42 protein-coding genes (2 of these 42 running past the window's edge) are annotated in these 57,671 nt (G+C 71.6%); 29 read left to right on the plus strand and 13 right to left on the minus strand.

The genetic code is table 11. The annotated features are described in order from the left end of the window. The 3 genes from J8M51_RS21720 to hflX all read left to right on the plus strand — a co-directional run. Positions 1-833, plus strand: partial view of a RelA/SpoT family protein gene (locus J8M51_RS21720; protein ID WP_267299403.1) — the final stretch only. The gene continues 1,336 nt to the left of window position 1, outside the view; only the last 833 of its 2,169 coding nucleotides appear in the window; its start codon lies off the left edge, out of view; its stop codon occupies positions 831-833. Between the two features lie 139 nt (positions 834-972). Then, on the plus strand, positions 973-2,448 hold the full coding sequence (locus tag J8M51_RS21725; protein WP_086760446.1) for a M1 family metallopeptidase: 1,476 nt from the start codon (positions 973-975) through the stop codon (positions 2,446-2,448). A gap of 167 nt (positions 2,449-2,615) precedes the next feature. Next, complete coding sequence (gene hflX / locus J8M51_RS21730; RefSeq protein ID WP_086760448.1) at positions 2,616-4,118, plus strand: GTPase HflX; 1,503 nt, start codon at positions 2,616-2,618, stop codon at positions 4,116-4,118. 130 nt (positions 4,119-4,248) lie between these two features. Here the strand turns inward: hflX and J8M51_RS21735 are convergent, their stop codons facing one another. The 3 genes from J8M51_RS21735 to J8M51_RS21745 form a co-directional block, all read right to left on the minus strand. After that, positions 4,249-5,334 carry a hypothetical protein gene (locus J8M51_RS21735; RefSeq protein ID WP_086760450.1) on the minus strand — a complete coding sequence of 362 codons (1,086 nt, stop codon included), beginning with the start codon at positions 5,332-5,334 and terminating at the stop codon, positions 4,249-4,251. A 10-nt stretch (positions 5,335-5,344) separates the two neighbouring features. Continuing rightward, positions 5,345-6,259 (minus strand): carboxymuconolactone decarboxylase family protein, encoded by a 915-nt coding sequence (locus tag J8M51_RS21740; RefSeq protein ID WP_267299404.1) that lies wholly within the window; start codon positions 6,257-6,259, stop codon positions 5,345-5,347. Between the two features lie 113 nt (positions 6,260-6,372). Further along, positions 6,373-7,737: a (5-formylfuran-3-yl)methyl phosphate synthase gene (locus tag J8M51_RS21745; protein WP_216589090.1), complete on the minus strand. Its 1,365-nt coding sequence runs from the start codon at positions 7,735-7,737 to the stop codon at positions 6,373-6,375. A 220-nt stretch (positions 7,738-7,957) separates the two neighbouring features. Here J8M51_RS21745 and J8M51_RS21750 point away from each other — a divergent pair, with 220 nt between their 5' ends. The 3 genes from J8M51_RS21750 (at position 7,958) to J8M51_RS21760 (ending at position 12,080) form a co-directional block, all read left to right on the plus strand. Beyond that, positions 7,958-8,896: a LysR family transcriptional regulator gene (locus J8M51_RS21750; RefSeq protein ID WP_086759057.1), complete on the plus strand. Its 939-nt coding sequence runs from the start codon at positions 7,958-7,960 to the stop codon at positions 8,894-8,896. Positions 8,897-9,214: 318 nt separating this feature from the next. Further along, positions 9,215-10,813: a Gfo/Idh/MocA family protein gene (locus tag J8M51_RS21755; RefSeq protein WP_267299405.1), complete on the plus strand. Its 1,599-nt coding sequence runs from the start codon at positions 9,215-9,217 to the stop codon at positions 10,811-10,813. Next, complete coding sequence (locus J8M51_RS21760) at positions 10,806-12,080, plus strand: DegT/DnrJ/EryC1/StrS family aminotransferase (RefSeq protein WP_086763155.1); 1,275 nt, start codon at positions 10,806-10,808, stop codon at positions 12,078-12,080. Before J8M51_RS21755 ends, J8M51_RS21760 begins: the two co-directional genes overlap by 8 nt. Positions 12,081-12,144: 64 nt before the next feature. On the opposite strand, the gene J8M51_RS21765 is transcribed toward J8M51_RS21760, so the two are convergent. Continuing rightward, entirely contained in the window at positions 12,145-13,377 is a 1,233-nt protein-coding gene (locus J8M51_RS21765; protein WP_267299406.1) for a trypsin-like serine peptidase, read from the minus strand. A gap of 377 nt (positions 13,378-13,754) precedes the next feature. Between J8M51_RS21765 and J8M51_RS21770 the strand changes: the two genes are divergently transcribed. From J8M51_RS21770 to J8M51_RS21785, 4 genes are all read left to right on the plus strand, one after another. Continuing rightward, positions 13,755-15,248 carry a diaminobutyrate--2-oxoglutarate transaminase family protein gene (locus tag J8M51_RS21770; protein ID WP_086759229.1) on the plus strand — a complete coding sequence of 498 codons (1,494 nt, stop codon included), beginning with the start codon at positions 13,755-13,757 and terminating at the stop codon, positions 15,246-15,248. Between the two features lie 245 nt (positions 15,249-15,493). Then, positions 15,494-17,458 carry an IucA/IucC family protein gene (locus tag J8M51_RS21775; RefSeq protein ID WP_398857383.1) on the plus strand — a complete coding sequence of 655 codons (1,965 nt, stop codon included), beginning with the start codon at positions 15,494-15,496 and terminating at the stop codon, positions 17,456-17,458. A gap of 112 nt (positions 17,459-17,570) precedes the next feature. After that, positions 17,571-18,335, plus strand: coding sequence for a GNAT family N-acetyltransferase (locus tag J8M51_RS21780; protein WP_086755188.1), 765 nt, complete (start codon positions 17,571-17,573; stop codon positions 18,333-18,335). A 142-nt stretch (positions 18,336-18,477) separates the two neighbouring features. Continuing rightward, positions 18,478-20,472: an ATP-dependent DNA helicase gene (locus tag J8M51_RS21785; RefSeq protein WP_086755187.1), complete on the plus strand. Its 1,995-nt coding sequence runs from the start codon at positions 18,478-18,480 to the stop codon at positions 20,470-20,472. A 189-nt stretch (positions 20,473-20,661) separates the two neighbouring features. Here J8M51_RS21785 and lexA read toward each other — a convergent pair whose 3' ends face one another. Next, positions 20,662-21,438 carry a transcriptional repressor LexA gene (gene lexA / locus J8M51_RS21790; RefSeq protein WP_020114122.1) on the minus strand — a complete coding sequence of 259 codons (777 nt, stop codon included), beginning with the start codon at positions 21,436-21,438 and terminating at the stop codon, positions 20,662-20,664. Positions 21,439-21,976: 538 nt separating this feature from the next. Between lexA and nrdR the strand changes: the two genes are divergently transcribed. Together nrdR and J8M51_RS21800 are read left to right on the plus strand one after the other, a co-directional pair. Then, positions 21,977-22,540 carry a transcriptional regulator NrdR gene (gene nrdR, locus J8M51_RS21795; protein ID WP_086755186.1) on the plus strand — a complete coding sequence of 188 codons (564 nt, stop codon included), beginning with the start codon at positions 21,977-21,979 and terminating at the stop codon, positions 22,538-22,540. Between the two features lie 160 nt (positions 22,541-22,700). Then, a complete protein-coding gene (locus J8M51_RS21800; RefSeq protein ID WP_086755185.1) occupies positions 22,701-25,598 on the plus strand; it encodes a vitamin B12-dependent ribonucleotide reductase in 2,898 nt (965 codons plus the stop codon). 89 nt (positions 25,599-25,687) lie between these two features. Here J8M51_RS21800 and J8M51_RS21805 read toward each other — a convergent pair whose 3' ends face one another. After that, positions 25,688-26,221: a TerD family protein gene (locus J8M51_RS21805; protein WP_267299407.1), complete on the minus strand. Its 534-nt coding sequence runs from the start codon at positions 26,219-26,221 to the stop codon at positions 25,688-25,690. Positions 26,222-26,375: 154 nt separating this feature from the next. Here J8M51_RS21805 and J8M51_RS21810 point away from each other — a divergent pair, with 154 nt between their 5' ends. From J8M51_RS21810 to J8M51_RS21825, 4 genes are all read left to right on the plus strand, one after another. Further along, complete coding sequence (locus J8M51_RS21810; protein ID WP_267299408.1) at positions 26,376-26,981, plus strand: YdbC family protein; 606 nt, start codon at positions 26,376-26,378, stop codon at positions 26,979-26,981. A 197-nt stretch (positions 26,982-27,178) separates the two neighbouring features. After that, a complete protein-coding gene (locus J8M51_RS21815) occupies positions 27,179-27,838 on the plus strand; it encodes a histidine phosphatase family protein (RefSeq protein ID WP_086756946.1) in 660 nt (219 codons plus the stop codon). Positions 27,839-27,850: 12 nt separating this feature from the next. Beyond that, positions 27,851-28,753: an ADP-ribosylglycohydrolase family protein gene (locus J8M51_RS21820; protein ID WP_086756944.1), complete on the plus strand. Its 903-nt coding sequence runs from the start codon at positions 27,851-27,853 to the stop codon at positions 28,751-28,753. Between the two features lie 238 nt (positions 28,754-28,991). Continuing rightward, a complete protein-coding gene (locus J8M51_RS21825; protein WP_398856627.1) occupies positions 28,992-30,644 on the plus strand; it encodes a DUF4153 domain-containing protein in 1,653 nt (550 codons plus the stop codon). A 100-nt stretch (positions 30,645-30,744) separates the two neighbouring features. On the opposite strand, the gene J8M51_RS21830 is transcribed toward J8M51_RS21825, so the two are convergent. Then, positions 30,745-32,295 carry an MFS transporter gene (locus tag J8M51_RS21830; RefSeq protein ID WP_086756942.1) on the minus strand — a complete coding sequence of 517 codons (1,551 nt, stop codon included), beginning with the start codon at positions 32,293-32,295 and terminating at the stop codon, positions 30,745-30,747. Positions 32,296-32,467: 172 nt separating this feature from the next. Between J8M51_RS21830 and J8M51_RS21835 the strand changes: the two genes are divergently transcribed. From J8M51_RS21835 to J8M51_RS21845, 3 genes are all read left to right on the plus strand, one after another. Continuing rightward, on the plus strand, positions 32,468-33,091 hold the full coding sequence (locus J8M51_RS21835; RefSeq protein ID WP_086756941.1) for a TetR/AcrR family transcriptional regulator: 624 nt from the start codon (positions 32,468-32,470) through the stop codon (positions 33,089-33,091). An 82-nt stretch (positions 33,092-33,173) separates the two neighbouring features. Continuing rightward, positions 33,174-33,875 carry a ribonuclease HII gene (locus tag J8M51_RS21840; RefSeq protein WP_086756940.1) on the plus strand — a complete coding sequence of 234 codons (702 nt, stop codon included), beginning with the start codon at positions 33,174-33,176 and terminating at the stop codon, positions 33,873-33,875. A 68-nt stretch (positions 33,876-33,943) separates the two neighbouring features. Next, positions 33,944-34,549 carry a hypothetical protein gene (locus J8M51_RS21845; protein ID WP_086756939.1) on the plus strand — a complete coding sequence of 202 codons (606 nt, stop codon included), beginning with the start codon at positions 33,944-33,946 and terminating at the stop codon, positions 34,547-34,549. A 371-nt stretch (positions 34,550-34,920) separates the two neighbouring features. Here J8M51_RS21845 and J8M51_RS21850 read toward each other — a convergent pair whose 3' ends face one another. Next, entirely contained in the window at positions 34,921-35,547 is a 627-nt protein-coding gene (locus J8M51_RS21850; RefSeq protein WP_086756937.1) for a hypothetical protein, read from the minus strand. Between the two features lie 254 nt (positions 35,548-35,801). Beyond that, entirely contained in the window at positions 35,802-37,982 is a 2,181-nt protein-coding gene (locus tag J8M51_RS21855; protein ID WP_086756936.1) for a RecQ family ATP-dependent DNA helicase, read from the minus strand. 133 nt (positions 37,983-38,115) lie between these two features. Here J8M51_RS21855 and J8M51_RS21860 point away from each other — a divergent pair, with 133 nt between their 5' ends. From J8M51_RS21860 to J8M51_RS21890, 7 genes are all read left to right on the plus strand, one after another. Next, complete coding sequence (locus J8M51_RS21860) at positions 38,116-39,651, plus strand: DUF4192 domain-containing protein (RefSeq protein WP_267299409.1); 1,536 nt, start codon at positions 38,116-38,118, stop codon at positions 39,649-39,651. 413 nt (positions 39,652-40,064) lie between these two features. Then, on the plus strand, positions 40,065-42,275 hold the full coding sequence (locus J8M51_RS21865; protein ID WP_267299410.1) for a glycogen debranching N-terminal domain-containing protein: 2,211 nt from the start codon (positions 40,065-40,067) through the stop codon (positions 42,273-42,275). 151 nt (positions 42,276-42,426) lie between these two features. Next, complete coding sequence (locus J8M51_RS21870; protein WP_086762112.1) at positions 42,427-43,185, plus strand: NUDIX hydrolase; 759 nt, start codon at positions 42,427-42,429, stop codon at positions 43,183-43,185. 106 nt (positions 43,186-43,291) lie between these two features. Then, entirely contained in the window at positions 43,292-45,385 is a 2,094-nt protein-coding gene (locus J8M51_RS21875; protein WP_086762114.1) for an ABC transporter ATP-binding protein, read from the plus strand. Between the two features lie 182 nt (positions 45,386-45,567). Beyond that, positions 45,568-46,455 (plus strand): FadR/GntR family transcriptional regulator, encoded by an 888-nt coding sequence (locus J8M51_RS21880; protein ID WP_179203417.1) that lies wholly within the window; start codon positions 45,568-45,570, stop codon positions 46,453-46,455. A gap of 544 nt (positions 46,456-46,999) precedes the next feature. Beyond that, positions 47,000-48,541 (plus strand): RNA polymerase sigma factor, encoded by a 1,542-nt coding sequence (locus tag J8M51_RS21885; RefSeq protein ID WP_086762120.1) that lies wholly within the window; start codon positions 47,000-47,002, stop codon positions 48,539-48,541. Positions 48,542-48,684: 143 nt separating this feature from the next. Then, the gene (locus J8M51_RS21890; RefSeq protein ID WP_086762118.1) at positions 48,685-49,500 is read left to right on the plus strand and encodes a S1 family peptidase; all 816 of its coding nucleotides are present in this window, start codon (positions 48,685-48,687) and stop codon (positions 49,498-49,500) included. Between the two features lie 178 nt (positions 49,501-49,678). Here the strand turns inward: J8M51_RS21890 and J8M51_RS21895 are convergent, their stop codons facing one another. Continuing rightward, a complete protein-coding gene (locus J8M51_RS21895; protein WP_013000244.1) occupies positions 49,679-49,909 on the minus strand; it encodes a DUF7455 domain-containing protein in 231 nt (76 codons plus the stop codon). A 468-nt stretch (positions 49,910-50,377) separates the two neighbouring features. Here J8M51_RS21895 and J8M51_RS21900 point away from each other — a divergent pair, with 468 nt between their 5' ends. From J8M51_RS21900 to J8M51_RS21910, 3 genes are all read left to right on the plus strand, one after another. Next, positions 50,378-52,498 carry a DNA gyrase/topoisomerase IV subunit B gene (locus tag J8M51_RS21900; RefSeq protein WP_216589075.1) on the plus strand — a complete coding sequence of 707 codons (2,121 nt, stop codon included), beginning with the start codon at positions 50,378-50,380 and terminating at the stop codon, positions 52,496-52,498. Between the two features lie 375 nt (positions 52,499-52,873). Then, positions 52,874-53,413 carry a DUF485 domain-containing protein gene (locus J8M51_RS21905; RefSeq protein ID WP_179202941.1) on the plus strand — a complete coding sequence of 180 codons (540 nt, stop codon included), beginning with the start codon at positions 52,874-52,876 and terminating at the stop codon, positions 53,411-53,413. Beyond that, the gene (locus J8M51_RS21910) at positions 53,410-55,002 is read left to right on the plus strand and encodes a solute symporter family protein (RefSeq protein WP_086753734.1); all 1,593 of its coding nucleotides are present in this window, start codon (positions 53,410-53,412) and stop codon (positions 55,000-55,002) included. The genes J8M51_RS21905 and J8M51_RS21910 overlap by 4 nt, the downstream gene beginning before the upstream one ends. 23 nt (positions 55,003-55,025) lie before the next feature. On the opposite strand, the gene J8M51_RS21915 is transcribed toward J8M51_RS21910, so the two are convergent. The 3 genes from J8M51_RS21915 to J8M51_RS21925 all read right to left on the minus strand — a co-directional run. Further along, positions 55,026-55,706: a response regulator gene (locus J8M51_RS21915; RefSeq protein WP_086753732.1), complete on the minus strand. Its 681-nt coding sequence runs from the start codon at positions 55,704-55,706 to the stop codon at positions 55,026-55,028. Then, positions 55,703-57,508, minus strand: a complete 1,806-nt coding sequence (locus tag J8M51_RS21920) for an ATP-binding protein (RefSeq protein ID WP_256964130.1) — start codon at positions 57,506-57,508, stop codon at positions 55,703-55,705. The genes J8M51_RS21915 and J8M51_RS21920 overlap by 4 nt, the downstream gene beginning before the upstream one ends. Positions 57,509-57,588: 80 nt before the next feature. Continuing rightward, positions 57,589-57,671 carry the end of a sucrase ferredoxin gene (locus J8M51_RS21925; protein ID WP_086753728.1) on the minus strand. 856 nt of this gene lie beyond the right edge of the window, so the window shows 83 of its 939 coding nt (coding positions 857-939); its start codon lies off the right edge, out of view — the gene reads right to left on this strand; its stop codon occupies positions 57,589-57,591.

Here is a 57,671-nt window from a genome sequence, read left to right on the forward strand (position 1 = left end):
TCCGGCCCGACGGGGGCACCCTGGGGCTCCCCGAGGGCGCCAGTTGCGTGGACGCGGCGTACGCGCAGTACGGCGAGGACGCGCACGCCTGTATCGGCGCCCGCGTCAACGGCCGCCTGGCGACGCTCAGCACGGTCCTCAAGGACGGCGACACCGTCCAGCTCCTCATGGGCCAGGACCCGGCCTCCGAGCCCTCCAGGGAGTGGCTGGAGCACGCCCACACCCCCGCCGCGCGCATCGCCATCCAGCGCTGGCTCGCCACCCACCCCTCACCCGCCGCCGACACCGGGCAGGAGGAGCGGGAGGAGGCGCGCAAGGACGAGGCGCCCACCCTGCGCCCCGCCCTCGACGAGCCCGCCGCGGCCTCCGACAGCGTCGGCGCCGTGGTCGTCGTGGACCGGCCCGGGGCGACCGTACGGCTGGCCGGCTGCTGTACGCCCGTACCGCCCGACGAGGTCACCGGGTTCGCCGTGCGCGGGGGAGTGGTGACCGTGCACCGCGTCGAATGCGCCACCGTGACCCGGATGAAGAGTCTCGGACGCCCGGAGATCGAGGTGCGCTGGGGCGACACCACCGAGTTCCGGGTCACCCTCGTCGCCGAGTCCTTCCAGCGGCCCCATCTGCTCGCCGATCTCACCGAGGCCATCGCCCTCGAAGGCGTCGACATCGTCACCGCCACCGTCGAACCCCCGACCCAGCAGCGCGTCCGCCACACCTACACCCTGCAACTCCCGGACGCCGCCCACCTCCCGAACCTCATGCGCGCCATGCGGAACGTGCCGGGCGTCTACGACGTGGGCCGGGCCCAGCACCAGGTGGCGGCCGCGTTCTGAGCGGACCGGCCGCCCGGGAAGGGGCCGCCCGCACCGCGACGCCGGATGCGGGGCGGCGTCGGCTTCCCGGGCCGCTCGTTCGGGTGGGCCCGCTGCGCGTCGGCGGCGCGGAGCGGGGGCGCGCTGGTAGCGGTGGTCCATGCCGCTCACCCCACGCATCGGGAGCCGCCGCGTCCAGGCCGCGCTGCTCGCCTCCGCCGTCACCGTCTGCCTGACCGCCGCGAGCGCCCCCTCACCCGCCGAGCCGCTCGGCGTCGGCGACCGGCTCTTCCCGCACCTCGGCAACCCGGGCTACGACGTGCGGTCGTACGACCTCGACTTCACCTATCCCGGCAGCAACAGCAAGCCCCTCACCGCCGTCACCACCATCGACGCCCGGACCACCGCCCGGCTGGAACGGATCAACCTCGACTTCACCCATGGCAAGGTCGACTCCGTCGACGTCGACGGGGAGCCCGCCTCCTTCACCAGCGCGGGGGAGGACCTGGTGATCACCCCTGGGGCGCCGCTCCCCGAGGGCAGCCGGACCCGGATCACCGTGCGGCACACCAGTGACCCCGTGTACACGGGCGATGTCGAGGGCGGCTGGCTGCGGACCGCCGACGGCCTCGCGATGGCCAACCAGGCCGACGCGGCGCACGTGGTGTTCCCCTGCAACGACCACCCCTCCGACAAGGCCATGTTCACCGTGCGCGTCACCGCGCCCGACGGCTACACGGCCGTCTCCAACGGCCTCGTCACCGACACCGACCGCGCGGCCGGCACCACCACCTGGACCTACCGCACCCGGCACCCCATGGCCACCGAGCTGGCCCAGGTCTCCATCGGCCGCTCCGCCGTCGTCCACCGCACCGGCCCGAACCGTCTGCCGGTCCGCGATGTGGTCCCCGCCAAGGACCGCGAGAAGCTCGAACCCTGGCTCGCCAAGACCCCCGCCCAGATCAGCTGGATGGAGGGCAAGGTCGGCCGCTACCCCTTCGAGACGTACGGCGTACTGATCGCCGAGGCGCAGACCGGCTTCGAGCTGGAGACCCAGACCCTCTCCCTCTTCGAGCGGGACCTGTTCGTCCGGCCCGAGTACCCCAGGTGGTACGTCGAGTCGATCATGGTCCATGAGCTGGCCCACCAGTGGTTCGGCAACAGCGTCAGCCCCCGCACCTGGTCCGACCTGTGGCTCAACGAGGGCCACGCCACCTGGTACGAGGCCCTGTACGCCGAGGAGACCGCGGGCCGGACGGTCGAGGCACGCATGAAGGCCGCGTACGCCTCCTCCGACCGCTGGCGCGCCGCCGCGGGACCGCCGGCCGAACCCAAGAAGCCCAGGAACGGCCAGAAGATCGGCATCTTCCGGGCGAACGTCTACGACGGCGCCGCACTCTTCCTGTACGCCCTGCGCCAGGAGATCGGCACCCACGACTTCGCCCTGCTCCAGCGGGCCTGGGTCACCGTCCACCGGGACGGCGTGGCCTCCACCGCCGACTTCCGCGACCTCGCCTCCCGGATCGCCGGACGCGACCTGGACGCCTTCTTCCACGCCTGGCTGTACGAGGTCGGGACGCCACCGATGCCGGGGCACCCCGACTGGAGGTCGGCCCCGGTCGAGGAAGGGAAATAACCCACGTGACGAGACGGGGCGTACCGTGCGACCATCGTCGGGTCGACGGCGGGAATCCCCGGGAATCTCCCGGAATCCCCGGACGTTGTCGCCAGTGACGGCTCGGGATCCGCGAGGGTCCGCAGCGGTTCGTCACCCCTTCGGTAGCCCATCGACGTAAGGACCCAATGACCTCCTCTTCTTCCCCTTCCCAGGACGCACAGAGCGCCTTCGCCGCGCAGCACACCCCCGAAGGTCTTCGGGCCGATGCCCTGATGGAAGAGGACGTCGCCTGGAGCTTCGAGATCGACGGAGAGCGGGACGGCGACCAGTTCGACCGCTCCGACCGCGCGGCCCTGCGCCGTGTCGCGGGCCTCTCCACCGAGCTCGAGGACGTCACCGAGGTCGAGTACCGCCAGCTCCGCCTGGAGCGTGTGGTGCTCGTCGGTGTCTGGACCACGGGCACCTCGCGGGACGCGGAGAACTCGCTCGCCGAGCTGGCCGCCCTCGCGGAGACCGCGGGCGCGCTCGTGCTCGACGGCGTGATCCAGCGCCGCGACAAGCCGGACGCGGCCACCTACATCGGCTCCGGCAAGGCCAACGAGCTGCGGGACATCGTCCTCGACTCGGGCGCGGACACCGTCATCTGCGACGGTGAGCTGAGCCCGGGACAGCTCATCCACCTCGAAGACGTCGTCAAGGTCAAGGTCATCGACCGTACGGCCCTGATCCTCGACATCTTCGCCCAGCACGCCAAGTCCCGGGAGGGCAAGGCGCAGGTCGCGCTCGCGCAGATGCAGTACATGCTGCCGAGGCTGCGCGGCTGGGGTCAGTCGCTGTCCCGTCAGATGGGCGGCGGCAAGGGCGGCGGCCTCGCCACCCGTGGCCCCGGTGAGACCAAGATCGAGACGGACCGGCGGCGGATCCGCGAGAAGATGGCGAAGATGCGCCGGGAGATCGCGGAGATGAAGACCGGCCGCGAGATCAAGCGCCAGGAGCGCCGGCGGAACAAGGTGCCCTCGGTCGCCATCGCCGGTTACACCAACGCCGGCAAGTCCTCCCTGCTCAACCGTCTCACCGGCGCGGGCGTCCTGGTCGAGAACGCCCTGTTCGCGACCCTCGACCCGACCGTGCGCCGGGCCGAGACCCCGAGCGGGCGGCTGTACACGCTGGCGGACACCGTCGGCTTCGTACGCCACCTGCCGCACCACCTCGTCGAGGCGTTCCGCTCCACGATGGAGGAGGTCGGTGACTCCGACCTGATCCTGCACGTGGTCGACGGTTCGCACCCCGCGCCGGAGGAGCAGCTGGCCGCCGTGCGCGAGGTCATCCGCGATGTGGGTGCCACGAAGGTGCCCGAGATCGTGGTGATCAACAAGGCGGACGCGGCCGACCCGCTGACGCTGCAGCGGCTGCTGCGGATCGAGAAGCGCTCCATCGCCGTCTCGGCCCGCTCCGGCCAGGGCATCGAGGAGCTGCTTGCCCTGATCGACGCCGAGCTGCCGCGTCCCTCGGTCGAGATCGAGGCGCTCGTGCCGTACACCCACGGCAAGCTCGTCGCCCGCGCCCACACCGAGGGCGAGGTGATCTCCGAGGAGCACACCCCGGAGGGCACCCTGCTCAAGGCCCGGGTGCACGAGGAACTGGCGTCCGACCTGGCGCCGTACGTTCCGGCGGCCACGACCGCCTGACGTCCTCGGCGTACCCGGTCGTCCAGGCATGGCCGAAGGCCCGCCCCCTCCGCCGAGGGGCGGGCCTTCGGTATGTGTGCGGGAGCACCGGCCGCGTGGTGCCCCCGCACACCCCCCGTCCGCCCCCGCGCTACGTGGTCCTCTCCAAGACCTCGTAACCGGGGGAGGTCTCCGTCTCGCTCTCGGCCATCGAGCGGGCACGTCCGCCGTAGTAGGCGGCGATCAGCTCACCGGGGCCGTAGGCGGGATGCTCGGCACGCGCCCGGTTCAGCCGGACGAAGATGTTCCACTCGTCATGGCAGCCGAGGCTGTACGAGCCGCCCGCCCGCACGGTGTAGAAGCGGACGAACTCCTTGCGCCGGGCCTCCCAGACCGCCGCGTCGTCCGGGTCGGTGAGATCGAGCGGACGCCTGCCGCCCGGGGGCGCGTCCGGGACGGTGCCGAAGTCGGTCCAGAAGTCGGGGTCGACGGCGTACTTGCGGGCGAAATACGACTCCACCGCGGCCACCAGCGCACCGCCGCTGCCGCCGCCCGAGTCGGCCCGGAAGAAGCCGTGCACGTCGTCGGGGCCGAGGAAGTAGAACGCGTCGAACAGGCCGCCGAGCTGCAGCTTCCGGCGGGAGGGCCGGCCGGGCGGACCGGGCGGGTCCATGAGGTAGTGGTCCTCGGCCAGCACCCGGGTCCACATGCGCATGTAGTCGCCGCCGGTCGGCCGTGCGGCGGCCATGAGGTCGTCCAGCCGCAGCTGCCGGCCGCTCTCCCGGGCGAGCTCCTCGATGTGCCGTGTGACCAGGCCGGTGCCCTCCTTCGACTCCAGCTGGTACGCGGCCGGGTTGACGACGAAGAACCGCTCGCCCCACTCGGAGGCCAGCCGCCGGGCCACGAAGTTCGCGATCTCGGTGTTGGTCCGGAAGTGACCGCCGCCCCGCGAACTGATCGGGCAGCTCAGATAGACGACGACACGGTCCTCCGCCTGGGCACGGGCGATGTCCGACTGGATGAGGGCGACATGCTTCTCGAAGACGTCGAACCAGTCGCCGGTGTGCCAGGCGAAGCGGATGGCCGGGCCGCCGGGGACCGGGAGACCGGTCGCGGTGGGTACGGACGGCCGCTCGGGCGGGGCCGGCGGCCCGGCGGCGGTGGACGCGGCGGCCGTGGTCGCGGTCACGCTCGCGGCCGTGTCGGTGGTGGTCGTCAGGGTCGGGTTCTCGGGCATGTGTCCGTCCTCAACTTCCCCAGCCCGTGGGGCCGAGCAGGTTGTTGTTGCGTACCTTGATCCGGTCCGGGACCCCCGCGTTGTAGGCGGCGACGAAGTCCACGTCCAGCTCGTCCTCGGCGCCCGTCTCGTCCATCACGCGCAGCACGGTGAACCAGGAGTTGAGCAGCCCGTCGAAGTGCACGACGCACCAGGTCAGTTCGACGGTCATCGCGTTGACCCAGGCCTCCAGATAGGCCTCCGTGCCGGTGCCCGGCACCTCCGCGAGCGGCCCCTTGGCGATGTTCTCCGCGGCCACGCCCCGCAGCACCTCGCGCAACTCGGCGAACTGCGCGTCGGTGACCGCGTGCGGGTCGCGCTGGATGGTCTCCGCCAGCCGCAGGCAGTGCTGCTGCGGCACGGTGTAGAGGGGTGCGGTGACCCCCTCCCAGGTGAAGGTCCGGTCCTCCCAGTCCGGGCGCCCCGCCGAGTCCACCAGCCGCAGCAGCATCTCCTCGGCGCGCGCCGCCCGCTGCGCGGGGTCCACATGCGGGAGTTGGGCGCTGAGCAGGCCGTAGCCGATGAAGCTGTGGTGGGTGAGGGAGTACCGGCTGCGGTTGAGCAGGCTCACCAGATTGATGACCAGCTCCTTCGTCACCCGGTCCACGAAGCCGCCCTGCGGGAACAGGACGCTCTCCCCGGCCGGGTCCCCGGGAGGTCGCGGCGTGGGCGCGTACCGGGGCGCGTCGAAGATGAACGAGTTGGCGTACTCGACCTCGGTGAGCGCGAGGCCGGGCAGCCACGCCATCGTCCGGAACAGGTTGCTGGGAATGCCCCAGTCCCGGACCGACCTGTCGAGCTCGGTCCGGATCCGCGCCTCGGTCCGCCCGGCGGGCAGCACGGGCACACGGGGGCCGGGGGCGGCGGGCGGGATCAGATCGGACATGGGGTCACACTCCTTGTCGGCTCCGGGTGGGAAAGCGTCGGCCGTGGGCCGAGCGGGGTCAGGCGGGGGCGGATGAACGGGATCGGTGGTCGTGACCGGCGGGGCGGGGCGGGTCAGCCGAACGGGGTGAGGCGGCCGTACCGGTCCGCCCAGTGGCCGACGAGCCCCGGGAAGCGGTCCAGCACCTCGCGCACGGCCTCCCCGGACCGGGGCTTCATCTCCTGCGGCAGCCACAGGTGGCCGCCCTGCTCCGGCGGGACCAGACCGCGGACCAGGCTCCGGACGATCACCCGGTCGCGCCGGGAGTCCTCGCCCTCGCCCTCGGGCCGGTGCGGGTTCTGGGCCACGGCCGAGGCGGCGCCCCGGGTGGAGATCTGGTCGACCTCCGGGACCAGCCGCCAGAGCTGCTGGGCCTGGTAACTGGTGACGGAACCGGCGAGGTTGGCCTCGATGCCCCGGTGGTGGCAGTAGTCGACGAAGAACCGGATGTCGTCCAGGCCGAGGATGCCCCGCCGCTTCAGACCGGTCGTCTCGTCGATGTCCAGGGAGTTGAAGTCGGTCATCTCCGGGCTGCGCTCGGTGGCGACCAGCCCGACCCGGGCGACCTTCAGCAGCACGCTGGTGTCGAGCATCATCGCGCCCGCGCCCGCCCGGACCGTCGCGTCGACCATGCGGGCGATGGCCTCGCGGTCGGTGCGGCGGGCCGAGGGGTCGCCCGTGATGCCGTAACGGGCGTGCGGGAACAGCTCGTTGAGCGCGACCGTGGTGTGCCGGGTGCCCTCGGGCAGGACCCCGTGGTCGATCAGCGACTCCAGGTCCACCTGACCGGGGTCGGTGAACAGGAGCCTGCCGTCCTCGTCCCGCAGCGTCCCGGCCGCGTAGTCGGTGAGGTCGAAGCCGTGCTCGGTGCCGGGCTCGCCGGGGTGGAACTCGCGCAGGCCGACCAGGGCCCGGCGGATCGCGTCCACCGAGCGGCGCTCCTCCCACAGATCGAGATCCTGGGCGAACAGCACCGACATCACCTGGGTGTGCGAGAAGCCCTCGGTGCGCCGCAGGGTCTGCACGCACTCGCGCAGCACATCGGTGAGCAGCCCGGTCTCCATGCCGTCCAGGCCCACCTTCACGATGCCGCAGGGATGCACCCGGGTCCCCATGGACACCGCCACCCCGAGCGCGGCCTGCGAGGCCTTGCCGGCGATCTCGTACGCGGACTTCTGGATCGCCGCGCCGGTGCCGGAACGGTCGAAGAGCAGCTGGTCCTCGCCGATGTTGGTGGAGAGCTGGACCTCCAGATCGCGCCGGAAGCCGAGCACGGCGTCGCTGACCGCCATGATCTGCTGCGGCTTGATGTTGCCGAGGGCGCTGCGCGGATCCTCGCTGTCGATGATCCTGCCGCCCCCGAGGACGGCCTCGCGGGCCTCTTGCGGATTGAAGACACTGACAAGCAGTTTGCGGTTCATCGTCCGGTCATCGGTCATGAGAGAACCCCGGTATCGGATCACGTGCGTCGGATCGCTGTATCGGATCGCCTGTATCGGATCGCGTCTTTCGGATCGCGCGGACTCGCACTGATTTGCCATTTCCTGGCCCAGGTGCCGCCCTGTACGGCGGCCGGTTCTTTCGCCGTGCGCGATGGCCATTCGAATGTCGCAGTACGGGGCGCGCCGTGTCCAATAGATTCGTTGATAACCTCTCGGCATGGATGTGGATCTGCGCTTGCTGCGATCATTCGTCGCGGTTGCGGAAGAACTGCACTTCACCCGCGCGGCGCAGCGCCTGCACATTACGCAGCCCGCGCTTTCCAAACAGATCGAGCAGTTGGAGCGAAGCCTTCGCCTGCCGCTGCTGAAGCGGTCCAGCCGCTCGGTGACCCTGACCGCCGCGGGCCGGGCGCTGCTGCCCGGGGTGCGCCGGATCCTGGCCGACTGGCAGGGCGTGGTCGGCGCGGCCCAGGAGGCCGCGGCGACGGAGGAGCGGACGCTGCGGGTCGGGTTCATCGCCAACGCGGCCAGCGAACTCACACCCCGGATCCTCGCGACCTTCGGCATGATCCGCCCGGACTGGCGGGTCGTGATGACCCAGGCGCCGTGGATCGACCCCACGGCGGGGCTGGCGGGCGGCGACGTGGACGTGGCGCTGGTCCGGCTGCCGCTGCCGCACGGGCCGTCGAGCATCCGTACGCAGGTGCTGCTGACCGAGGACCGCTGGGTGCTGATGGCCGCCGGGCATCCGCTGGCCGGGCAGGACGTGGTGCGTTTCGAACAGCTGCTGGATGAGCCGTTCGTGGCCGTGCCCGTGGAGTCCGGGGTCTGGCGCGACTTCTGGCTGGCGCTCGACCACCGTGACGGCCATCCCGTGGTGATCGGCGCGGAGGTGAACAGCACGGACGAGTGGATGGAGGCCATCGCCAACAACTTCGGGGTCTGTCTGACCGGTGCCTCCACCGCGCGGTTCTATCCCCGCCCCGGGGTCGTCTGCCGCCCGATCGACAAGATCACGCCCACGGAGGTCGCCGTGGCCTGGCGCGCGGCCGACGGCCGGCAGGTGGTCGCCGACTTCGTCACGGCCTGCTCGGAGACGGTCGCGGGGGCGGCGGAGCCGGAGCCGGGGGTGGGGGACGCGGCAGCCGGTGCATGACGCGGCGGAACTCCGGCGGCGCGCCCGGAATACGGCAGTCCGTCGAATCGTCTCTCGAATTCACCGGCTGAATCGCGTGGCGAATCAACGTCCGGGAAAGATGCGGAATGGTTTCTCCTTAGGCATCGCCGACCTGACGTCAAACATTCCATCCCGGCATGAACGAATCTATTGGACGCCGTCCGTTCGGCGTTGCGAGCATTCGGAGGAAAAGGCCGGCCACGCGACCGGACCACCGGCCACCGGACCACCGGCCACCGGACCACCGGCCACCGGGCCCGCGGTCTCCGGCCGCCGCATCGCCGAAGGGTATTCACCGTGGTGAATCTCCGCGCAGCCATTGTCGGCTGCGGACGTAGCGCCTCCGCCGCCCATGCCTCCGCCCACACCGCCGAGCCCCGTGTGCACCTGGCCGCCGTGGTCGACCCCGACCGCGCCAGAGCCCGTGCGCTGGCCCGCCGGTTCGGCGTCCGCGAGGTCTTCACCTCCCTGGAGGAGTTGCTCGCCACGACCGACGTGGACCTCGTCAGCATCTGCGCCCCGCCGCCTCTCCATGTCCCGCTCGCCGCGACCGCGCTCCGGGCCGGCTGCCATGTGCTCTGCGAGCCGTCCGCCGCCACCGGCCCGGCGGACCTGGCCCGACTGGCCGCACTCGCCACGACCGAACACCGCGTCCTGGCCCACGCCTTCCCCTACCGCCACCTCACCGAGACCCGCACCGCCCGCCGCATCGTCGACGCGGGGGAGATCGGCGAGATCCACGAGATCCAACTTGTGGCGCCGGGGCGGCGGGAGGCGGTGGACGAGGAGTGCTGGGCGGGGTGGGCGAGGTGGGCGGAAGGCGGGGGCGGGGGTCTCCGTCCGCTCGGTGCCCCCGATGCGGTCGGCGCCGCCGACGGACCCGACGGCCGCCTCTGGACCGGGGAGAACGCCGACCGCGCGTCCTGGGCCACCGATGAAGACGTGCGCGACCGGCCCCGGGCCGCCGCCGGTACCCGCCCCCGGCACCAGGGCCCCGCCGACTGCGGCCCCCTCACCGGCACCGGCATCCACCTGCTCGACCTGGCCATGTGGATCACCGGCTTCCCCGAACCCGTCGAGATGCTCTGGACCACTCCCGATCCGGCCCCCGCAGCGGTGGCGTACGCGGACGGCCGCACCGCACAGCCACAGGCGGCGCAGGCGCGGCGGCGGTTGGGTGCCCGGCAGGGCACCGACGCCGCCGACGCCAGGGCCGCCCGAGCCGTGGCGGCCCGGGCGCGCCCGGACGCGGCGCCCGTCCCGCCCGCGCAGCGCCCAGCCACCGGCCTCGTCGCCGCGCCGGGCACCGGCCCGCTCGGACCCGGCCGCACCGCCCTGATCCGCTGCCGCGACGGCATGTCCCTGAGCCTCACGGCTTCGCGCGGCACCGCGTACACCGCCGCTTCGCAGAGCACCGGATACGCCGGTTGGTACGGCCCCGCGTACGCCACCGCGCAGGACCCCGCCCACGCCACCTCGCGCGGCACCGCGTACACCGCCGATCCCTCCGACGAGGAGACCGTCCGGGTACGGCTGGTCGGCGACCGGGGCGCGCTGGAGATCTTCCCGCTGCTGCTCTCGCACCCGAACGGCACCGCCCCGGGGCACACCGTCCCGCCCCTGCCGGGCAAGCCCCACGACCTGCCACTCGCCCGCAGCCGCCAGCTCGCCGGGTTCGTCGACGCCTGCCTGGGCCGGGGCCCGGCGCCCGTGACCACCGCGCAGCTCGTCCACATGCAGAAGATCGCCGACGGCCTCCACCGCTCGGCGCACGCCACCACCGCTTCCGGGGAGCCGGACACCCGCGGCCGGTCGACCGTCCCCGGACGGACCGACCCTCACGAGGCCACCCCCGTCACCGTCGACGACCCCGTTCAGGAGGCGAGCCGTGCCTGAGCCCCATCTCGCGCTCCACGGCGGTGACCCGGTGGTCGCCGAACCCCCCGACTGGCCGCAACGCGGGCCGCTGGAGGCCCGCATGCTCCGCGAGGTCCTGGACGACGGCCAGTGGTCACTGCACGGCGGCACCCGCTGCACCCGCTTCGAGTCCCGCTTCGCCGCACTGCAGGGCCTCGGCCGTGTCCTGACCGTCAGCAACGGCACCGCCGCCCTGCAACTCGCCTGCGAGGCCCTCGGCCTGGGCCCCGGCGACGAGGTCATCGTCCCCGGCCTCACCCGCCCGGGCACGGCCGGCGCGGTCCTGGACGCGAACGCCGTGCCCGTCCTCGTCGACGTGGACCCCGACACCTGGTGCCTGGATCCGGCCGCCGTGGAGGCCGCCGTCACGGAGCGGACCCGGGCGATCGTCGCCGTCCACCTGTACGGGACGATGCCCGACCTGATGGCCCTGGCCGCCCTCTCCGCCCGGTACGGCCTCGCCCTGATCGAGGACTGCGCCCACGCACCCGGCGCCCGCTGGGACCGGCACGGCGCCGGCTCGGTCGGCACCCTGTCCTGCTTCAGCTTCGGGATGACCAGCACCCTCACCGCGGGCGAGGGCGGCTGCGTCGCCACCGCCGACCCCCTGCTCGCGGGCCGTCTCTCCGGCCTCCGCGACCGCGGCCGCCCACCGGCGGGCTCGCCACTCGGCTGGCGCCCCCTCCAGGGCGGCAACCACCGGATGACCGAGTGGCAGGCGGCCGTCCTGCTCGCCCAGTGCGAACGGTTCGCGGAACAACGCGAACGACGCGAGGCGGTCACCCGCCGCTGGCGCGAGGCGGCACTCGCCTGCGGCTTCCTGCACCCCGCCCGACTGCTCCCCGAGGTCGAACGACCACCCGGACAGGCCCTCGCCCTGTCGTACGTCCCCGGCACGGACCTCCTCGGCGACCTCCCCGTGGCGACCGTCCGAGCCGCCCTCGCCGCCGAACTCCGCGTCCCCGTCGAGGCCTGCTACCGCCCCCTCGACACCTCGCCCGCCTACCTGCCGCACAGCAAACCCCGGCACCACCTCTCCCAGGAATACTGGGAGGCCATCGCCCCCGGCCGGGCCCGACTCCCGCACTGCGCCCGCCTGTACGAGTCCTCCGTGGTCCTCCCGCACACCGCGATGCTCCGCCCCGGCGCCGAGGACCACCTCCCCCAGGCCCTCGACCGCCTGGCCTGCCACGCCGACCAGCTGCGCGACCGCGCGGCCACCGGACGGAGGAAGGCGGCGGCATGACAATGGCGGAGGGCGCGCGGCCGACAACTCCACGCGCCCTCCTGCCGTCACCGCGTGCGCACCGTCACCGCGACGCGAACTTGTCGCTCACCGCCTGGTACACACCCTCGGCCTCCTTGCCCAGCCGCGGCCCGGCCAGCCAGCCGGCGCTCACCGGACCGATGGAGGTGTTCGACACCAGCGCGGGCCGGCCGTCCGAACCGGTCGCCACCCAGCCACCACCGGACGAACCACCGGTCATGGTGCAGCCGATGCGGTACATCGTCGGGTCGGCCTCGACGAGCGAGAGCCGCCCGGGCTTGTCCGTGCACTGGTACATCGTCTCGCCGTCGTACGGAGCCCCCGCCGGGTAGCCGGTCGCCGTGATGCTCTTCACCTGCGGCACGGCGGGCGCCGCGAAGTCCACCGGCAGCGCCGAACCGACCATCTCCTCCAGCGACTTGCCCCCGCTGCCCTCCTCCGGCGTCACATGGATCACCGCGAAGTCGTACGGCGCCCCGTCACCGCCCGTCTGGCCGCCCTGCTCGATCCACTGGTCCGAGGTCTGCGCCCAGTCCCCCCACCAGACACCGTACGGAGCGACCTGCTCCTTGGTGGCCGTCTGCAGTTCCGACGCCGACATACCGCTGTCGTTGTACGAGGGCACGAAGGCGATGTTGCGGTACCAGCCGCCCGACTTGCCGGCGTGCACACAGTGCCCGGCCGTCCACACCATGTTGGACTTGCCCGGGTTGGCCGGGTCCTGGACCACCGTCGCCGAGCAGACCATCGTGCCTTCGGGCGCGTCGAAGAACACCTTGCCCGCCTCGGGCACGTTCGCGTGGTACTTCGCCGACACCGCCGCCGCGTCGACGGACGCCGGCGTCGGGTCGGTCACGCCCTGGTCACCGGTGAGGTCGCTCTCGTCGACCTCCTTCTCCGGCTCCTCGGCGTCCCGCATCCGGTCCGGGTCCCACAGGTCCTTGATGATCGGGTTGACGTAGTCCTCGGCCTCGCGCAGCCAGTCGTCCTTGTTCCAGTTCTTCCAGGCCCCGCCCCGCCACTTGTCGAGGTCGATCCCGTGTTCCTTGAGCTTGTCCTTGATGTCGTCCGGGATCTGGATCTTGCCGTCGCCCCCGCTGCCGCTGTCCTGCGCGGACGCCGACGCGTCGGCGTTGGCCGTGGTGTCACCGGAGCCGCACGCGGTGGCGGTCAACGACAGCACGGCGGCAAGGCCGACCGCGGCCACGACGGGGGAGGTCCTGCGGCGCGTGCTCCTCCCGCGACGAGCGGCGAAGAGCGGTCGTATGGGTCGCATGGTCTGAACTCCCCCTGGGGCGTATGAGAACTCTGTGCTGCCGAAGCGGATCACGCACGGCTCCGCCGCGCGCCCACCGCCCCCTAGTACGTAGCCGGCACGGCATTCGCGCGGCTCGGTACCTCTGCTTCTTCGTACGTAGTCGTCGTACGCGCGGTTCGGTGAGGATCCGCGGCGCCGCGTCCTACGGAACGGCACCACACACTATGCGGTCGTTGTGGGGGACATCCGATGGAACGGCAACGGTTCCGTCACGGCAAGGATCTTCGCCTCACCCGCTTCCCCGTGCGAGTCGCGTCGTTGGTACGTGCGGGGGACCCGCCGGTGTTCGGTGACCCCTGCCAACTCGCCTCTGAGCAGCGGGAGGAAGTGCAGCGGTGGCGGTGACCGAGTCCGCGGTGGCGCCGGCGGGGCGTGAGCCCGAGCGGGCGCGCCCGGGACACGAGGACGGGCGGGCTCGCACACGGCGGGAGCACGAGGGGGCGCGCTCGGCGCGGGAGGGGATCCTGCGACGGCAGGCCGCCCGCGAGTCGGCGGCCCGCACCTACGCGCGCGCCCTGCCCATCGTGCCCGTACGCGCGCGTGGGCTGACCATCGAGGGCGCCGACGGCCGCCGCTACCTCGACTGCCTGTCCGGCGCGGGCACCCTCGCCCTCGGCCACAACCACCCGGTCGTCCTCGAAGCGATCCGGAAAGTCCTCGACTCCGGCGCCCCCCTGCACGTCCTCGACCTGGCCACCCCCGTCAAGGACGCCTTCACCACCGAGCTGTTCCGCACCCTGCCGCCGGGCCTCGCGGACCGCGCGCGCATCCAGTTCTGCGGACCCGCCGGCAGCGACGCGGTCGAGGCCGCCTTCAGGCTGGTCCGCGCGGCGACCGGGCGGACCGGACTGCTCGCCTTCACCGGTGCCTGCCACGGGATGACCGCCGGGGCCCTGGAAGTGTCCGGAGGCGCCTCCGACGTACGAGTGGCACGGCTGCCGTATCCCCAGGACTACCGCTGTCCCTTCGGCGTCGGCGGTGAACGCGGTGCCGAACTCGCCGCCCGCTGGACCGAGTCCGTCCTCGACGACGCCAAGTCCGGTGTGCCGCTGCCCGCCGGCATGATCCTCGAACCCGTCCAGGGCGAGGGCGGTGTCGTCCCCGCCCCCGACGGCTGGCTGCGCCGCATGCGCGAGATCACCGCCGCGCGCTCGATCCCGCTGATCGCCGACGAGGTCCAGACGGGCGTGGGCCGTACGGGCAGGTTCTGGGCCGTCGAGCACAGCGGTGTCGTCCCCGATGTGATGGTCCTGTCCAAGGCCATCGGCGGCAGCCTCCCGCTGGCCGTCGTGGTCTACCGCGACGACCTCGACGTCTGGCGGCCCGGCGCCCACGCGGGCACCTTCCGCGGCAACCAGCTCGCCATGGCCGCCGGCACCGCCACCCTCGCCCACGTCCGCGAGAACGGCCTCGCCGAACGGGCCGAGACCCTGGGCTCCCGCATCCTCGCCCAACTCCGTGGCCTCACCTCGCACTTCGCCTGTGTCGGTGACGTACGGGGACGGGGGCTGATGATCGGTATCGAGATGGTCACCCCGGACGCGGCCCCTCCCTCCGACACCACCGGCCCACGCCCGCCCGCGCCTTCCCTCGCCACCGCGGTCCAGCGGGAGTGCCTGCGCCGGGGCCTGATCGTCGAACTCGGCGGGCGCCATGCCGGTGTCGTCCGCCTCCTCCCGCCGCTCACGATCACCGACGAACAGACGGACGCCGTACTCGACCGTCTGACGGACGCGATCGCCTCGGTGGCGTCCACCGCCGAGACCCGAGGCCCGGTGACCCCACCGCCCGAGCGAGCCCCGGCCCGCGGACCCAGCCCCGGGGAGTGAGCCCGCAGCCACCCCGAACGGCCGCCGGGCACAGCCCTCCTTCCCTCCGCGAAGCACGAACCAGCCGCGCGTCCCAGACACCCGACCACCGCCCTGCCCGCCTTCCCCACACGCCCCGACACCGCTCGCCCGTACAGCCCCGCGACTGCCCTCCCGCACGAGCAACCCAGGGAACCGCCTTGAAGCCGCTCTCCACCCCCGAGGCCCACACCCACGATCACGACACCGAAGCCCACACCCCGCTCATCCCGGGCCCGTCGAACGCAGAGCCGCCACCTCACCCGGCCGCCCCGTCGCCCCGCCCGCCCGAAGCGGGAACCCACCGGTCCGAGCCGGGGGCGGCTTCCGCTCAACACCCGCCCGGTCAGGCCGAACCGAGATCCGCTGCGACTGGGCCGGTCCCGCGCCAAGCCCGGCCGGCCCATGGCCCGACCGAGCCCCCGCCCGGCTCCGACACCGACCCGCTGCATCACCCTGACCCCCACACCGCGGCCCAAGCCGCAGCCGTCGAGAACCTGTTGCGCTGCTGGGCACGCGAACACGACCTCACCTCCCCTCTCGACGCCACCCTCCGCATCCCCCTTCCCACGACCGGCACGACACTCCTCGCGCCGGTGCGCTACTGGTCCCCCACCGGCCATCACCGCTTCGGCCCGCCCCGCCTCGCCGACACCGACGCCACCGCACCCGCCCCCGACGCGGCCACCGTGGCGACCCTCCTGGCCAGGGAGGCGACTCCACGGGCCCCGCATGACGCCGGCGCCTCACCGGACCATCGCGAGCTGGTCGGCAGGGTCGCCGACTCCGCCCGCCGCGTCGCCGTGTTCCTCGCCGAGCGCCGAGCCGAACCCGCCGATCATCCGGACCGTTTCCTCGCGGCGGAGCAGGCTCTCGTCCTCGGCCATCCCCTGCACCCGACCCCCAAGAGCCGCGAGGGTCTCCCGGGAGCCGAAACCCGCCTCTACTCACCGGAGACGCGCGGCTCCTTCCCCCTGCACTGGATGGCGGTCGCCCCCTCCGTCCTGTCGGCCGACTCGGCATGGACCGAGCGCGGCCGTGTCATCCCCGCCGAGCGGCTGACCGCACGTCTGGCCGGCCCTGGGCCGCACCTGCCGGACGGCTACGCCGTCCTGCCGCTGCACCCCTGGCAGGCCCGCGAGGTCCGCCACCGCTCGGCCGTCGCCGCCCTGCTCGACGCCGGACTGCTCCGAGACCTCGGTCCGCACGGCGACCCTTGGCACGCCACCTCCTCCGTCCGAACCGTTCACCGCACCGGTGTTCCCGCGATGCTGAAGCTCTCGCTGGGCCTCAGGATCACCAACTCCCGCCGTGAGCACCTCCGCAAGGAACTCCACCGAGGAGTGGAGGTCCACCGCCTGCTGCGCACCGGTCTCACCGAGCGGTGGCAGGCGGCCCATCCCGGGTTCGACATCGTCCGCGACCCGGCCTGGCTCGCGGTCACCGCACCGGACGGCTCCCCTGTGCCCGGGCTGGACGTGGTGATCCGGCACAACCCGTTCGGTCCGGCGGACGACGCGTCCTGCGTCGCGGGACTGGTGTCACCGAGGCCGTACCGCCCCGACCTCACCCTGCGGTCGCGCCTCGCCGATGTGGTCACCCGCCTCACCGCGCGCACCGGCCGCCCCCGGGCAGCCGTCGCCGTCGAGTGGTTCCTGCGCTATCTGGAGCGGGTCGTGCGGCCCGTGCTGTGGCTGGACGGCGAGGCCGGGATCGCTCTCGAAGCCCATCAGCAGAACACGATCGTTCTGCTGGACCCCGACGGCTGGCCCATCGGCGGCCGCTACCGCGACAACCAGGGCTACTACTTCCGTGAGTCCCGCCGGGCGGGGCTGTCCGCCCGCCTCCCCGGCATCGGCGAGCGCAGCGACACGTTCGTCTCCGACGAGGTCACCGACGAGCGGCTCGTCTACTACCTCGGTATCAACAATGTGCTCGGCCTCATCGGTGCCTTCGGCTCCCAGCGGCTCGGTGACGAACGGCTCCTGCTCGCCGCCTTCCGCCGCTTCCTCAGCGATGTCGCCACCGGCCCCGCCCGGCTGAACACCACCCTGCCGGCCCGGTTGCTCGACTCACCCGTCCTGCGCTGCAAGGCCAACCTCCTGACCCGCCTCCACGGCCTCGACGAACTCGTCGGCCCGGTCGACACCCAGTCCGTCTACGTCACCATCACCAACCCCCTTCACCGCTGACCGGCCCTCCGCCTCCGCCCGGCCCACCCAAATCCGTATGCCGACTCCGTACTCCGACTCCCTTCGGCCCTGAGGAACATGACCCACCCGATCTCCTGAGAGGAGCGTCGCCGTGCCTCCCACCGACGCGAGCATCCCGGCGAGCACCGACACCGCCCCGGCCCCGACGAGCAATGAGGACACGCTCGAACTGCGCCTGCCCGACGACTTCCTCGCGCTCCTGTCCGCGAACGCGGACGGTGACGGTGACGGTGACGACTGCGGTGATCCGACCGAGGCGGGACAGGCCGTGCCCCCGGCCGGCGGCGAACTGCTCGACCATCTCGCCGACTGGGGGCCGGTCGTCACCCCGGCAGGTACCCTGCGCCTGGTCCCCGTCCGTCTCGAACGGCAGCTGCCGCTGATCTCCCACTGGATGAACGACTCGGCGGTGGCCTCCTACTGGAAGCTCGCCGGACCCGAAGCCGTGACCGCGAACCACCTCCGGTCGCAACTCGGCGGAGACGGCCGCAGCCTGCCCTGCCTCGGCCTGCTCGACGGCACCCCGATGAGCTACTGGGAGATCTACCGGGCGGATCTCGACCCCATCGCCCGCCACTACCCGGCCCGCCCGCACGACACCGGAATCCATCTCCTCATCGGACCCGTGGCCGACCGGGGACGGGGTCTCGGCTCCACCCTGCTGCGTGCCGTCGCCGATCTCGTCCTCGACAGAAGACCCGCGTGCGCCCGGGTGATCGCGGAACCCGACCTTCGCAACTTTCCCTCCGTCTCCGCGTTCCTGAGCGCGGGCTTCCGGTTCTCCGCGGAGGTCGAGCTGCCCGACAAACGGGCCGCCCTCATGGTCAGGGACCGGCTGCTGCGCGATCTGATGTAGCGACTTGATTTCAGGCCACCGAGAATCGGCCCGTCCCGTCGAAGAGAAGCCGAAGAGAACCGGTCTTGATCCCGCCCCTCCCGCCCCATGCCTCCGCCTTGCTCACCCGTTTGTCAGTGGTGACCCGTAGGGTGGTCGCGCTATGACGAAGCCCTCACTCCACGAACTCCTGCACGCCGCCGTCACCGCCGTCGGCGGCATGGAGCGCCCCGGCCAGGTGACCATGGTCGAAGCCGTCGCGGAGGCGATCGACGACGGCTCCCATCTGCTGGTCCAGGCAGGCACCGGCACGGGAAAGTCGCTCGGCTACCTGGTGCCCGCCCTGGCCCAGGGGGAGCGCGTCGTCGTGGCGACCGCGACCCTGGCACTCCAGCGCCAGCTCGTGGAGCGGGACCTCCCGAGAACGGTCGACGCGCTGCATCCGCTGCTGCGCCGGCGCCCCGAGTTCGCGATGCTCAAGGGCCGGTCGAACTACCTGTGCCTGCACCGTCTGAACGAAGGCGTGCCGCAGGACGAGGAGGAGGGCCTCTTCGACCAGTTCGAGGCGGCCGCGCCCTCCAGCAAGCTGGGCCAGGACCTGCTGCGCCTGCGGGACTGGTCGCAGGAGACCGAGACCGGTGACCGGGACGACCTCACCCCGGGTGTCTCCGACCGTGCCTGGTCGCAGATCTCCGTGTCGTCCCGGGAGTGCCTGGGTGCCACGAAGTGCGCGTACGGCGCCGAGTGCTTCGCCGAGGCGGCCCGGGAGCGGGCCAAGCTCGCCGAGGTGGTCGTCACCAATCACGCGCTGCTCGCGATCGACGCCATCGAGGGCGCGCCGGTGCTTCCGCAGCACGAGGTGCTGATCGTGGACGAGGCGCACGAACTCGTCTCCCGGGTGACCGGGGTGGCCACCGGCGAGCTCACGCCCGGCCAGGTCAACCGCGCGGTGAAGCGCGCGGCGAAGCTCGTGAACGAGAAGGCCGCCGACCAGCTGCAGACCGCCGCCGAGGGGTTCGAGCGGGTCATGGAGCTGGCTCTGCCGGGCCGCCTGGAGGAGGTCCCCGAGGACCTGGCGTACGTCCTCATGGCGCTGCGCGACGCCGCCCGCACCGTGATCTCGGCGATCGGCAGCACCCGCGACAAGTCCGTCCAGGACGAGGACGCCGTCCGCAAGCAGGCACTGGCGGCCGTGGAGAGCGTGCACGACGTGGCGGAGCGGATCAGCAACGGGTCGGAGTGGGACGTCGTCTGGTACGAACGCCACGACCGCTTCGGCGCGTCCCTGCGCGTGGCCCCCATGTCCGTCTCGGGGCTGCTCCGGGAGAAGCTCTTCACGGACCGTTCCGTCACCCTGACCTCGGCCACGCTCAAACTGGGCGGCGACTTCAACGGCGTGGGAGCGTCTCTGGGGCTGGCGCCGGAGGGCACTCAGGGGGACGACCTTCCGCAGTGGAAGGGCGTGGACGTCGGATCGCCGTTCGACTACCCGAGGCAGGGCATCCTCTATGTCGCCAAGCATCTCTCGCGTCCCGCACGCGACGGCGACCGGGCGGACATGCTGGACGAACTGACGGAGCTGATCCAGGCGGCCGGCGGCCGCACGCTCGGTCTCTTCTCGTCGATGCGGGCCGCCCAGCTGGCGGCGGAGGAGCTGCGCGTCCGGATCCCCGAGTACCCGATCCTGCTCCAGGGCGAGGAGACGCTCGGTGAGCTGATCAAGGGCTTCGCGGCCGACCCGGAGACCTGTCTCTTCGGCACGCTCTCCCTCTGGCAGGGGGTGGACGTGCCCGGCACCAGCTGTCAGCTGGTGGTCATGGACAAGATCCCGTTCCCGCGCCCCGACGACCCCTTGATGAGCGCCCGCCAGAAGGCGGTCGAGGAGGCGGGCGGCAATGGCTTCATGGCCGTCGCCGCCACCCACGCGGCCCTGCTGATGGCCCAGGGCGCCGGCCGCCTCGTACGGGCACAGGGGGATCGCGGGGTGGTCGCCGTACTGGACCAGAGACTGGCGACCGCTCGGTACGGCAGCTATCTGAAGGCCTCACTGCCCGACTTCTGGTACACGACGGACCGTAACCAGGCCCGCAAGTCGCTCTCCGCGATCGACAGCGCGGCAAAGGACAAGGAAAAGGAAGCGGAGCAGGCGGAGGCGTGACAAACGGCCGGTGGCCCCTCCCGATCGTCGGGGAGGGGCCACCGGCCGTTTCGCGCGGCTGGTCTCGGACCTGCCCCGGCAGTGCCGGGCGGGCCCTGGACAGGCCGGGGCCCCGGAACCGGCGCAGTGGATTCCGGGGCCCGGATCAGGGGCGGGGACGGGGCACGGGCGACCGTCCGCCGCTGGGTGTCAGACGCGGCGCAGAACGGCCACCACCTTGCCGAGGATGGTCGCGTCGTCACCCGGGATGGGCTCGTAGGCGGCGTTGTGCGGGAGCAGCCAGACATGGCCGTCCTCGCGCTTGAAGCGCTTGACCGTGGCCTCGCCGTCCAGCATGGCGGCCACGATGTCGCCGTTCTCGGCGACGGGCTGACGACGGACCGTCACCCAGTCCCCGTCGCAGATCGCGGCCTCGATCATGGAGTCGCCCACGACCTTCAGGACGAAGAGCTCGCCGTCACCCACCAGCTGGCGGGGGAGCGGGAACACGTCCTCGACGGACTCCTCGGCGAGGATCGGGCCACCGGCGGCGATCCGGCCGACCAGCGGCACGTACGACGCGGCCGGCTTGCCCGCCGTGTCCGTGGGCTGCGCCGAGGACTGGTCGGAACCGCGGACCTCGTACGCGCGCGGGCGGTGCGGGTCGCGGCGCAGGAAGCCCTTGCGCTCCAGGGCCATCAGCTGGTGTGCCACGGAGGACGTGCTGGACAGGCCGACCGCCTGGCCGATCTCCCGCATCGACGGCGGGTAGCCCCGCCGCTGCACCGAGTCCCTGATCACCTCGATGACCCGGCGCTGCCGATCGGTGAGCCCTGAGCTGTCCGCCCTGATGCCTGGAGGTCGGCCGGGCAGGGCGCGCTTGGGCCCTTCATGGTTCGTGGCTTCGTTCATCGCATGCACCGGCTCGAGTCGGCTCTGGGAGCGGTCCTGGGCAGTGATGGTGGCACTGTCAGCGGTGGTGGTCACGTCGGCCCCTCTCGATGGTCTCCCGTGCAGCACAACGGTAGTTGCTTTCGAAAGGTTGCGCCAAACACACGTTCGAGTGAAAAACCGTGGATTACCTGACGTGACCATGTGTCTAGGTGTAGGGCTGCGGCTCCGGCGGACAAAAGCGCTGATTGCTGTACTCTTCACCGCCGAGGCGGAGGGCCTTGTGGGCCCCTGTCGCCGCGTGGCTCAGTCTGCCACCCGGTGCTCCGCCGGTCGGGTACCGACCCCTTCTTCCGTGCCGCCACACCGTATCCGCGTCCGCTGCGCGACGGTAGGGATGCGCTCCGCGACGGCGTCCCCGTCTGGCACATGCCAATACCCGGGCGACACGCGCGCTGCGGGTGGATTTACGTGCCAAGCCCTACATGTAGTGCTTGGATTGCCGCAACGGCCCAGAAGTTGTGGTCCCCCGGGTCATAGGCCTCTTGGTCATCCCCTATGCTTGGGGCTGCTTCCGCGGGGCCCAAGTGGCCCGTGGGGCCTATTGAGTCGTGCTGTGAGGAGGGTTGGAGTTATGCACTGTCCCTTCTGCAGGCACCCCGACAGCCGTGTCGTCGACAGTCGTACGACGGACGACGGCACGTCGATCCGCAGGCGCCGTCAGTGTCCCGACTGCTCCCGCCGTTTCACGACGGTGGAGACGTGCTCGCTGATGGTGGTCAAGCGGTCCGGTGTGACCGAGCCCTTCAGCCGCACCAAGGTCATCAACGGCGTCCGCAAGGCATGCCAGGGAAGGCCTGTCACCGAGGACGCGCTCGCCCAGCTCGGCCAGCGGGTCGAGGAGGCGGTGCGCGCCACCGGCAGCGCCGAACTGACCACCCATGACGTGGGTCTGGCCATACTCGGTCCGCTGCAGGAACTCGACCTCGTCGCCTACTTGCGGTTCGCCTCGGTCTACCGGGCGTTCGACTCGCTGGAGGACTTCGAGGCCGCCATCGCGGAACTCAGGGAAGAGCAGGAGAAGCGCCCCGACGCGAACGACGACGACGTCGAGATCGCGGTCGCGGAGCGCCCGGGGAGCGACCGCGGGTCCGGAGGGACCGCCCAGGTCCCCGTGCCCGCCAACGCCGCCGACTGACGGCGGGCCGCACCGCCGGACCCGTGGGTCCGGACGATCGGCGGCGATCCAGACCTGTCGCGAACGGCTGTGTCAGCCGGGTCGCGGCACAAGACAGAAACACCGTGCCATGGGAACAACGTGGCACTTCAGGGCGTTTTCGCCCGTAGAGGGAGGCGGCATGACAGAGACGGCGAGCGGTCCGGCACGGAGTTCCCGCGCCAAGGGCACGAAGGCGAGCAAGGGCCTGCGTATCGAGCGCATCCACACCACCCCCGGCGTGCATCCGTACGACGAGGTGGTCTGGGAGCGTCGTGACGTCGTCATGACCAACTGGCGCGACGGCTCGGTCAACTTCGAGCAGCGCGGCGTCGAGTTCCCCGACTTCTGGTCGGTGAACGCGGTCAACATCGTCACCAGCAAGTACTTCCGCGGTGCCGTGGGCACCCCGCAGCGCGAGACCGGCCTCAAGCAGCTGATCGACCGCATCGTGAAGACGTACACGAAGGCCGGCGAGGACAACAAGTACTTCGCCTCGCCCGCCGATGCCGAGATCTTCGAGCACGAACTGGCGTACGCCCTCCTGCACCAGGTCTTCAGCTTCAACAGCCCCGTCTGGTTCAACGTGGGCACCCCGCAGCCCCAGCAGGTCTCCGCCTGCTTCATCCTGGCCGTCGACGACTCCATGGAGTCGATCCTCGACTGGTACAAGGAAGAGGGCATGATCTTCAAGGGCGGCTCCGGCGCCGGCCTGAACCTCTCCCGCATCCGCTCCTCCAAGGAGCTGCTCTCCTCCGGCGGCAACGCCTCGGGTCCCGTCTCCTTCATGCGCGGTGCCGACGCCTCCGCAGGAACGATCAAGTCGGGCGGCGCCACCCGCCGCGCCGCCAAGATGGTCGTGCTGGACGTCGACCACCCGGACGTCGAGGACTTCATCGCCACCAAGGTGAAGGAGGAGGAGAAGATCCGCGCCCTGCGCGACGCGGGCTTCGACATGGACCTGGGCGGCGACGACATCACGTCCGTCCAGTACCAGAACGCCAACAACTCGGTCCGCGTGAACGACGAGTTCATGACGGCCGTGGAGAACGGTACCGAGTTCGGCCTCCGTGCCCGGATGACCGGCGAGATCATCGAGAAGGTCGACGCCAAGGCGCTCTTCCGCAAGCTCGCCGAGGCCGCGTGGGCCTGTGCCGACCCGGGCATCCAGTACGACGGTGTGATCAACAACTGGCACACCTGCCCCGAGTCCGGCCGGATCACCGCGTCCAACCCGTGCAGCGAGTACATGCACCTGGACAACACCTCCTGCAACCTCGCCTCGCTGAACCTGATGAAGTTCCTCAAGGACGACGGCCTCGGCCACCAGTCCTTCGAGGTCGAGCGCTTCGCCAAGGTCGTCGAGCTGGTCATCACCGCGATGGACATCTCCATCTGCTTCGCCGACTTCCCGACCCAGAAGATCGGCGAGAACACCCGCGCCTTCCGCCAGCTCGGCATCGGCTACGCCAACCTCGGCGCCCTGCTGATGGCGACCGGTCACGCGTACGACTCCACCGGCGGTCGCGCCCTCGCCGGTGCCATCACCTCCCTGATGACCGGCACGGCGTACAAGCGTTCGGCGGAACTCGCCGCGGTCGTCGGCCCGTACGACGGCTACGCCCGCAACGCCGACGCCCACAACCGCGTCATGAAGCAGCACTCCGACGCCAACGGCGTGGCCGTGCGCATGGACGACCTGGACACTCCGGTGTGGGCCGCCGCCACCGAGGCCTGGCAGGACGTGCTGCGGCTCGGCGAGAAGAACGGCTTCCGCAACTCGCAGGCGTCCGTGCTCGCCCCGACCGGCACGATCGGTCTGGCCATGTCCTGCGACACCACCGGTGTCGAGCCGGACCTGGCGCTGGTCAAGTTCAAGAAGCTGGTCGGCGGCGGCTCGATGCAGATCGTCAACGGCACGGTCCCGCAGGCCCTGCGCCGCCTGGGCTACCAGGAGGAGCAGATCGAGGCGATCGTCGCCCACATCGCCGACCACGGCAATGTGATCGACGCCCCGAGCCTCAAGCCGGAGCACTACGAGGTCTTCGACTGCGCCATGGGCGAGCGGGCCATCTCCCCGATGGGCCACGTCCGCATGATGGCCGCGATCCAGCCGTGGATCTCCGGCGCCATCTCCAAGACGGTCAACATGCCGGAGACGGCGACCGTCGAGGAGGTCGAGGAGATCTACTTCGAGGCCTGGAAGCTCGGCGTCAAGGCGCTCGCGATCTACCGCGACAACTGCAAGGTCGGCCAGCCGCTCTCCGCCAAGACCAAGGAGACGGAGAAGGCGGAGATCACCGAGAAGGCCGAGGACACGATCCGGGCCACGGTCGAGAAGATCGTCGAGTACCGCCCGGTCCGCAAGCGCCTCCCGAAGGGCCGTCCCGGCATCACCACGTCCTTCACCGTCGGCGGCGCCGAGGGTTACATGATCGCCAACTCCTACCCGGACGACGGCCTGGGCGAGGTCTTCCTGAAGATGTCCAAGCAGGGTTCGACCCTCGCGGGCATGATGGACGCCTTCTCGATCGCCGTCTCGGTGGGTCTGCAGTACGGCGTGCCGCTGGAGACGTACGTCTCGAAGTTCACCAACATGCGCTTCGAGCCGGCCGGTATGACGGACGACCCGGACGTGCGGATGGCGGCGTCGATCGTCGACTACATCTTCCGCCGTCTGGCGCTGGACTTCCTGCCCTTCGAGACGCGCTCCGCGCTCGGCATCCACTCCGCCGACGAGCGTCAGCGTCATCTGGAGACCGGTTCGTACGAACCGATCGAGGAGGAGGTCGACGTCGAGGGTCTCGCCCAGTCGGCGCCGCGCCAGTCGCTGAAGGCCGTCTCCGCTCCGAAGGCCGAAGCCGACGAGGAGGGCGCCAAGCCCGCCCCGAAGCAGGCCCACACCAGCGCCGAGCTGGTGGAGATGCAGTTGGGCATCCAGGCCGACGCCCCGCTCTGCTTCTCCTGCGGTACGAAGATGCAGCGGGCCGGCTCCTGCTACATCTGCGAGGGCTGCGGCTCGACCAGCGGCTGCAGCTGATCTGAGCGCCCCCGGGCGCGAACCGGTGTGACAGGGCGGTGGAGCCGAAGTCCGGCTCCACCGCCCTCGGTCTGTCGTCCGGCAGTGGGTCAGGACCGGGGCGGTGCGCCCATCACACGGGCGAAGGCCGCCGGGTCCTCGTCGTAGCCGGTGATGCCGGGGTGGAAGGTCCACTCGCCGGTGTCGTCCCGGATGAACTCGGCCACGGTCGCCGCCGTGGAGCCGAGGACGCCGCCGAAGTCGTCCTCGGCCAGGACGGTGTAGTCCTCACGGATGCGCAGACCGGGCTTGGTGACGTTGACGAAGGTCTTCGGGCCGGAACCCTGCTGTATGGCGACACCGATGACGACCCGCCCGTAGCGGCTGTCGAGGCGGTTCAGCTCGACGGTCATGACCTCGTCCCAGCCGAAGCCCTGGCCGTTCTTGCTGTCACGGTTGAGGGTGATGGTGCCGTCGGGCGAGCGGCTGTCGAAGTGGACGACATAGGCGGGGCCGCCGCTCGGATCGGCCGCCGGGTAGGTCGCCGCGACGATGTCGAGATCGGTCGGCGGCTGTCCGGCGGGGCTCGGGTCCCACTTCACCGACACCTCGACCTTGCGGATGCCCTTGTTGAGGCCGTTCAACAGAACTCTCCTCCCCGTTCTCCTGTGCGTGCGGGCCGAACTGCCTGGCGGTCCAGGCCAGTTGTCCATCCTCGCATGCGCGCGGGGGCGCCCGCCCGGGTACAACCCGCCGGAGAGTGACCGCCGCCACGTTCCGTGGCCTTACCATGGCGCGGTGCTGGTCAAGTGGATTCGCTGCACCGTGGTGGACCGCCGCGGTTTCGAGCGGGGGCAGCGAAAATGGGCGGGGCTGCTGGGGGAGCCGGGATTCCGGGGACAGGGCGGGGGTTGGAGCCGGGGGCGGGCCGGTGTGGCGCACATCTTCTCGTTCTGGGAGAGCCGCGCCTTCTACGACTCCTTCATGGCGCGTTCCCACGACCGGCTGGCCGCCTCGCAGTCGGGCACGTTCAAGGACATGCAGGTCAAGCTCTTCGACCACCGTTTCGATGTGAAGACCGGTTTCGAGCCCCGCTTCACGGACACCGATCTCGTGCGCGTGGCGCACTGCCGTGTCCACGAGGAGCGCGCCGAACACTTCGCTCTCATGCAGGAGAAGGTCTGGAACCCCGCGATGGCCGGCTCCCCGGGCATGGTGCGGGGGCTGTTCGGTGAGGCGCCGGGCCATGAGTTCGTGATCCTCTCCATGTGGCAGTCGGCCGCCGAGCACGGCAAGTACCGCGTCGAACGCATCGAGCGGCTCGCCCTGCGGGCGCAGATCGAGGCGGACGTCGCCGCCATGACGGGCGACATCGTGGAACTGGAGCCGAGCTGGACGGTTTGAGATCCGGACCCGGGTCGGTTCGACCGCCCGGACCCGGGTCGGTTCGACCGCCCGGACCCGGGTCGGTTCGAACGCCCGGACCCGGGTCGGTTTGGATTTCCAACCCAGTGGGGTCGATGTGCGGGACTTGTGTGACCTACGCCGTATGACGCCCGGACGAGTGCTCGATCCACCGTCGTCCCCTTTAGGGTCTTGGCATGGCACGACCACGGCGCATCATCCTTGTCCGACACGGCGAGTCAACGGGCAATGTTGATGACACCGTGTACGAGCGCGAGCCCGACCACGCCCTCGCGCTCACCGATCTCGGCTGGCAGCAGGCGGAGAAGACCGGCAGACGCGTCCGTGACGTGCTCGGTCACGAGCGCGTCAGCGTCTACGTCTCCCCCTACCGCCGTACGCACGAGACCTTCCAGGCGTTCCATCTGGACCCCGGACAGGTGCGGGTGCGTGAGGAGCCCCGGCTGCGCGAGCAGGACTGGGGCAACTGGCAGGACCCCGACGACGTACGCCTTCAGAAGGCGTACCGCGACGCGTACGGCCACTTCTTCTACCGCTTCGTGCAGGGCGAGTCCGGCGCCGATGTGTACGACCGGGTCGGCGGATTCCTGGAGAGCCTGTTCCGCAGTTTCGAGGACCCCGACCACCCGCCGAACGTCCTGCTGGTCACCCATGGGCTCGCCATGCGGCTGTTCTGCATGCGCTGGTTCCACTGGACCGTGGCGGAGTTCGAGTCGCTGTCGAACCCGGGGAACGCGGAGATGCGGATGCTTGTCCTCGGGGAGGACGGCAAGTACACCCTCGACCGGCCGTTCGACCGCTGGCGGGACCCGGAGTCGTACGGGGCCACCGGATAGAGTGGCAGGGCGATGACCGCTGACTCCTCTTCCGACGGCCGCCTGGAGCGTGCCCTGTCCAGCCTGCGCGGGCTCGCCGTGGGGGACGCGCTGGGCTCGCAGTACTTCGTGCCGGTGAACTATCCGCTGCTCAAACGCCGTGCGACCCCGTCCGGCCCCTGGCAGTGGACCGACGACACCGAGATGGCCTGTTCCGTCGTGGCCGTCCTCGCCGCCCACCATCGCGTCGACCAGGACGAGCTCGCGCGTTCCTTCGCCGTGCACCACGACTTCGACCGGGGCTACGGCCCCGCGGTCAACCGTCTGCTGCGGCTGGTCCGGGAGGGTGGCGACTGGCGTGAGCTGGCCTCCGCGCTCTTCAACGGCCAAGGCTCCTGGGGCAACGGCGCGGCCATGCGGATCGCCCCGCTGGGCGCCTGGTACGCGGACGACCCCGAGCAGGCGACCCACCAGGCGGAGATCTCGGCCTACCCCACGCACCAGCACCGCGAAGCCGTCGTGGGCGCCATGGCCGTCGCCGCTGCCGCCGCCCTCGCGGCGGACCCGGCCGGACCGCCGAGCGCCGGGGCACTGCTCGACGGCGTCATCGCGCTCGTCCCGAAGAGCGCCGTCGGCGCGGGCCTGCGGCGGGCCCGGGACATGCTCGACTACGCCGACGCGGACACCGTCGCCGCCGTACTGGGCTGCGGACGGCGTACGACCGCGCACGACACCGTGCCGTTCGCGCTCTGGTCGGCGGCGCGCGCCCTCGGTGACTACGAACGCGGCTTCTGGACGACGGCCCAGGTGGGCGGCGACGTCGACACGACCTGCGCCATCGTCGGTGGAGTGATCGCCTCCGGGAAGGCCGGGGCACCTCCCGAGGCCTGGCTGGAGCAGACCGAGGCCTTCCCGGACTGGCTCCGGGTGGGATAGCCGGCCGCAGCGGCCCCTCGTTCCCGGATCCCGCAGACCCCAATCGCCCCAACTGTCACAGGAGTGCCACAGTGCGCTCCCTGGTCGGTCGTGCCCGCTCTCCCGCGGCATACCCTGTCCGCCACGCCGCCTGTTGATCATGACAAGACGCGGCGACGAGGCACCGGCCACGGGCCTTCTGCCGTGGCCACGCGCTGCGTACGGTGGGCGGTGAGGGCCGGTCGGGGGAGGGGGTCCCATGTCCGAGACACCGTCAGCACCAGCCACGCCGGAGCCCGAAGGCCCGGCACCCAGGGCACGCGCCGGGGCCGGGGCGGGCTCCTCAGGGCCGGGCGCGCCCAAGGACGCGGCACCGGACGGCGCGACCGGAGGGACCGCGGCGATACCGACACCGGGGCCACCGCCGCAGGCGCCCAGGCTGATCGGCTTCGGTCCTGACGATCCCGCGCCGATCCGCACCGCGACCCTGTGGGCCGCCCTGGCGACCGGCGTCCTCAGCATGGTGCTGCTGGGGCAGGGGCTGGCGGTCAACATCCTGGTCGTCGTCGTGCCCGCCACACTCGCGGTGTACTTCGCAGGGCGGCGAGCCGGCCGTCGTCCCCGCCCGTGGACCCTCGTCTGGGGAGCGGGCGGAATCGCCCTGCTGACCGTGCCCGCGCTGCACGCCGCGGAATGGCCCACCTTCTTCGCCGTCGTCGCCGCCCTCGCGGCGGGCTCGCTCGCCCTGCACGGCGGACGCACCTGGCCCGCCGTGCTGCTCGGCCCGATCGGCGTGTTCAGCTCGCTGGTCACCGGCCCGGCCTGGGCCTGGCAGGGGCTGCGCGAACGGGTGGGCGGCGACCGCGGCCGACTGGCGCCCGTGTTCAGGGCCCTGGTCGTGGCCGCGGTCCTGCTGATCGTCTTCGGCGCGCTGTTCGCCGGTGCCGACGCGGCCTTCGCGGATCTGCTCGGCGCCCTGGTGCCCGATGTCTCCGTGTCCGACGGCCCCTGGCGGGTCCTGCTGTTCATGCTGGGCCTGTTCGGGACCCTCGCGGCGGCCCGTACGGCGGCCGCGCCCGCCCGCTTCGACCGCGTCCAGGTGCCCGCGGGCCGCGCCCGAGGCCGCGTCGAATGGGCGCTGCCGCTGGTCGGGCTCGTCGCTCTCTTCGCCGTCTTCAACGCCGTACAGCTCGCCGTGCTGTTCGGCGGATACGACGCGGTCCTGAAGGAGACCGGTCAGACGTACGCCCAGTACGCGCGCCAGGGGTTCTGGCAGCTGCTCATGGCCACGCTGCTCACCCTGCTGGTCATCGTGCTCGCCCTGCGCTGGGCCCCGCGCTCTCGACCGAGTGACCGGACGCTCGTGCGCGGTGTGCTGGGAACCCTGTGCGCGCTGGCGCTCGTCGTCGTGGCATCCGCCGTGCGGCGTATGGACATGTATGTGGAGGCCTACGGGCTGACGCGGCTGAGGATCTCGGTACTGACCATGGAGCTCTGGCTGGGCCTGGTCATCGTGCTCATCATGGCCGCGGGTGTGTGGGGCGCTCGCTGGCTGCCGCGCGCCGTCGCGGCCAGTGCGGTCGCCGTGGTGCTGGTGTTCGGGCTCGCGTCGCCCGACGCGCTGATCGCCGAGCGCAACGTGGAGCGGTACGAGACGACGGGCCGCTTCGACCTCCCCTACGCGCGGGAGCTGTCCGCCGACGCGGTGCCCGCCCTGGACCGGCTGGAGGAGCCCATGCGGTCCTGTGCGCTGTGGGACATCGAGGAGGCACTGGACGAGCGGGACCACATTCCCTGGTACGCCACGAGCTGGGGCGAGGCCGAGGCCAGGCGCATCCTGGACGAGCGTCCGCCGGTGGTGGGGGCGGACGACCCGGCCTGCGGTGAGCTGGGACCGGAGTACTACCGCTGAGAGGCCGTCGCGCGAGCCGGGCCGCGCGCAGTGGGACCACGACCCGTCGTCACCTCCGGGCGTGGTCCCGCTGTCCGTGCTCGCTTCCGTGATCGCCCCGTCAGCCTCCGGCGGCGGGGCCGGCCGTCCCGGAGAGGGCTTCCAGGTCGCTCTTGCGGACCCTGATCACCACCACGGCGGTCACGAGGGCGAGGACGGCCATCGCGACGGCCGGTACGAAGGCCGTCGAGATGCCGTGGGAGAGGACTTCGTGGCTCCAGGGAGCCGGCAGCTGCTGGGTCTTGGCGAACTCGGCCTTCTGTTCGTCCGTCGCCTGTGCCATGAAGAGCTGCACCTGCTTCCCCGCCTCGTCCCGGCTGGCCGTGCCGAACACCGTCGTGAGGATGGACAGACCGAGTGAACCGCCCACCTGCTGGGTGACGTTGAGCAGACCGGACGCCGCGCCCGCCTCGTGCGGAGCCACCCCCGAGACCGCGGTGAGGGTGAGGGTCACGAAGTTCAGGCCCATACCGAGGGCGAACACCACCATGGGGCCGAGCACCCCGCCGACGTAGGAGCTGTCGGGGGTGAGGAAGGTCTGCCAGGTCAGGCCGAGCACGACGAGCGTCGAACCGGCCACCATGAAGGGCTTGGGCCCGAGCACCGGCAGGAACCGCTGCGACAGACCGGCACCCGTGACGATCGCGACGGTCACCGGCAGGAAGGCAAGGCCGGCCTCGATCGGTGTGTACCGCAGCACGTTCTGCACGAAGATCACGATGAAGAAGAACATCCCGAACATCGCCGCGGCGAGGCTCAGCATGATCACGTACGTGCCCGAGCGATTGCGGTCGGTGAACATCCGCAGCGGGGTGATGGGCTCCTTGGCCCGCCTCTCGACGAGGCCGAACGTCAGCAGCAGGACCATCGCCGCCGTGAAGGAACCGATGGTCAGGCTGTCGCGCCAGCCCTCCTCCGCCGCGCGGATGAATCCGTAGACCAGCGCGGCCATACCGGCGGTGGAGGTGAGCGCGCCCGTGATGTCGAACCGTCCCGGGTGCCGCTCGGACTCGCTGATGTACATCGGGGCGAGGACGGCGATCAGCACACCGATGGGCACGTTGACGAACAGCACCCAACGCCAGTCGAGCCACTCGGTGAGCATGCCGCCCGCGAGCAGACCGATGGCGCCGCCACCCGCGGAGACGGCGGCGAAGACACCGAACGCCCGGTTCCGCTCGGGCCCTTCGGGGAACGTCGTGGTGATGAGCGCCAAGGAGGTGGGTGAGGCGATCGCCCCGCCGACGCCCTGGAGGGCACGGGCCGCCAGCAGCTGCCAGGGCTCCTGGGCCAGTCCGCCGAGCAGCGAGGCGAGCGTGAACACGAGGATGCCGGTCATGAACACACGGCGGCGGCCCAGGATGTCACCGGCCCGGCCGCCGAGGAGCAGCAGACCACCGAAGGTGAGCGTGTAGGCGCTGACCACCCATGTCAGGTCGGTGGTGCTGAATTTGAGCGCGTCTTGAATGTGCGGGAGCGCGATGTTCACAATCGTCGCGTCGAGTACCACCATGAGTTGGCAGGCCGCGATGACGGTGAGCGCGATGCCGGGACGCCCCTCCCGGCGGGCGGCTCCCGGCTTCTGATCCTGAATCAACGGAGAGGTTGTCACTATGGGTCCCCCACAAGTGCCTTAGTGAACGCTTGCGTTCACTGACGGCGTCAACGGTAGTGAGTCCCCCTTAGTGAACGCAAGCGTTCATTGAAGTCACCGCCGTGATGCGCCTCCCTCCCTCGCTTCCGCTTTCGCATTCCCCGCCCCTCGGCTCAACGGAGAAACGCAGATGGTCACTTCGCGCTGGACGGCCGCTCCCGATCGAACGGCCTCCCCGCGCCGGCGCGGCGCCGTGCTGGAGCGCGCGATCCTCGATGCCGCGCTCGAACAGCTCAGTACGGTCGGCTGGAGCGGACTCACCATGGAGGGGGTCGCCGCGGGCGCGCAGACGGGCAAGGCGGCGGTCTATCGCCGCTGGCCCTCCAAGGAGGACCTCGTGGCGGACGCGCTCAAGGCCGGGCTGCCGCGGTTCGAGGAGGCGCCGGACCTCGGAAACGTGCGCGACGATCTGCTGGAGCTGTGCCGCCAGGCGCGGGAGGCGATGTTCTCGCGGCCCGGGTTCGCGCTGCGCTCAGTGATTCACGAATGCGACACCACCCAGGCCGAGCGCTTCCATGCCGTGATCATCGGAGGGGTCGTGGAGCCGACGGTCAAGCTGCTTCGCGAGGTCGTCGAGCGGGGAATCAGGCGGGGCGAGGTGCGGTCCGACGCGGCCAACGGCTATGTCTTCGACGCGATTCCGGCCATGATGATGTACCGCTCCAAGATGTGCGGGAGCGAATGGGGGGAGCGGGACATCGAGGAGATGATCGACCAGTTGATGGTGCCGCTGCTGCATCGGCGAGGCGTCTGAAGCGGGTCGGGGAGAGGGCTGAGGTTGCCCCGGGAAACCTGGGTGTCGTGCGGGGGTGCGGGCGGCGTAGGCTAAGGGCGCCATGCCGTACGAACCACCTACTCACGCCGTCGAGCGCTCGTTGCGCGCCACGACCGGGGCCAAGGTCATCGCCGGTGTCGACGAGGTGGGGCGCGGTGCGTGGGCCGGTCCCGTCACCGTCTGCGCGGCGGTCACCGGACTGCGCCGTCCGCCCGAGGGCCTCACCGACTCCAAGCTCCTGACGATCAAGCGACGCGAGTCGCTCTCCGAGGAACTGCTGAAGTGGGTGACGTCGCACGCCCTCGGTCACGCCTCTCCGGAGGAGATCGACGACCTGGGCATGACGGCCGCGCTGCGGCTGGCCGCGGTACGGGCGCTGGAAGCCCTTCCGATACGGCCCGACGCGGTCATCCTCGACGGCAAGCACGACTACCTGGGGTCACCCTGGCGGGTCCGTACGGTGATCAAGGGCGATCAGTCCTGTGTCGCCGTGGCGGCCGCCTCGGTGATCGCCAAGGTTCAGCGCGACAAAATGATGGCCGAACTGGGTGTCGACCATGCAGACTTCGGTTTCGCGGCCAACGCCGGGTATCCGTCGCCTGTCCACAAGGCCGCGCTGGCGGAGCGGGGCCCCACCCCGTACCACCGGTTGTCGTGGGCGTATCTTGATGCGCTGCCCCAGTGGCGGCACCTCAAGAGGGCCCGCAACTGGGCGGACGGAAGCGTTCCGGAGATCGAGGGTCAGCTCGGCTTCGATTTCTGACGGATTCGTTCGCACTCATGTGCCACCCGCCGACGCGTGTCGCACCGGCGTTTGATAAAAATCAGCTCATGCCTCTCATTCCCGAGGAGCCTCAGATTCACGAGAGTGCCCAGGGCCCGCGTGCCACTCCGGCCAGCGGCCGGGTCGCGCCGACCCCCCGTCCCGTACCCGGTCCCCGTCCCGCGGCTCCGCCGCGGCCCGGTCGTCCGGGTCCTGCCCGGCCGGTGCCGGTCCAGCGCGCGGCGCATGCCGCGGCCAAGCCCGGACCGTCCGCTCCTGCCGCCACCCCGCAGATCCAGCTGATCCCGGCCTCGGCCGAGGGCGCGCTGGACGCCGCAGAGGAAGCCGTCGACCTGCTGCTGGAGTCGGGCCGTGCCCCCGGCGAAGTGCTGGTGATCACCACCGGCGAGTCGCACCCGTGGGCCGACCACGAACTCTCCTTCGGTGAGGCGGCCTACTGGGCGCAGCACGACGCGGGCGACGACGTCTTCTACGCCGATGCCTCGGCCACCGACCGGGCCGCGCCGCGTCCCGTGGTCGTGGTCGCGGTCAACGGTGGAACCGACGCCGTCACCGCGCAGTCGCTGCCCAAGGCCCTCGGCCGGGCCCGGACCCTGCTGATCGTGTGCGGCGACCCGCAGACGATCAACTCGGTACTGGGCGCCGGGGTCTGAGCGACTGCGGACCTCGCCCCGGTCGGCCTGTCAGGGCTCACCGGGGGCCTGTCCGTGCCCGGAGAACGATCAGGGCACGCTGACGGCCACACCCCGCGACGGGGCGCTTCGGCGTGCCTGCGGGGTGTTTCGGCATGTCCGGGGGCTTCGCGGGATGGCCGCCGGCCTGTGCGTGTGGCTTGTCGGTGCGGGTGCGGGTGCGGGTGCGGGTGCGGGTGCGGGTGGCGTTCGCGTTCGGGTGCCGTGCGGGCCGGGGGGAGCGAGGGTGGTGCTCGGACCGGGCCCTTGCCCCGCCCGTGCCCGTGCCCGCGCAGGCTCGGGCGTGGACGCGGGCCGGTGCTGTCCGGAGCCACGGCCGCGGGCGAGGCGGATCAGCGTGCCGCGGCCCGGCGCAGTACCTCGGACGCGACGCCGCCGGTGCGCGGCATGGGCGGTGGGGCCATGGCCGTGGCGAAGGGCTCGGCCGGTGAGTCCGCGTGGGGGCGCCGGCCGCCGCGGCCCTCGCCGAGGACCTGCCAGCCGTCACGGGTCAGCGTGATGTACGCCCCGCAGCGCAGCCCGTGCAGGGTGCAGGCGTCCCGCAGTCCCCACATCCACGCCCCGTCCTCCTCCGTCCAACGCGCGTCGCCGTCACGGCAGTAGAGCAGCACGGCGGTGCGCACCGGAGTGCGTCGGCGCAGATCGTGCGGGATGACCCGCCGCAGCTGGGCGAGGAGCGCGTTGCGGAACATCCAGCCGTCGGCCGGGGCCGGACGCCGGATGAACGAGGCGCTCGCCCGCAACCGCTCGTCCGGGTCCAGGACGGCGATGACCGCCGTGGCGGGCCGGGGCTGATGCCGCGCGTGCAACCCGCTGACGACCTCCCGGGGATTACGCAGCAGCGGAATCCCGGCGGCGGCCCATTCCGCGGGCTCGAGCATCCGGTTGGCGGAAGCGGCGGACAGGTCGGCAGACGTCGACACGGAGGCCGCCGAGGACGGAGCGAATCCGAAGGTCACGATCCTCCCTTCGGCTACGCGCCCACTGCGGGCGGGGGTCGGACTTGGGGGAGCGCACGCCGCAGCAGGAGCCCTACCGATTCACGGGAGGCCGTGCGGGGAGCGGACCCCAATTCTTCCTGGCGAACTTGGTTGCGGCAACGAGCAATTGGGGCCACTGGGTGTTTTCTGGTGATTCGCTGCTTATATCCCTGCACAGAGAACTCGTCGGCCACGCCCAGGTGCCACCGCGCTCCGCCCGGTCGGTCTGCCCGTCACGCCCGGACGGCGAGAACGAGGGGCAACACCCCTTGTGCGCCCGCACGCCGGAGCACGCGCGCGGCGACCGCGAGCGTCCAGCCGGTCTCGGTGGCGTCGTCGACCAGGAGCACGGGCCCGCCTGCCTCCTGGAGCGCGACGGCGAGCTCGGGCGGCACGGTCAGCGCCCCGTCGAGCGCCTTGAGCCGCTGCGCGCTGTTGCTCCGGGTGACCTGGGAGACCGTGCCGGTGTACGCCAGCGAGCCCAGCAGAGGCAGACGGCCCACCTCGGCGATCCGCGCGCCCAGGGAACCGATCAGCCGCGGCCGGGAGCGGGACGCCATGGTGACCACCCCCACCGGGCGGGACTGGGCATCGGTCTGCCCGGAGGCCCAACCGCCGGGCCCCTTGGCCCAGTCGGACAGCACGGCGACCACGGCCTTGGCCACATCGTCCGGAACCGGCCCGTCCGGGGCCTGGGGAGCGAGCATCGGACGCAGCCGATTGCCCCAGCCGATGTCCGACAGTCGCCCCAACGCCCGCCCCGGAGCGGCCTGCTCGCCGACCGGAATACGTCCCTTGAGATTGACGCCGACCGCCGGCAGTCCCGTCGGCCACATCTTGCGGGGCTCGACCTCGACACCCGCGCGCCCCAGCTCACCGCGCGCCGCGTCCAGCGCCGCCGGGGAGACGGAGTCCGTGAACCTGGGCTTCGCGCAGGTGTCGCAGCGCCCGCACGCCACCGCCTCCTCGTCGTCCAACTGCCGCCGCAGGAACTCCATGCGGCAGCCGGGCGTCGCCACGTAGTCCCGCATGGCCTGCTGCTCGGCGGCGCGCTGCTTGGCGACCCAGGCGTAACGCTCGGTGTCGTACGTCCAGGGGACGCCGGTGGAGATCCAGCCGCCCTGGACGCGCCGGACCGCACCGTCCACGTCGAGGACCTTCAGCATCGTCTCCAGCCGGGAGCGGCGCAGCTCCACCAGTGGTTCGAGGGCCGGGAGCGACAGCGGTCGCTCCGCGTGCGCGAGGACGTCCAGGGTGCGGCGCACCTGCTCCTCCGGGGGGAAGGCGACCGAGGCGAAGTACTCCCAGATGGCCTGGTCCTCCCTGCCGGGCAGGAGCAGTACCTCGGCGTGTTCGACACCACGGCCCGCGCGGCCCACCTGCTGGTAGTAGGCGATGGGCGAGGACGGCGACCCGAGGTGGACCACGAAGCCCAGGTCGGGCTTGTCGAAGCCCATGCCCAGCGCGGAGGTGGCGACCAGGGCCTTGACCCGGTTGGCGAGCAGGTCCTCCTCGGCCTGCTGCCGGTCCGCGTTCTCCGTCTTGCCGGTGTACGACGTCACGGTGTGTCCGCACTGGCGGAGGAAGGCGGTGACCTCCTCGGCGGCGGCGACCGTGAGCGTGTAGATGATCCCGGAGCCCGGCAACTCGGCCAGGTGGTCGGCGAGCCAGGCCATCCGATGGGCGGCGTCCGGCAGTTCGAGCACTCCGAGGCTGAGGCTCTCCCGGTCCAGCGGCCCGCGCAGGACCAGCGCGTCCGTGCCGCCGCCGGTGCCCAGTTGCTCGGCCACGTCGGCCGTCACGCGCGCGTTGGCCGTGGCGGTGGTCGCCAGCACCGGTACGCCGGGCGGGAGGTCGGCCAGCATGGTGCGCAGCCGGCGGTAGTCAGGGCGGAAGTCGTGGCCCCAGTCCGAGATGCAGTGCGCCTCGTCGACCACGAGCAGACCGGTCGCGGCCGCCAGCTCGGGCAGGACCTGGTCGCGGAAGTCCGGGTTGTTGAGCCGCTCGGGGCTCACCAGGAGCACGTCGACCGAGCCCGCGGTGACTTCCTGGCGGATCGTGTCCCACTCCTCCGTGTTCGAGGAGTTGATGGTCCGTGCGTGGATACCGGCGCGGGCGGCCGCCTCGACCTGGTTGCGCATGAGGGCGAGGAGCGGGGAGACGATCACGGTGGGGCCCGCGCCCCGCTCGCGCAGCAGCGCGGTCGCGACGAAGTACACGGCGGACTTGCCCCAGCCCGTGCGCTGCACCACCAGGGCTCTGCGCTTGTCCGCGACCAGCGCCTCGATGGCGTGCCACTGGTCCTCGCGCAGCCGCGCCGCGTCCGCCGGGGCACCGACGAGGCGGGCGAGCACGGCGTCGGCGGCCGTACGCAGATCGTGGCGGTCCGTGGTGGGCAGGTCTTCGTCGCTCATGGCCCCATGCAACCCGATGCCTCGGACATCGCGCGAACGAGCGGGGCGAACTGTGGACAGCTTCTGACGTGATCATGGTCGGAGTTATCCACAGGCCAAAGCGGAATTTCAAGATCCGCGAGAGGGTCGCCGCATGACGAATCACAGCGAAGCGGCCGGGACCCCCGGCAACAGTGACATCAGCGGGCAGAGCGGATACCGGGGGCATGGCGAGCCCACCGCCCACCTGAGCCACGGAGCGCCCACCACACCTCACGGAGAACCCCAGGTCACCCTCCGCACGGCGGCCGAACTCGCCGACGCCCTGCCCTACCTGCTCGGATACCGCCCCGAGGACAGCATCGTCCTCGCCGCCCTGCACGACCGGGACGCACAGGGCCGGTTCGGCGGGCGCGCACGGCTCGGCATCCCGGCCCAGACGGACGACTGGCCGTCCGTGGCCCAGCAACTGGCCCGTGGTCTCGTGACCGGAAGTGAGCGACGGGGAGCCAAGCCGGAGAGCATGGTCGCCTTCCTCTGCCAGGACCCGGCGAGCGGTGAGTCGCCCCGCGACGTCATGGAACGCCTGCGGCCACTCGCCCAACTGCTGCGCAGGGCCTGCGGCACCCTGGATGTGCCGGTGGTGGAGGCGCTGTGCATCTCCGACGGCCGCTTCTGGTCCTACTGCTGCCCGGGGAACGGCTGTTGTCCGGCCGAGGGACAGGCGATGGGGCTGCCGGGCACCTCCGTGCTGGCCGCCGCCGCGACCTACGCCGGCCTGCAGGTCCGGGGCACCCTGAAGGAGCTGCGGGCAAGGCTCCTGCCCTGGGAGACCGCCGCCGCGCCGGAGCAGGAAGCCGCCCTCGACTCCGCGCAGTCCGCCCTCGTCCCGCGGATCCTCGACGCGGAGAGCCGTGCGGAAGTGGCGGAGGAGACCCTCGCGGCGGCACACCGCCTCATCGGGCGCCTGGCGGACGCCCCGGCGGTGTGCGGGCCGCTGGACGCGGACCTGCGTGACGACACACTCGTCGGGCACGACGACGCGGCCACCCTGATCCTCGGACTCCAGGACCGCGCCACCCGCGACCGCGCCGCCGAATGGATGGAGGGCGACGAAGCCGAGCCGGCCCTCCGCCTCTGGCGCGCCCTCGCCCGCCGCTGCGTCGGCCCCTACGGCGAGCATGCCGCCGCCCCGCTCACCCTGGTCGGCTGGGTCGCCTGGTCGACGGGCGACGAACTGGAGGCCCGCGAAGCCCTGGCCATGGCCCTCGCCGCGGATCCCGACTACCTCTTCGCCCGCCTCCTCCACCAGGCCTGCAACGAAGGCCTCGACCCGGAGTCCATTCGCCGCTGTCTGCGCGCGGAGCGCACGGGACGAGGTGGGGCGGCCGCCGGCGCGAGTGCCGTGACCGACTGCGAGAAGAGCCCGTCCGACCGATCACCCGGTGCGGAGCCGACGTCGGACCGGGCCTGCGTCGCCACCCGCCCCCGCAGTCGACGCGGGCCGCGCTCCGAAGGCGGCCCCGAGGCACGCGCCGTCCGACGATCGCCGGCCGCCACGCGTGCCCGCCGCTCGCGTTCCGCCGAGACGGGCCCTCTCGCCGGGCGACGGCCGAGGGGCGCGGCGGACGGCACGAGCGGTCGGGCACGGCGCCGCCGCGGCGGCCCGTCCGCGGAGGGGGAGACGTGACCGGACAGGTCGGGTTCGGACCTCGTACGCTCCTGCTGTTCTGGATCGTGGTGTGCCTGAAGGCGCCGGCGCCCTTCCGGGTTCGCGTGAGCACGTCACTCTCGCTCCGGAGGCGCCTGAGCCCACCGTCCTGCCTCGCCGCCCGCGCGGACGTGCCCCCGCGCCTCCGGGCCCGCCCGGGCACACCACCCCGCCGCGGTGCGCCCACGGGTCCGCCCTCTCCGCACCGCTTCCCGACTCTCGGCTCCATCGGCTTCCCGAGACGGAGGCGTGACCCTGAGCGGAGCCGTTCCGTTCACCTGAGTGGCGGTATCCGTGGCCTTGCCTCGCCGCCCGTTCACCCCGTCCCTCTCCGGCTCCCCACCTGGCGCCGAGCGCATCCCACGCGCGCCGAGAACAGAAGAAGCCGCCCCATGCCCCTGCCCTACACGCCTGACGCACCCGACGACGTCCCGTTCTTCCGCAGATCCGTCCCTTCCCAGGCCCGGGCGCGTGGGGCCGAGGCCGACGCGGCACGTACGGACATCCGCGGCCCGTCACACCGCCCCACGGGACCCCGCCCCGGCGGCCCTGTGCCTCCCCCGCCCGGGACACCCGGTTCGCCGGGCCTCACGCACCCACCCACGGGAGGCCCACCGGCCCCATCACAGGCACCGGCCTCCGCCCCGCGTCGCCCCGCGGAGCTGCCGCCGGCCCACACCACACTGATCTGTGTCGCCCTGCCGGGGCTCGCGATCTCGACGGACCAGGGCCAGCTGAACGGCAGCGGACTCGAGGGCTTCTACCGCGCGGGACGGCGGATGCTCTCCCGCTGCCAGGTACGGGTGGCGGGACGGGAACCGCTGGCGGTGCAGGCGCGCATGGTCACGGCCGACCGCGCCCGCTTCGTGGCGACGCTGCGCATGTCCACCGATGCCGGACCGGACCCGGACGTCGTGGTCGAGCGCATTCGCTACGCCGACGGCACCGAGCGCATCACGCTGCACAGCACGGCTCCCCGCCCCCTGCGTCTGCCCGTCGAGGTGTCCCTGGGCACCGACCTCGCGGAGCTGGGCGCCGTGGCTTCCGGCAGGGCCGGCCCGGAACTGCCCGCGAGCGTCCACGACTCCGGCCTCCGCTGGTCCTGTGCGAACGGGCACTCCACGGTGACGGCCCACCCTCCGCCCGCCGACGCCCTGGCCTCCGCGGGACTGCTGCGCTGGGAGCTGGAACTGCCGCCCGGCGGCACCCGCAGCGTGGAACTGCGTGTACGACCGGACGGCGCGGGGCCCATCAGACCGGTGGGACGCGGCGCGACCAGCCCACTCGCCCAGGTCAGGGTCGCGGGCGACGACCCGGCGGCACAGGCATTGCTGCACACCTGTCTGGAGGATCTCGAAGCCCTGCTGCTGCGGGACCCCAAGAGCCCGTCCGACACCCACCTCGCGGCGGGCGCGCCCTGGCGCTGCGGCATGGCTCCGGCGGACGCGCTGGTCGCGGCCCGGATGACGCTGCCGCTCGGCACCCGCCTCGCCGCAGGCACCCTGCGCACCCTCGCCCGCACCCAACTCGGGGGCAGGGAAGCGCAGTCCGGGATGATTCCGGGCCCACGACGGGACGCGGGCCCGCATCTGCCGCCGGGGTGCACGGGCACCGAGTCGACCCTCCTGTTCCCCGTGCTGCTCGCGGAGGCCCGGCGATGGGGGCTGCCGGAGCAGGAGACCGAGGAACTGCTGCCCGTCGCCGAGCGCTGTCTGCGGTGGCTGCGCGGTGCGGTAGGCACCGGCGCCTATCTGCCCGACCCGCGTCCCGGGGGACCGCTGCGCTGCGAGACCCAGGCGCACGCCCACCGGGCCGCGCTGCTGGGCGCCGATCTCCTCGACGCGTACGGCAGACCGGGCGGGGCCGCGCTGCGGGACTGGGCGAGCGAGGTGCGGAGCCGGTTCGGGGCGGACTTCTGGATCGAGGACCGGAGTGGTGGCAGACCCGCGGCCGCCCGCACCCCGGACGGGCGTCTCGTGCCGCATCTCGGCGCGGGCGCCGCTCACCTCCTCGACACCGGGCTGCTCGGTGCGGGGGAGCGGGCCCCGGGACTGCTCGACAAGGTGCGCACCGAACAACTGGCCCGGCTGCTCGGCGGGCCCGCCATGGACTCGGGGTGGGGGCTGCGGACCCTGGGGGCGAAGGAGGCGGCGTACAACCCCTTCGGTCATCGCAGCGGTGCCGTGCGGGTGATGGAGACGGCGGTCGCGGTGGCTGGGCTGGCCGGCGCCGGATACGAGAAGGAGGCGAGTTCGCTCCTGCGGGGCGTGCTGGCGGCGGCGGAGAGCTTCGGTCATCGGCTGCCCGAGATGTACGCGGGGGAGCAACGGACGGCGGGTGGCGCCCCGCTGCCGCACCCGGCCGCCTGCAGACCGGCGGCGACGGCGGCGGCAGCGGGGGTGCTGCTGCTCACGACCCTCATCGGAATCCGCCCCGACGCCCCCGCGAGGACGGTGACCCTGCGGCCGGTGCGCAGCGCGCCGCTGGGTGAGATCGGCATGACGGGGCTGCGCGTCGCGGGCGCCCCGTTCGCCGTGCGGGTCAGCAGGCTGGGGCTCGCCATGGTCGAGGAGGCGGCCGACGGACTGCAGTTGGGGGCGTGACCTCATGGGACGGACGGCGAGCGCGGCGAGGCAGTCGTGCCCCGAAAGCCGCGGCCGGCCCGTGGGACCAGGTATCGGACAGAAGTGGATCAAGTGGGGAAGCGACCGCGAAGGAGGTGTTTATCGTCAGGCAGACGACTATGATCGCGGCATGCCCTACGACCCGTCGGACTACCCGCCCTTCGCTGTCACCGTGGACCTGGTCGTGCTGACCGTCCGTCGTCACGCGCTCTGCGCGCTGACGGTACGGCGAGGCGAACAGCCGTTCCAGGGGCGGTGGGCGTTGCCCGGCGGCTTCGTGCGGCCCGACGAGGACCTGTCGCAGGCCGCGGCACGGGAGCTGGCCGAGGAGACCGGCCTGACCGCCCATGAACCGTCCGAGCCCGCCCAGGACAACGGCGCGCACCTGGAGCAGTTGGCGACCTACGGCGACCCGAAGCGGGACCCGAGGATGAGGGTCGTCAGCGTCGCCCACCTCGCCCTCGCTCCGGACCTGCCCGCGCCGCGGCCGGGAGGGGACGCCAACAGCGCGCGCTGGGCCCCCGTCGAGGAGTTGCTGGAGCAGGGCGGCTACGGGCGGGACAAGGAGCCGGTGGCACCGCTGGCCTTCGACCACGCGCAGATCCTCGCGGACGGGGTGGAGCGCGCCCGGTCCAAGATCGAGTACTCCTCGCTGGCCACGGCCTTCTGCCCGCCGGAGTTCACGGTCGGCGAGTTGCGGCGTGTCTACGAGGCGGTGTGGGGCGTGGCGCTGGACCCGCGCAACTTCCATCGCAAGGTGACGGGTACGCCGGGCTTCCTGGTGCCCACCGGAGGGACCACCACGCGCCAGGGCGGCCGCCCCGCCCAGCTCTTCCGCGCCGGCGGCGCCACCCTCCTGAACCCGCCGATGCTGCGTCCCGAAGTCTGACGCCGCGCAGCGGGATGCGCCCGTGTCGCCGCGTTCGGCGTCCTCGGTCGTGCGGTGAACCGCGAGGCAACCGGAAAAACGGACATACCGCGCTATCTTGCTTCAGGTGATCCAGGCCATCGGATTGACCAGCAATCCCCGCAAGGAGTCTCCGCCCGCAGTCGACGATGTGTCCTTCGAGGCGCACTCCGGCCGCGTCACCGCACTCCTCGGGGCCCCCGGAGCGGGCAAGTCGACCACGCTGAAACTCGTCCTCGAACTCCAACGGGGCCGTGGGGTCGCCTACTTCAGAGGCCGCCCCCTGCACCGCATCGCGCACCCCGCACGCGAGGTGGGCGTGCTCCTCGGGGTCGTTCCCGGCCACCCCGCCCGCACGGTCCGCAACCATCTGCGCATGCTCTGCGCGGCGGCGGGCCTGCCCGCGCGGCGTGCCGACGAAGTCCTGGAGGTCGTGGGCCTGGTCAGTCTGTGCGAGGCCCGGCTGAACACCCTGTCGCGGGGCATGGACCGCCGCCTCGGCCTGGCCTGCGCCCTGCTGTCCGATCCGCACACCCTCGTGCTGGACGATCCGGCCGACGGGCTGGCCGTCCGCGAAGGCCGATGGCTGCACGGGATCATGCGGGCGCACGCCGACCAGGGGGGCACGGTCCTGTTCACCACCGGTGACCCCAAGGAGGCCGCGCGGACCGCCGACCAGGTCCTCACCCTCGAACGGGGCAGGCTCGTGGCCGACCAGGACGTCGCGGAGTTCTCCCGTACCCGGCTCCGGCCCAGGGTCGCCGTCCGCACCCCCCACGCCGCCCGCCTCGGAGCACTGCTCACCAAGGAGGCCCGGACCGCGCGGCGTTCCGTGGAGATCGTGCGGGAGGGCGGCAACCGGCTGTCGGTCTACGGCAGTACATGCGCCGAGGTCGGAGAGATCGTGTTCCGGCACGGCATCCTGGTCCACCAACTCGCGGACGAGGTCGGGGACATGGGCCCCACGCAGCTGCCGCTGCCGCCGTCCGCCGACGAAGAGGCGCTCGGAGACGCCGGCGCCCGTGACTCGCTCCAGGACGCCCGGGAGCCCGCCGAGGGGCTTCCGGCGCCCCTTCCGGCGCCCAGTGTGGAACCTCGGGCGGTTGCGGTCGAGGCATGGGGACCGGCCGACGACGCGCCCGACGTCAACTCCGCGCCTCTCGGCGACGTCGCCCCACAAGATCGATCGGTGTCGTGCGCGGCTCCCGTGCCTGGTGATCACTTCACGTCATCCGCGGATGCCGAACCCCTCGACCTGCTCCTGGCGGACGTCGATCCCGGCCTCGGCGCCTCCCGCGAGCCCCGTACCGCCGCCGCGGACGACGCCCACCCCGCGCCGCCGCCCGCCGCCCGGCCGTCCGAGGCGGTTCCGCTGCCTCCGCTGCCGCCCCCCATCGCCGTGCGTTCGGCGCCGAGCCCGTTGCGTCCGCTGCGCTACGAGCTGCGGCGGGCGGGCGGGGTCGGCACGGCGTACGTCACCGCCGCGGCCGTACTGGTCACCTCCGCCCTCATGGCGGTGTTCCTGGCCAGGATCGGGCACACCCCGCAGCCACGGCTGCTGGCCGCGTGGCCGAGGGAGCTGCCGTTGCCGCCCGCCGCCATCGGGGCGGGGCTGCTGGGGGCCGTCGCCTTCGGAGACGAGTTCCGCCACCCCGCCCTGGCCGCCCACCGCGGCACCGTCCCCCGGCGACTGGGGCTCCTCGTCGCGAAACTCCTTGTCGCGGCCGTCACCGCGGTGCTGCTGGCCGTCCTCACCGTGGGCTGCGACCTCGAAGTGCTCTACCTCGTCTACGGACCGGAACTCGTCTCCGTTCCCGCCGACTGGTTCCCGCTCGGCGCGAGTTGGGTCGGCCTCGTCGTGGGGTGCGCATGGGCGGGCGTGCTCGCGGCGGGTGTCTTCCGGTCGACCTCCGCGGGGCTCGCGGCCGTGGTCGCCGTGCCCCTCGTCGTCGTACCTCTGGTGCAGAAGGCGCTGGAAGGCGCGAGCGTGCGCAGCGCGGTCGGGTTTCCGATGCGGCTGCGGGAGCTCGTCCTGATGCAGTGGCCGTTCGGCGGAGAGCGCTATCTGGAGGCCGTGGCACGGGCGGTCTCCCAACCCGTGGGCGGGGCGCTGCTGTTGTCGCTGACGGCGCTGCTGGGGGCCTACGCGCTCACGAACCTGCGCAGCCGGGTCCGGTCATGATCACCCTCATCCTTTCGTGCTCACTGTCCGTGCTCTTCCGTTGGCGCAATGCGCACAACTCCTCGTAGAACGCCCATTTCTTTCCGATAAGGCGTCAATTGCGACGGGGTGAGCGATCACCCTTTCGTGTGCTTTTCACCAAAGACCTCAAGGGAGTTGGGAACGCAGCCGACAAAGGATGCGTGAGTACCCTTGCGCACACCATGATGACCGCCGCCCGCTCCGCCGAATCCGGCCTCGCAGGACCGGGCGAACTCGACCGCTACCCCTACGCCGAGCACCCCGGTGTCGACCGCGTGAGCCTCCCCGCCTGGGACGGCGCGGACCCCGAGCTGGGGCGCGTGGGCCGACGCGCCGCCGGGAGCCGCGGACGCGGGCTGCACGGCCAACTCGTCCAGCAGCTCGGCCAGATGATCGTCTCCGGTGACCTGGGCGCGGACCGCCCCCTCGTACCGGAGGAGATCGGTCAGCGGTTCGAGGTCTCCCGCACCGTCGTCCGTGAATCCCTGCGCGTCCTGGAGGCCAAGGGCCTGGTCAGCGCCCGCCCGAACGTCGGCACACGCGTCCGCCCGGTCAGCGACTGGAACCTGCTCGACCCGGACATCATCGAGTGGCGGGCCTTCGGCCCCCAGCGCGACGACCAGCGGCGCGAGCTGAGCGAGCTGCGCTGGACGATCGAGCCGCTGGCCGCCCGCCTCGCCGCCGGGCACGGCCGTGACGACGTGCAGCAGCGCCTCGGCGACATGGTCGAGCTGATGGGCCACGCGATGGCGCAGGGCGACGCGCTGACCTTCTCCCGCGCGGACGCCGAGTTCCACTCGCTGCTCATCCAGCTCGCGGGCAACCGCATGCTGGAGCACCTCTCGGGGATCGTCTCCGCCGCCCTCCAGGTCTCCGGCGGTCCGGTCACCGGATGCGACCGGCCGACCGAGGCGACCCTGACGCACCACGCCAGGATCGTCGACGCGCTCGCCGCGGGCGACGGAGGGGCTGCCGAGGCGGCCATGCGTCAGCTGCTCATCGTCCATCCCGAGGTGGAGCGTGTGGTGCCGGCGCCGCGCGAGCACTGAGGGCGCCGAGAGCGGGACAAGGGCGGCACGGCCCGGGCACCGGCCCTTCCGTGACGCCGCTCCACCGGCGGCCCCGTGCCGCCGGGCCCCATCGGATCCTCCCGGGATTCGGCGGGTCTCGGCGGCACGACCGGCGGCGGACTCCGGCGGGAGCGGTGTTCCCCGTGTGACGGAGGCCCCGGGTGGACGTGCCGGAACTCGACGGGACCGATGATCCACATTGAGGAGTTCGTTCGGGAATCGTTCGGGTACCCGTCCCAGCAGAACCGGTTGTGGCCTTGATCGATAGCCTCTGACAGTGTCTGACCGCTTTTGAGCGCTTACGGGGTGTGACTCGGGCCACGCAGATTGGGCGTAACGCTCGTGGGAACAGCGCGATGACCTAAGAGGTGACAGCCGCGGAGGGAATACGGACGCCGTTCACGGCGCTGTGCATCTTCCCGGCCCCCGCCCGCACCGTCGGCCCACTCCCAAGCCGGTGGTCGGCTCCTGTCCGCACCGGACGGGGCCGGAAGCCGTTTTCCAACGTTCCGAGAGGTTGTTCGTGTCGGCCAGCACATCCCGTACGCTCCCGCCGGAGATCGCCGAGTCCGTCTCTGTCATGGCGCTCATTGAGCGGGGAAAGGCTGAGGGGCAGATCGCCGGCGACGATGTGCGTCGGGCCTTCGAAGCTGACCAGATTCCGGCCACTCAGTGGAAGAACGTACTGCGCAGCCTCAACCAGATCCTCGAGGAAGAGGGTGTGACGCTGATGGTCAGTGCCGCGGAACCCAAGCGCACCCGAAAGAGCGTCGCAGCGAAGAGTCCGGCCAAGCGCACCGCCACCAAGACGGTCGCGGCGAAGACGGTGACCACCAAGAAGGCCACCGCCACCGCCGCTCCCGCGGTGCCCGCCGCCGACGACTCCGCCGAGGACGCCGCCCCCGCCAGGAAGGCCGCCGCGAAGAAGGCGGTCGCGAAGAAGGCGGCCCCCGCCAAGAAGACCGTCGCCGCCAAGAAGACGGCGGCCAAGAAGACCACCGCCAAGAAGGACGACGCGGAGCTCGCCGACGAAGAGGTCGTCGAGGAGACTCCCGGCAAGCCCGGCGAGGAGCCCGAGGGCACCGAGAACGCCGGGTTCGTCCTGTCCGACGAGGACGAGGACGACGCGCCCGCCCAGCAGGTCGCCGCCGCCGGTGCCACCGCCGACCCGGTCAAGGACTACCTCAAGCAGATTGGCAAGGTCCCGCTGCTCAACGCCGAGCAGGAGGTCGAGCTCGCCAAGCGCATCGAGGCCGGTCTGTTCGCCGAGGACAAGCTGGCCAACGCCGACAAGCTCGCCCCCAAGCTCAAGCGCGAGCTGGAGATCATCGCCGAGGACGGCCGCCGCGCCAAGAACCACCTCCTGGAGGCCAACCTCCGTCTGGTGGTCTCCCTGGCCAAGCGCTACACCGGTCGCGGCATGCTCTTCCTGGACCTCATCCAGGAGGGCAACCTCGGTCTGATCCGCGCGGTCGAGAAGTTCGACTACACCAAGGGCTACAAGTTCTCCACGTACGCCACCTGGTGGATCCGTCAGGCGATCACCCGCGCCATGGCCGACCAGGCCCGCACCATCCGTATCCCGGTGCACATGGTCGAGGTCATCAACAAGCTCGCCCGTGTGCAGCGCCAGATGCTCCAGGACCTGGGCCGCGAGCCCACCCCGGAGGAGCTGGCCAAGGAACTCGACATGACCCCCGAGAAGGTCATCGAGGTCCAGAAGTACGGCCGCGAGCCCATCTCGCTGCACACCCCGCTCGGCGAGGACGGCGACAGCGAGTTCGGTGACCTCATCGAGGACTCCGAGGCCGTCGTCCCGGCCGACGCGGTCAGCTTCACGCTCCTCCAGGAGCAGCTGCACTCGGTCCTCGACACGCTCTCCGAGCGCGAGGCGGGCGTCGTCTCCATGCGCTTCGGTCTCACCGACGGCCAGCCGAAGACCCTCGACGAGATCGGCAAGGTCTACGGCGTCACGCGTGAGCGCATTCGCCAGATCGAGTCCAAGACGATGTCGAAGCTGCGTCACCCGTCGCGTTCGCAGGTGCTGCGCGACTACCTCGACTAGGCGGCACGGCACCACCGCACGATCGGCTCCGAAGGCCCGGTTCCCCCGAAGGAACCGGGCCTTCGCCGTGTGTGCGGCATGCGGAAGCCGACCCGGTGGATCACTCTGGGTGTGCCATTCATGTCCCGGAGTGAGGAGCGCGCATGCGTCGATCGTTCGCCCGACTGCTGGCCGTCGCGGCCACCACCGCCGTCATACCGCTGGTGTCACCGCCACCGGCGACGGCCGAGGTCGTCATCGGCGGTCATCCGGTCGAGATCTCCCAGGCGCCCTGGACGGTGGCGCTGTCCAGCCGTGACCGGTTCGGGGGTACGCGGGCCGGACAGTTCTGCGGCGGTGTGGTGGTGGGCCGTACCACCGTCCTGACGGCCGCCCACTGCCTCAGTGAGAGCGTGCTGGGAGGGCCTCCGGAGCGTGTCGCCGATCTGCGGATCATCGCGGGCCGCGCCGAACTGCAGTCGGCCGAGGGCCAGGAGATCGCGGTGAGCGGGGCCTGGGTCAACCCCGAGTACGACCCCTATACGAACGCCGGGGACTTCGCGGTGGTGACCCTCGCCTCGCCGCTGCCCGAGGACTCCGTCATCGGGCTCGCGGGAGCGGGTGACACGGCGTACGTGCCGGGCACGCCGGCCGCGGTCTACGGCTGGGGGGACACGACGGCCGCCGGGGACTACGCCCGGAGTCTGCGGGCCGCCCCCGTGAAGGTGCTGGCCGACACGGTCTGCGAGCGGGCCTATCCGGGCAGCGCGGAGGGCAGATACCTGTCCGATTCCATGGTGTGCGCAGGGGAACAGGAGGGTGGCCGGGACGCCTGCCAGGGGGACAGCGGAGGGCCGCTGGTCGCCCGGGGGAAGCTGATCGGGCTCGTGTCGTGGGGCAGCGGCTGTGGGCTCGCCGGGAATCCCGGCGTCTACACCAGGGGCTCGTACGTGGCCCGGGTGCTGGAGGAGAACCGCTGAGGCGGCGCTGAGGCGCCGTACGGGGTCACGCGCCGTGCCGCCCGTGCCCCGATGGGGAGCGGGCAGTGAAGGCGGACCGTGTGTGCGGCACGAGAGCGGGCGGCCACCCCGTGTGTACGGGAGTGGCCGCCCGGTCACCGGCCTCGAGCCGGTGGCGGCTCGTCGTAGGTGCGAAGCGTCAGCGCTCGTCCTCTTCTGCGGTCGCGGGAGCGGCCGTGAGCCGCTCCGTCTCGTCCTGTATCTCCGCGGCGATCTTCTTGAGCTCCGGCTCGAACTTGCGGCCGTGGTGGGCGCAGAACAGCAGCTCTCCACCGCTCAGCAGGACGACGCGCAGGTAGGCCTGGGCGCCGCAGCGGTCGCATCGGTCAGCGGCCGTCAGCGGGGTCGCGGGGGTCAGAACAGTAGTCACGTCGCCTCTTCTCTAGCTCGACGAGCTGTCGTACCAGGGTCAACATCCAACCAGGCCGAAAACGTTCCCGCTCGCGGCTTTAACTCGAAAAAATCTTTCCGGGCCGGCTGTCTGCTGCCGGTTGGCGGCGAATGAGCCGTAGTGCGTGTCTTCGTGTCGTACGGGTTCGCGCTGTCTGTCGGGTGGTTCTGGTGGTTGTTCTTTCGGTTGTACGGTCCTACCGGCTGGGTTGCCGTTTGTTCATGAGGACGTGCCCGGAGCCTAAATGGTTCATGCCTCGAAGGGAACGTGATATGTACTTCACCCCATCGAGGGATCGAACGTGTATGCGAGTCTGGACTACTCTGAGTTTCGGACGAGGGTGGCGTTACAACGGCTCTACCAGGCCTCGGTACCCTCGGACCGGCAACAGAGCCCGGCCCCTTACCCCAAAGGGCCTCACCTGAAATTCAGCGAGGAGCGAACCGCGTGACCGCCGATACGTCCGTGCCGTCCACAGCGCTGCTGACCGGAGCAGACCGGGACGGTTCCAACTACACCGCGCGGCACCTGCTCGTCCTCGAGGGGCTCGAGGCCGTGCGGAAGCGCCCCGGTATGTACATCGGCTCGACGGACAGTCGAGGCCTGATGCACTGCCTGTGGGAGATCATCGACAACTCCGTGGACGAGGCCCTCGGGGGCTACTGCGACCACATCGAGGTGATCCTCCACGACGACGCCTCCGTCGAGGTGCGTGACAACGGCCGTGGCATCCCGGTCGACGTCGAGCCCAAGACCGGCCTCTCCGGTGTCGAGGTCGTCATGACCAAGCTGCACGCCGGCGGCAAGTTCGGCGGCGGCTCGTACGCCGCCTCCGGCGGTCTGCACGGCGTGGGCGCCTCCGTGGTGAACGCCCTCTCCGCCCGTCTGGACGTCGAGGTCGACCGCAGCGGCAGCACGCACGCCATCAGCTTCCGGCGCGGCGTGCCCGGCGCCTTCGCGGGCAACGGCCCGGACGCCAAGTTCGAGACCGGCGGTCTGCGCAAGGGCAAGCGGATCCCCAAGACGCGCACCGGCACACGCGTGCGCTACTGGGCCGACCGCCAGATCTTCCTCAAGGACGCCAAGCTCTCGCTGGAGCACCTGCACCAGCGTGCCCGGCAGACCGCTTTCCTGGTGCCCGGACTGACGATCGTCGTCCGTGACGAGTTCGGCCTCGGTGACGGCGGCAGCAAGGGCGAGGAGTCGTTCCGCTTCGACGGCGGGATCAGCGAGTTCTGCGAGTACCTGGCCTCCGACAAGCCCGTCTGCGACGTCCTCCGCTTCTCCGGACAGGGCACCTTCAAGGAGACCGTGCCCGTCCTCGACGAGCACGGGCAGATGACGCCCACCCAGGTCACCCGCGAGCTCGGTGTCGACGTCGCCATGCGCTGGGGCACCGGCTACGACACGACCCTCAAGTCGTTCGTGAACATCATCGCCACCCCCAAGGGCGGCACCCACGTCGCCGGCTTCGAGCAGGCCGTGGCCTCCACCATGAACGAGGTGCTGCGCGCCAAGAAGCTGCTGCGCGTCGCCGAGGACGACGTCGTCAAGGACGACGCGCTGGAGGGCCTCACCGCCGTCGTCACCGTGCGTCTCGCCGAACCGCAGTTCGAGGGGCAGACCAAGGAGGTCCTCGGCACCTCGGCGGCCCGGCGCATCGTGGCGCAGGTGATCGCCAAGGAGCTCAAGGCGTTCCTGACCTCCACCAAGCGGGATGCCGCCGCTCAGGCGCGGGTCGTCATGGAGAAGGCGGTCGCCGCCGCCCGTACGCGGATCGCCGCGCGTCAGCACAAGGACGCGCAGCGGCGGAAGACCGCGTTGGAGTCGTCCTCGCTGCCCGCGAAGCTCGCCGACTGCCGCAGTGACGACGTCGAGCGCAGTGAGCTGTTCATCGTCGAGGGGGACTCGGCGCTCGGTACGGCGAAGCTCGCGCGGAACTCCGAGTTCCAGGCGCTGCTGCCGATCCGGGGCAAGATCCTCAATGTGCAGAAGTCGTCCGTGACCGACATGCTCAAGAACGCCGAGTGCGGTGCGATCATCCAGGTCATAGGGGCTGGGTCCGGGCGTACGTTCGATATCGACGCGGCGCGTTACGGCAAGATCATCATGATGACCGACGCCGACGTGGACGGGTCGCACATCCGGTGCCTGCTGCTGACGCTGTTCCAGCGGTACATGCGGCCGATGGTCGAGGCGGGGCGGGTCTTCGCCGCGGTGCCGCCGCTGCACCGGATCGAGCTTGTCCAGCCCAAGAGGGGGCAGGACAAGTACGTCTACACGTACTCGGACCGTGAGCTGCGGGACAAGCTGCTGGAGTTCCAGAGCAAGGGCGTTCGGTACAAGGACTCCATCCAGCGCTACAAGGGTCTCGGCGAGATGGACGCGGACCAGTTGGCGGAGACGACGATGGATCCGCGGCACCGGACGCTGCGGCGGATCAATCTGTCGGACCTGGAGGCGGCTGAGCAGGTGTTCGATCTGCTGATGGGGAACGACGTGGCGCCGCGCAAGGAGTTCATCTCCAGTTCGGCGGCTACGTTGGATCGGTCGCGGATCGACGCGTAGTCGCTGCGCTGGCTTGGGCGGGTGGGCTTTCGGTCGGTGGGGTGGCTTCGCGTGGGGGTGGGTCGGGGGCGCGCCGGGGGGTGTCCGTCCTCGGAACGGCGCGGAATCGGTTGGCTGGGAAGTGGGACGGGTTGACGCGCCAACCGCTGCGGGCGGACACCCCCCGGCACGCCCCCTTCTCGCCGTACTCGGCCGGCCCGCCGTCCGGGGCGTGAGCGGCTGATTCGCCGTCGGGGTGCGCGTTTCTTGCGTCCGTGTGCGGGTGTGAGAAGGGTTCTGCCTCAAGTGCGGGAGGCTGGCCGGGGTTTCACCTGATGGGGTGAAGAATCGGGAAGAGGTACGTCGGGGGTCTTTGCGGTCTGTCCATGCTTGGGCATGCAGTCAAGCACCGGCCGTCCTCGTCGTCGCGGGGGTGGTTCTGAGAGTCCAGTTGAGCAGCACGAGGGGTACGGCCTCGGGAGTGAGGACGTGCGGTTCGACGATCCCTGGTACGACGCGCTGGCGTCCGGCTGGGGGGAGTTGGACGGTACGGGAGGGCCGGCTCCGGTCGTGGCCGAGGCGCGGGGGAGCCGGGACGGGGGCGCGGCGGAGGTCTATCTGGAGGTCCAGCGGAGCGCGGCCTTCCAGGAGGTGCGCAGGCGTTACCGCAGGTTCGTGATTCCGGGTGTCGCCGTCTTCTTCAGCTGGTACGTGGCCTATGTCGTCACGGCGACCACCGCGCCGGGGCTGATGGCGCGGCCGGTCGTGGGCGCGGTCAACGTGGCGATGCTGGCGGGGCTCGGGCAGTTCCTCACGACCTTCCTGTTCACCTGGGCGTACGCGCGGCACGCCAGGCTGCGGCGGGACCGGGCGGCGCTCGATCTGCGCTGGGACACCCAGGAGTTGACGCGTGGTGTCAGAGGGGGCGTGCGGTGACCGCCGACCATCAGACGCTGGCGCTGCTGCTGTTCAGCGCGTTCGTGGCGGTCACGCTGGGCATCACCACATGGGTGAGCCGCAACCGGCATGGTTCGGCGGAGGAGTTCTACGCGGGCGGGCGGCTGTTCTCGCCCATGGAGAATGGTTTTGCCATCGCGGGCGACTACATGTCCGCCGCTTCGTTCCTGGGTATCTCGGGGCTCATCGCGCTCTTCGGGTACGACGGGCTGCTCTACTCGGTGGGCTTCCTGGTCGCCTGGCTGGTCGTGCTGTTCCTGGTGGCCGAACTGGTGCGCAACTGCGGGCGGTTCACGCTCGCCGACGTGGTCGCTGCGCGGATGAGCGAGCGGCCGGTGCGGATCGCGGCGGGAACTTCCTCGGTGACCGTGTCCGTTCTGTATCTGGTGGCGCAGATGGTGGGAGCGGGCACTCTCGTCGCGCTGCTGCTGGGCGGGGAGAGCGAGGCGGCGCAGACCTGGACGGTCATCGGGGTCGGCGCGCTCATGGTCGTCTATGTGTCGCTGGGCGGGATGAGGGCCACCACCTGGATCCAGATCGTGAAGGCGGTCCTGCTCATGGGCGGGGCGATCGCCCTGACCGTGCTCGTCCTGGTGCGCTTCCACGGGGACTTCGACCAGTTGCTGCGGACGGCGGCCGAGCGCAGCGGACACGGCGACTCGTTCCTCGCGCCCGGCCTGAAGTACGGCGGTGACTGGGGCGCGCGCCTCGACTTCATCAGCCTCGGGCTCGCCCTGGTCCTGGGCACGGCCGGACTGCCGCACATCCTGTCGCGCTTCTACACCGTGCCCACGGCACGGGCCGCACGCCGCTCGGTGGTCTGGTCCATCGGCCTCATCGGCGGCTTCTACCTGATGACGATCGTCCTCGGCTTCGGGGCGGCCGCCATCGTCGGCCCGGAAGCCGTCCGAAGTTCCAACGCCGCCGGGAACACCGCGGTGCCGTTGCTGGCCCTCGATCTGGGCGGTGGCGTCGACTCCACCGGCGGAACGGTTCTGTTCGCGATCGTCGCCGCCATCGCCTTCGCCACGATCCTGGCGGTCGTCGCCGGGATCACCCTCGCCTCGTCGGCGTCCGTCGCCCATGACCTGTACGCGTCGCTGCGGCGCCGCCGTTCCAAGCCGCGCGGCGAGGTGGCCGTGGCGCGCACCGCCGCCGTCGGTATCGGTGTGGTCGCGATCGGTCTCGGGCTGCTCGCCAAGGACCTCAACGTGGCCTTCCTCGTCGGCCTCGCCTTCGCGGTCGCCGCCTCCGCCAATCTGCCTGTGCTGCTGTACTCGCTGTTCTGGAGCGGCTTCACCACCCGTGGCGCGGTCTGGTCCGTCTACGGCGGACTGGTGCCGTCCGTGGTGCTCGTGGTGCTGTCGCCCGTTGTCTCGGGGAGCGCCGACTCGCTGTTCCCCGGCGTCGACTTCCAGTACTTCCCGTTGCAGAACCCGGGCCTGGTCTCCATCCCGCTGGGCTTCCTCGCGGGCTGGCTCGGCACGGTGACGTCGGCCGAGCCGCCGGACGAGGCGAAGCACGCGGAGACCGAGGTGCGGTCGCTGACGGGCGCCGGGGCGGTGTGAGAGCCGGGGCGCGTGGCTGCCTCTCAGGGGCTGGTCGCCCACTCGTAGCGGTGCTCCGGACGGCCCGCGTCGCCGTACTTGAGGGTCAGCCGAGCCCGGCCCGTGCGCTCCAGGAGCTTCAGATAGCGCTGGGCGGTCTGGCGGCTCAGGCCGGTCCGCTCGGCGATCTCCTGGGCGGACAGGGCGCCCTCGGCGGTCATCAGAGCCCGGCGTACCAGCTCGGTGGTGGTGGGGGAGTGGCCCTTGGGCAGGTCCGGCTCGCCGCCCGCGGAGAGGGCGCCGAAGATCCGGTCCACCTCGGCCTGTTCGGCCTCGCCTCCGCCGTCCAGGGTGCGCCGCAGCTCCGCGTACGCCTCCAGCTTCGCGCGCAGTCCGGCGAACGCGAACGGTTTGACCAGGTACTGCAGCGCGCCCTGGCGCATGGCCGCCTGGACGGTCGACACGTCACGGGCCGCCGTCACCATGATCACGTCGCACTGGTGGCCCCGGCGGCGCATCTCCTGGACGACCACGAGGCCCGTGTCGTCCGGCAGATAGTGGTCCAGCAGGACCAGGTCCACGTGGGCCGACGTCTCGAGCCGCCGCAGCGCCTCGGCCGCGCTGTGGGCCACACCGGCGACGTGGAAACCGGCGACCTTCTCCACGTAGGCGGCGTTGACGCGGGCGACTCTCACGTCGTCGTCCACGATCAGGACCTCGATCATCGCGACTCCTTGTCGGCGGCTGTGATGGCGGCCTCGGGCTCCCGCCCGGGGCCCGGTCGCCCGTCGCGGCCGGCCGTCGGCTCGTCCTGCCGGGCCGGTCCGTCGGCGGGTGCCGTGGAGGGTTCGGGTGTCGTGGGGGTGCCGGGCGTGGTGGGGGCCGGCGTCGGCGCGGACGTGGGCGTCACCGGATCGGGTTCCGCGAGGGCGTCCGGCAGTACGACGGTGAACTCCGCGCCGCCGCCGGCCGCCTCCGTGACCCGGGCGCTGCCGCCCTGCCGCTCGGCGAGTCGGCGTACCAGGGAGAGCCCGATGCCTCGTTCGCGGTGGGCGGGGCGTGTCTTGGTCGACCAGCCGTCCGCGAAGATCAACTCCCGCTGGTCGGGCGGTACTCCGGGGCCCGTGTCCCGCACCTGGAGGATCGCCGAGCGACCCTCGGTGCGCAGATCCACCTCCACGCGCGCGTGCGGTGTGCCCGCGACGGCGTCCAGGGCGTTGTCGACGAGGTTGCCGACGATGGTGACCAGCCCCCGCGGGTCGATCAGCCGGTCCGGGAGCATCGTGGCGCCCGCCACCGACAGGGCCACTCCGCGCTCGGCCGCGACGGTCGCCTTGCCGACCAGGACCGCGGCCAGCAGCGGGTCGTGGATCTTCTCGGTGACCTGCTCGGCGGTCGCCCGGTGGTCGCCGACGACCTCGCCGACGAACTCCACCGCCTCGTCGTACATCTCCAGTTCGAGCAGGCCGAGAAGGGTGTGCATCCGGTTGGCGTGCTCGTGGTCCTGGGCGCGCAGGGCGTCCGTCAGACCACGGGTGGAGTCGAGTTCGCGGCTGAGCTGCTCCAGCTCGGTGCGGTCGCGCAGGGTGGCGACGGCACCCCCGTCGTCCGTGGGCATGCGGTTGGTGACCAGCACGCGCTGACCGCGCACGGTCAGCAGATCGGTGCCCGTGATCCGGCCCGCCAGCACATCGGTCGTACGGCCGGGGCCGAGCGTGTCGTCGAGCGACCTGCCGACCGCCTCGTCGCCTATCCCGAGCAGCCGCCTCGCCTCGTCGTTCAGGAGGCGTACGCGCCCGGTGCGGTCCAGCGCGACCACGCCCTCCCGGATGCCGTGCAGCATCGCCTCGCGCTCCGCCAGCAGTCCCGCGATATCGGAGAAGGCCAGGTCACGGGTTTGGCGATGCACCCGCCGGGAGATCAGATACGCCGCCAGCGCCCCGACGGCCATGGCCCCGCCGGCGTACGCCAGGAGCCCGGGGATCGCGTGGATCAGCCGGGCCCGCACACTGTCGTACTCGATCCCCACGGACACGGCGCCGACGATCCTCCCGTCGGCGTCGCGCAGGGGCACCTTGCCGCGGGCCGAGCGTCCCAGCGTCCCCGAGTCGATCTCCATGACCTCGTCCCCTGCCAGCGCGCGGCGCGGGTCCGTCGAGACCATGCCACCGATCTCCGCCGGGTCCGTGTGCGACCAGCGCACCCCGTGCGTGTCCATCACCACGACGTACTCGGCTCCGCTCGCCTTCCGGATCCGCTCGGCCTCGACCTGCACGGGACCGTTCGGGGTCGGCGCGGACGACTCCAGGTCCTCGGCGATCTGCGGCTGCGCGGCCGTGGTCTGCGCGATCGCGAGTGCCCGGCGCATCGCCTGGTCGTCCAGCTGATCGCTGAGCGGCGCGAGGAACAGCCCGGTCGCGAGGACGGCGACACCGGCGGCGATCGCCACCTGCATCAGCAGGACCTGCGAGAACACCCGCCGCGGCATACCGAGACGCAGACGGCGTGCGGGGGGAGTGGGGCTCATACCCATGACGGTACGTGGACGCACCGGGCCGCTCGTAGGGGGTTGTGGCGCGGATCTCAGGTACCCAGGCGGCCGGGTGGCTAACGTGCCGTCGTGGCCGGTGACAGCTCGCGTACGGTCAGGACGTCCATCCTCGCGGGGGAGCCGAGCGTGGAGCCGCAGC

Source organism: Streptomyces griseiscabiei (assembly GCF_020010925.1).
Lineage (GTDB): Bacteria > Actinomycetota > Actinomycetes > Streptomycetales > Streptomycetaceae > Streptomyces > Streptomyces griseiscabiei.

Bases quoted from the DNA above. Each gene is read 5' to 3' on its own strand.
- J8M51_RS21725 (WP_086760446.1), top strand. From the start codon at position 973: ATGCCGCTCACCCCACGCATCGGGAGCCGCCGCGTCCAGGCCGCGCTG.
- hflX (WP_086760448.1), top strand. From the start codon at position 2,616: ATGACCTCCTCTTCTTCCCCTTCCCAGGACGCACAGAGCGCCTTCGCC.
- J8M51_RS21735 (WP_086760450.1), bottom strand. From the start codon at position 5,334: ATGCCCGAGAACCCGACCCTGACGACCACCACCGACACGGCCGCGAGC.
- J8M51_RS21740 (WP_267299404.1), bottom strand. From the start codon at position 6,259: ATGTCCGATCTGATCCCGCCCGCCGCCCCCGGCCCCCGTGTGCCCGTG.
- J8M51_RS21745 (WP_216589090.1), bottom strand. From the start codon at position 7,737: ATGACCGATGACCGGACGATGAACCGCAAACTGCTTGTCAGTGTCTTC.
- J8M51_RS21750 (WP_086759057.1), top strand. From the start codon at position 7,958: ATGGATGTGGATCTGCGCTTGCTGCGATCATTCGTCGCGGTTGCGGAA.
- J8M51_RS21765 (WP_267299406.1), bottom strand. From the start codon at position 13,377: ATGCGACCCATACGACCGCTCTTCGCCGCTCGTCGCGGGAGGAGCACG.
- J8M51_RS21785 (WP_086755187.1), top strand. From the start codon at position 18,478: ATGACGAAGCCCTCACTCCACGAACTCCTGCACGCCGCCGTCACCGCC.
- nrdR (WP_086755186.1), top strand. From the start codon at position 21,977: ATGCACTGTCCCTTCTGCAGGCACCCCGACAGCCGTGTCGTCGACAGT.
- J8M51_RS21800 (WP_086755185.1), top strand. From the start codon at position 22,701: ATGACAGAGACGGCGAGCGGTCCGGCACGGAGTTCCCGCGCCAAGGGC.
- J8M51_RS21815 (WP_086756946.1), top strand. From the start codon at position 27,179: ATGGCACGACCACGGCGCATCATCCTTGTCCGACACGGCGAGTCAACG.
- J8M51_RS21820 (WP_086756944.1), top strand. From the start codon at position 27,851: ATGACCGCTGACTCCTCTTCCGACGGCCGCCTGGAGCGTGCCCTGTCC.
- J8M51_RS21825 (WP_398856627.1), top strand. From the start codon at position 28,992: ATGTCCGAGACACCGTCAGCACCAGCCACGCCGGAGCCCGAAGGCCCG.
- J8M51_RS21835 (WP_086756941.1), top strand. From the start codon at position 32,468: ATGGTCACTTCGCGCTGGACGGCCGCTCCCGATCGAACGGCCTCCCCG.
- J8M51_RS21840 (WP_086756940.1), top strand. From the start codon at position 33,174: ATGCCGTACGAACCACCTACTCACGCCGTCGAGCGCTCGTTGCGCGCC.
- J8M51_RS21845 (WP_086756939.1), top strand. From the start codon at position 33,944: ATGCCTCTCATTCCCGAGGAGCCTCAGATTCACGAGAGTGCCCAGGGC.
- J8M51_RS21855 (WP_086756936.1), bottom strand. From the start codon at position 37,982: ATGAGCGACGAAGACCTGCCCACCACGGACCGCCACGATCTGCGTACG.
- J8M51_RS21860 (WP_267299409.1), top strand. From the start codon at position 38,116: ATGACGAATCACAGCGAAGCGGCCGGGACCCCCGGCAACAGTGACATC.
- J8M51_RS21865 (WP_267299410.1), top strand. From the start codon at position 40,065: ATGCCCCTGCCCTACACGCCTGACGCACCCGACGACGTCCCGTTCTTC.
- J8M51_RS21870 (WP_086762112.1), top strand. From the start codon at position 42,427: ATGCCCTACGACCCGTCGGACTACCCGCCCTTCGCTGTCACCGTGGAC.
- J8M51_RS21890 (WP_086762118.1), top strand. From the start codon at position 48,685: ATGCGTCGATCGTTCGCCCGACTGCTGGCCGTCGCGGCCACCACCGCC.
- J8M51_RS21905 (WP_179202941.1), top strand. From the start codon at position 52,874: ATGCAGTCAAGCACCGGCCGTCCTCGTCGTCGCGGGGGTGGTTCTGAG.
- J8M51_RS21915 (WP_086753732.1), bottom strand. From the start codon at position 55,706: ATGATCGAGGTCCTGATCGTGGACGACGACGTGAGAGTCGCCCGCGTC.
- J8M51_RS21920 (WP_256964130.1), bottom strand. From the start codon at position 57,508: ATGAGCCCCACTCCCCCCGCACGCCGTCTGCGTCTCGGTATGCCGCGG.